Genomic DNA, 57671 nt, shown 5'->3' on the forward strand with positions numbered 1-57671 from the left:
ATCATCGTTATTTATGATAGGCCCTTTTTTGTTGTCATAGACAATCATATTGCCGCTGCACTCTCAAATCACTAAAACACTCAAACTGACATTATCCGCATAGAATCTCGGCCAGCGCTGCTGGTGTGTCGACCTGATAAGTAGGTTGCTGCGCGGCGAGCTCAGCACTAGAAGCTGTGCCGTAATTGACCGCTATACTGGTCATACCAAGTTGCGTTGCCATTTGAATATCATAAACACTGTCACCGATAAAAACCGCATCAGACACTTGTTGCTGCGTATTATCTAAAATATCTATCAGCATTTGCGGATCAGGTTTCGACCCTGCTTCATCAGCACAGCGCGTCATCACAAAATAATCATGGCTTTTAGAAGCATCTAATACCCGGTCTAAGCCTTTGCGCTTCTTGCCTGTAGCAACCGCCAGCTTTTTACCTTGTGCTTGCAAGGTCTGTAACATATTTTTTGTAGGAGCGAAAAGTGGCGTACTGTGGCTGTTGGCAACATAGTGATCTGCATAGCTTTGTTGAATGGCAAGCTTTTGTGATGTATCTGCCTCAGGATATAAAATATCAATCCCATTCATTAGACTAAGACCAATGATGTCTTTTACTTCTTTATCTGTCGTTTGGAATCCATGCGCCTCTCCTGCGATATGCATAGATTCAACGATTAAGCCGATGGAGTCCATCAGGGTTCCATCCCAATCAAAGATAACCAGTGTCTTATCTGATAAACGATGATTGGTTGATAGCGGAGAAGTTGTAGCCGATGCTAGCGTACTGGCAGCAGATTGTTCACTCATGAATAAGCCTTAGCGAATAGCGATGATAAATAGCGCATATGAATGCGGATACAAAAACGTCACGGCGACTTATTAGAAAAATAAGAGTTCGTGACGTTTAAAGTTAATGCTCAAAAAATTTGGCTTGTTATTTTATTCGGGCAGTTTGGTTTGCTCTGGTAGCCAGTCTGCCATGTCATCTGGTAGTGGTGCGGTAATGGTTTCATAACCTGGGATATCTAAGCGCCACGCATGTAGACACAGACGATGAACACCTGACTTGTCATGCACGTTATATTTATCATCACCTAAGATTGCATGGCCAATATGAGCTAAATGCACACGTATTTGGTGAGTGCGCCCTGTCAGAGGTTTGGCTTCGATTAAGCTCACTGGCTGATCAGCAATCGTAAAACGATTATGAACGATAATATCTGTCTGGCTTTCTTTGGCTTGTGGGTCTTGCGCATCGACTTTGACGCGGCGTTCACCACTAGCGACTGTATAGCGTAGTAATGGCGCATCGATACGTTGCTCATCTAGTGCAGGCTGCCCTTTTGCGATACATAAATAATGCTTTTGGATGGTTTTGTCTACCAGATGCTGCTGCAATGCCTTTAGCGCTGAACGCTTTTTAGAAATCATCAATAGACCCGACGTATCTTTATCAATACGATGTATCAACTCTAAGTACTTTTTACCAGTGACTTCACGCATGGCTTCAATAACACCAAAGTCCAAACCACTACCACCATGAACAGCAATACCAGAGGGTTTATTTAGCACTAATAAACCGTCATCTTCATAGACCACGCGTGCTAGTAGGCTTTTGGCAAACTCTTCACTAATAATGGGCTTTTCGCGGGTAGCGAGTACCACTGGCGCGATACGTACCACGTCTTCACGCTGTAGTCTATCATGCGCTTTACAGCGTTTATTATTAACCCGAACCTCATCAGAGCGAATCATTTTGTAGATATGCGATTTTGGTAAACCTTTCAACCGGTTCAGCAAAAAGTTATCCAAGCGTTGATCGTGCTGATGGCGAGTTACTTCGAGATAATTCACCTTGCCAAAGTTACTGATTTCGTCATCAGCGCTTTGCGGGCGTGTTTTGCTATTAAAAATAGCAGGTGCTTCGTGGATAGGTACATCTTCAGTCATTTTTGAGTTCGCATTTTTAGTTAGGTATTTACACAAAGATTTGCTATAGTTTAACATGTTGAACGACGATTAAGCAGAGACTGCGGCAATAATCATTGTTGTTTCAGAGAGTTCATTACCATTTTTGCTACTTGCTAGCAACAAGGTATAGGCTGTATGCCCTGCCAAGATTGTCCCTTTCATCTAATTTTCGGGCGCATTATGTATTTAGGACGATCATTTACAGATACTTCTAGATATTGCCCCATAAATTGAAAAACTGCACTGATGTTATTCAGTGCCACAAAATAAATAGTGACACTAACTAAATACCTTTGTGTTCGTAAATTCAACGCTTATAAAATTGGCAGAACGCCTTTTTATTAAGCTCGAATACTATTAAACGCAAATGACACTTAAACGCAAATGACACTAAATTGACTCACAACCTGCATGACAACGACTTTTTTGATAATTATTCATTATTTAATGACTGATTATCTGATGATTCTTTAGACAAGCATAGTTGAGCAAGTATGGGTGATTTAGTATTAGGGTCGATAAATATATCGATAGCTGCCCAAGTATTAGTGGTCAAACAGATAACGATAAGCAAGATATAAATACAGCACCACACCAATAGTTTGGTCATTTATTCTGTTTGCCAAGTACGCCCCGCTGATAATGAGAGCCGCGAGACCTAACTTTACAACTAAAACACCCAAGATATTATTGACGTTATACCAGTCAGAACGACAAATACAGAGTGACCAATTGCTTTACCTAGAGAAATAACTGCTGACCACTACTACTTAATCATAGTACTGATAACAGCGATATTATTGTTAGACTTTGAGAGATTGATTGCAACAGCCAGATTTTTTCGATATCAAGATGTTAAGTCAGTAACTGACCGTCGCCCACTCTTACAAAGTGCGCTGACATAGCTACCAACTAAACCTAATGATACTGAAACTTTAATCACAAGCTGGGCTATTAACATTTAGACCAAACCTATCAATAATAGGATATAAACACATAGCCTTACACCCTATAAAATTTATATTTACATTAGCACTGCTAAAAAATTTAGGTAAAAATAAGCCATTGAAAAGCCTACGTGCTTTCTTAAATACCTCAGTGACGTTCGACTGTTAACTAACATCTACAAATGCTAATTTAAAATACTAGCCACACTTGCCATTATGCTCTAAAGCCCATCTTGTCGTTGTTGTGCGTACTCATAGGATATAAATATGAAACGCATTTTGATCAACGCAACTCAAAACGAAGAGATTCGTGTCGCCTTATGTAAAGGCAATCATCTGTATGATTTCGACTTAGAAAATCGTACGCGTGAACAGAAAAAATCTAACATCTATAAAGGTCACGTAACTCGTGTCGAACCATCACTCGAAGCGGTTTTTGTAGAGTATGGCTCACAGCGCCAAGGGTTTTTGCCAATTCGCGAAATCTCTACCGAATATCTAAGCGGCAACCCACGTGATGAAAATATCAAAAAACTGATTAAAGAAGGCGACGAACTCATCGTTCAAGTCGAAAAAGAAGAGCGCGGCAATAAAGGCGCTGCCCTATCGACTTACGTATCATTAGCAGGACGTTATCTGGTATTGATGCCAAACAATCCTCGTGGCGGCGGTATCTCACGTCAAATCTCAGGCAAGCTACGTGAAGACATGAAACGCATGCTGGGTAATCTTGATTTACCCAAAGGCATGAGTGTCATCATTCGTACTGCAGGTATTGGCAAAACTCAAGAAGACTTGCAACACGATTTGAACCACTTGCTCAATATCTGGCAAGCCATCCAAGAACAAAACCAAAAATATCCATCACCGCGCTTGGTTCACCAAGAAGCAGGCGTCGTCACACGTGCTGTTCGTGACTATCTGCGTGATGACATTGCTGAGATTTGGATTGATAACGAAAACGCATACGTCGAAGCGGCAGGGTTTATCGATGCAGTGATGCCAAAGCAAGCCGAAAAACTGCGCAAATATACCGATTATGAGCCGATGTTTTCGCGCTTTAATATCGAAAAACAAATCGAAACGGCTTATCAACGTGAAGTTCGTTTGCCATCAGGTGGCTCAATCGTTATTGATCAAACAGAAGCACTGGTTTCAATCGATATCAACTCAGCCAAATCGACCAAAGGGTCAGACGTTGCTGAGACCGCTTACCATACCAACCTTGAAGCAGCAGACGAAATTGCGCGTCAATTACGCCTACGTGATATGGGTGGTTTGATTGTTATTGACTTCATTGACATGAATGATAACAAGCATCAAAAAGAAGTCGAAAAACGTCTCATTGATGCCACCAAATATGACCGTGCGCGCGTTCAGTTTGGTGATATTTCTAAGTTTGGTTTGATGGAAATGAGCCGTCAGCGCTTACGTCCTTCACTAGAAGAGTCAACTGGCTATATCTGCCCACGCTGCCATGGTAATGGTATGATTCGTGACTTGCGCTCATTATCACTATCGATTATGCGTCAGATCGAGCAAATCGCGCTAAAAGAACGTCAAGGTGAGGTACAAGCTGAAGTGCCAACTGACATCGCCGCATTCTTATTAAATGAAAAGCGCGACAGTTTAGTCTATCTTGAACAAGACAGTGGTACTCGTATTACTATCTTGCCACATGCACATTTAGAGTCACCAAATTTCAAACTGCACTTTAACCGTGATGGTTTTGCGCCATCAAGCTATGAGCGCATTACCGACACTCAGCAGCAAGAACATAGCGACCTTGGCTACAATGTTGATTGGCAAACGGCTGAAAAAGAACGCCCTGAGCAACAGCCTACTCGCCAGCCACGCCAAACAGCAGCAAATAAAGCCACTAATAAACCAACTACAACAGTTGAGCACAGTAATGATCGTCGCAACAATAAAAGTGCGACCAATGTTTCATCTACACGTGCATCTCAAGCTAATAAAAATCAAAGCGTTGCAGCACCAACGACTGCTCCAGTAGCAACACAACCAGCTAAAGTTGAGACAGCCGCCCAACCACAAGCAGTGGCCTGGTTATCTAATCTATTTGCTCAAGCGCCTCAAGCCACGACAACGCCTAACGTCAGCAGTCATGATGCAGCAGAAGCCATTGAGGCACTGGTGAATAACGGCGCACAAAGCTTAGGTTCATTTGGTCAAATTGATAACAGTGCTTTGAATAATGCTGCAGATAACGCGCAAGCAACTCAGCAAGACCGTCATCAGAAAAGTGATAATCAATCATCAAATAACAACACCAATAATCAACAGACGCGTCGTAACTCAGACAACAACACTGAGGACGGTAATAGCGAAGACAGAAGAAGACGTAAGCCTCGCAAGTCTAGATCATCTAAGCCGCGTCAAAGAAAAGAGCAAACCGATGAGAGCACCAGTAATGTAAACAGCGACACAGAACGTAATGCGTCGAATAATGCCGTAAATGATACTGATGACAAACAGTCTAGCAATCAAGACAAACGTCAACAGGGTAATAAACGCACGAACGATCGAAATCGTAATAGTCGTCAAGATAGCCACGCTCAAAACGGCAACCGTCAACACAGTAACCGTAATGCAAGCGAGCGCAATGAGACTACTGATAAAGACAGCAGCTCAGCAGATGAGCAAACTCGTAATAAACGTAAGTCGCATAGCCAACGCGGCTCACGTGGCAAGTTAGAGCGCGGTGAAACGCTAACAGCTGATAATATCAAACAGCAATCAGCTTCAGGTAATAATGGCAGCAAAAACCAAGCTAATACCCGCCGTAATCAAAACCCTAACGAAGTCGTGCTACAGGTCAACGAAGCACCTGCTGCGCTTAAGCCATCAGAAGTTGTGCATTTGTCTTTAGATGACAGTAAATCGATGCAGACAAAGTCTCAAGCTACTGAAAAGCAAAGCTCAACAAATGAGGTTGCGAAAGACAAAGTAGCAAAAGCGTCTAATGCTCAAGCGCAGACTAATCACAGAAACACTAATAAAAAAGTGACTGACGATAAGGTTGCGGCTGAAAAAGCGACTGCTAGCAACGCTGTAGAAATCAGTGAAGCTAAGGTTGATAGCACGGCTAAAGACGATAGTCAGCACAACACCATGAAAGCTAATGCTAATACTGATGTCAAGGAACCCGTTACAGGTGAACCGTCCGTGTCTAAAAGTGATAAAGACAGCGCATCTGACGACACTGTGAAGCCAGTAGCAGATAAGCATCAGGAAACTGCTAAGGGTAATGACGAGTGTGACAATGCTCAAAAGGCTGCGAGCGCTCAGAAAGCTGATAATAGCGTAAAATCTAGCAATGAGGGTGACAGTACCAAGAGCAAATCCGCACTTGAGCTGACACATGAGGCATTGTTCGCATCACGCTACGTGACTGCTGAGAAGTTTGGTCAAGCCAGTAATGATCCTCGTGTTGTCCTTAGTCAACAGGCGCAATCACAGGTGACACCAGAGCCTAAAGTCAACGAACAAGCAGTAGCAAGCGTACCTGCTATTCACGGTACGGTTGGCGAGTTTATTCGTGCAACGTTGCCAGAAGCACAGACTCGCTTGACAGCAGATGGCGTGATTAACTGCTTTATCGAAACCGTTGCTTTACACATGGAGCAAGCACAACGTGCTGATAGTGATGCAAGCGTGAGCGCCAATAATGGCAGCGAGCTTGCGAGTCAGAGCTTTGACTTTAGTAACTACGGCTATCAACCTTTAACGGCTGATTATCTATCACGCTTCGAGATGATGACCCAAGCTGTCAGTCAATTTGCAGCAGCCCCAGGGAAGACAGACGTTGAGCCTCGCACCGTTAGCAAGCGTGCCAGTAATGATCCACGTGGTCAGCATCCTGACTATCAGCAGCCAGCCGTATTAGATGCCCATCAAGTTGAGGCAACGGCCCTATCGAATCAAGATCAAACTGATGCTATCAGTGCTGATAGTAAGCAACTGCTAGCCACCGATAAAGCACTATCAGAAGTTGACAGCCAGCAACCTGATGTAGAGAGCGCTACTGAAAACGTAGATGCCAAAAATGCTGCTGAAGCGACCGCTGATACTGCTATCGAACAAGCACTTGAATCTAAAGTAGAAGAACCTACTAAAGAGGAGATTCAGGCGGAAAAGTCAAAAACGACAATAGCCAGTTACAAAAACATGATCGAAAACGTAGCTGAGCAACTGCTACCACAGACTGGTATGTTTAATCTGACCACGCCAAAAGTACCAAAGGCTCGCACTCGTAAGCCTAAAGCAGATCATAAGAAGCCAACGCAAGCAGAACAGTTGGATGCTGATGATTCAGACAGCTAATTGCAATACATTACTGTAAGCATAAAAAAACCCCGCATATTCTATAATATGCGGGGTTTTTATTAAGTAGCATTTCATCTATAGCAATACTAGTGAGCCGCAGAAGCGTTATCACCACGCATGTTATTAATAGTAGTGATGATAGCCAAAACAATCGCACCAACCACAAAACCAATAATGCCCTGCAATAGCATAAGAACTAAACCCTCTAATATTCCTATTTTACCCGCAATGTCCTCTAAAAAATGCTCTAAAGGCGCAATACCATGAGAGAGAATACCTCCCCCCACTAAGAACATCGCTATCGTGCCAGCAACAGATAAAAACTTCATTAGCTTTGGCGCAGCAGATAGCATAAACTGACCGAGCTTGCGGCTGCTAGCACTAGCATCTGGCTTCTCAATCAAGTGCAAACCTGCATCATCAATTTTGACAATACCTGCAACCAAACCATAAATACCAACAGTCACAACAAATGCAACAATAGAGAGCACAATACCTTTTTCTAAAATATCTGCTCCTGCGGCGGTTACCGCACCTAAAGAGATGACTAATATCTCAGCTGATAAAATAAAATCAGTACGAATAGCGCCTTTAACTTTCTCTTTTTCAAATTCGACCATATCGACATTATCATCTGCATTTGCCGCCCTTCGTGCTTCATGCGCTTCATCATGCGGCAATAACCTTGGCCAAAACTTATGAATGACCTTCTCAGCACCTTCATAACTCAAATATAGGCCACCAATCATCAATAAAGGCGTGATTAACCAAGGTATAAAATAACTAATAAGCAGTGCAGCTGGTACTAATATAAGCTTGTTGACAAACGAGCCTTTAGCAACTGCCCAAATAACAGGCAGTTCACGGCTTGGCCTAACGCCAGTTACTTGTTCAGCATTGAGTGCTAAATCATCCCCCACCAAACCAGCTGTTTTTTTAGCTGCTATCTTAGTCATGACAGATACATCGTCCATCAATAGGCTAATATCATCAAGTAATAATAATAAACTGGCACCTGCCATGTGTAGTCCTTATCTGCATTTTTTGAGGTAAATAGTTCTATACAAAGGATTATTATATAGAATCTTATAGAATAATGTTAAATACTATAAAGCGTATTAAATACCCTAGCGATACGAGCATAAATATTAAATAGTACAAATGTATCCTATTTTTAAGACTCACTTGTTTCTATACGACTATTGTCATGCCTTTTATTTACCGATATAGCTTACTAGCCCGTGGCTATTATTTATTATAAATATGTTAATATAGTCGGAATTACCGTTTACTTGACATTATCAATATTTCTCTATATCTCCTTAATATTCAAAATCTTAAGGAGTTTTACATTCATTATCATACGTATACTATTATTAGCTCCATTCTCAAAACAAATTTATGATTAGGCACGATGCCTATAGGAAACCCGTATGTCGCTTCCCTCTATCAAAAGCACCACCTCGCAAAGTCGCTTTTCTCGTACTCTTTTCTCTCGTTTTATGATGAGTACTCTACTGGTTGGCATCGCTGCTGGCTGCTCAAACAATGCTGCCGATGCCACCAATAATACCAGTATTGTCAGCAACGCAGAGAGCAACGTCAGTGCTGATAAAACGTCAACGGATAGCGATGCTACAGTGGTAGAAGCATTACAAGCCAACTTAAATGCTTCTGGTATCGAGGAAAACATCATTTCAGCAGTACCAACGGATATGGATGGGATTTATTGGGTAACGGCTGAAGGTCTGCCACCTTTCTTTACTGACAAAGTAGGTAAGCACATCATTCAAGGGCAAATCATTGCAGTCGGTGAACAAACTCCTGTAGATATTAGTGCGGCACTGGTTGCTAGCACGGCCCAAGAAGCGTTAAAGGCAGTCGACAAAAAAGACATGGTTATTTACCCAGCAAAAGGTGAAACAAAATCAATTATCTATGCCTTTACTGATGCAGACTGTGGTTACTGCCGTAAGCTGCATTCAGAAATAGACGATATCAATGCGCGCGGTGTCGAAGTGCGTTACTTAGCATGGCCACGTAGCCAACAGTCAATACCAAAAATGGAAGCGATTTGGTGCAGTGAAGATCGCAAAGCGGCAATGAATCAAGCAAAAACAGGCGCCAATGTGCAAGCGCCTAGCTGTGCAAACCCTGTACAAGAGCATATGGCCTTGGGTGCAAAACTCGGTGTGCGTGGTACCCCAGCTATCTTTACTGAAGCAGGACAACAAATTGGTGGCTATCTACCTGCCGCACAATTGGCAGAAGCCGCTGGCGCTAACTAAGATTCATTGTATGCGTTAATCATTATTGATATCTATACTTGCTAGCAGATAGTTTTAGAGATAAGAACGATGAGCGGTATTACTATAAATAGTAAACTAGGTCATGTTTTCATTTTAAAAATGGAAACATAACGGTGGCGATATTGTGTAGACGTCACAACTGCTTGTCGGTATGATACGATAAAACGCTATGAAAAATCTGCAGCATACTACTTTTATTTGAGTACTTTTTATTCAACTATAATGAAGTCACGATAGCACTACTACTGTCAAAGTACGCTTATTACTATTAGTAAATTTGACCTGTAATAGTTTTGCACTTGATTCATTATATTTAACCTCTTGAGGATACTGTGAGCAATTCCATCAAACTAGCGATACTTGGTCTGGGCACTGTCGGCACTGGCGTGATCAATCTTATTAATGACAACTTAGCTGAGCTAAAGCGCCGTAGCGGCCATGATATTATTATTACCGAAGTTGGTACGCGCCGTCAGCGTGATGATATTGATCCTAATATTATTCAAAACAGTGACTTGATGGCAGTGGCTGCAAGCGATAATGTCGACATTGTTATCGAAGTGATCGGTGGTACTACTTTAGCTAAAGATGTCATCATGCACGCTATTAAAAATGGCAAACATGTCGTCACTGCAAACAAAGCACTATTGGCTGAACATGGCAATGAAATTTTTGCATTTGCAGAAGACAATAACGTCCATGTCGCCTATGAAGCAGCAGTGGCAGGCGGTATTCCCATCATTAAAGTAATGCGTGAAGCGTTAGCGGCCAATAAAGTCAATTGGCTTGCAGGTATCATCAACGGAACTGGCAACTTCATCATGACCGAAATGCGTGATAAAGGTCGTCCGTTCTCCGATGTGCTGAGCGAAGCACAAGAGCTAGGTTATGCTGAAGCAGATCCAACGTTTGATGTGGAAGGTATCGATGCGGCGCATAAACTCGCCCTACTCGCCTCTATTGCATTTGGTATCCCATTACAGTTTGATAAGGTCTACTGTGAGGGCATCACTGGTATTACCTTGCAAGATGTGAACTATGCTGAAGAGCTTGGCTACCGTATCAAGCATTTAGGCTTTGCTGTACGCCGTGATGGTCAGGGTGACAATGCCGCCGCTGGCATCGAGTTACGTGTACATCCAACGCTTATCCCGCAAAATGCGCTATTGGCTAATGTCAATGGCGTAAAAAATGCAGTCTTGGTCAACTCTCATCCACTTGGACAAACGCTCTATTGCGGGGATGGCGCTGGCGCTGGGGCGACGGCTTCTGCAGTCATGGCCGATGTCATGGATTTGGTTCGCGTGTTAGGTAACAAAGATGGCGATGAGCAAGACAGCAACAATCAAAACAACCACGGGCATCATGTACCGCATCTGGCATTTATCCCTGAGCAATTATCAGACACACCAATATTACGCGCTGAGCAGATGACGACTGGTTACTATCTGCGTGTACATGCCAGTGACAACCCTGGGGTATTGGCCGATATCACTCGCATCCTAAGCGATGCTGGTATCAATATCGATGCGATTTTACAAAAGCCTGCACATAAAGTTGGTCAAGTCCCAGTAATTATTCTGACCTTACCTGTGGTTGAGAGTCAGATGAACTTAGCGATTGAAAAAATTGAAAACTTAGAAACCATTACTGATAAAGTAGTACGCATTCGCTTAGATGAGCTAGCATAAAACTAAGTAACTGAAACTGCTGCTCACCTATCTGCGTTTGATAATGAATAAATGTTTGATTTTACTCAGCGTAAAATACTCTCATTTAAAATACGTAAAAGGGAATAATAAAAATGTCAAATGATGCAATTGTAATTTTAAACGGCGCACGTACTCCAATGGGCGGCTTCCAAGGTGCCTTAAAAGATATGAGTGCGACAGATCTTGGAGCCGCTGCCATTAAAGCTGCGGTCGAGCGCTCAGGTGTTAGTAGTGATAACATTGATGAAGTTATCATGGGCTGTATCTTGACTGCAGGTCTGGGTCAAGGTCCTGCCCGTCAAGCAATGCGTAAAGCAGGTTTGTCTGATGCAACTGGTGCTGTCACTATTAACAAACTGTGTGGCTCAGGCCTAAAAGCAGTCATGCAAGCACATGACGGTATCAAAGCAGGTAGCTTCAATGTCGCGGTTGCAGGTGGTATGGAATCAATGACCAACGCACCCTATATCCTGCCAGGCTCACGTGGCGGCTATCGTATGGGACATAAAGAGGTCAAAGACCATATGTTCTTGGATGGTTTAGAAGATGCTGAAACTGGCAAGCTGATGGGTAGTTTCGCTCAAGAAATGGCGAATGAAAAAGGCTATACGCGCGAGCAAATGGATGAGTTTGCTATCGAATCTCTCAATCGTGCACTAACAGCTATCAAAGATGGTCACTTTGCAGATGAAATCGAAGCGGTTACCTTTAAAACTCGTAAAGGTGAGCAAACGATTGATACTGATGAGCAACCACCTCTTGCCAATGCCGATCGTATTCCTACCTTACGCCCAGCATTTGCCAAAGATGGCACCATCACTGCGGCAAACGCTAGCTCGATATCTGATGGCGCTGCCGCCGTGGTCGTCATGAAAGAATCGCAAGCGCAAGCTGAAGGTTTGGATTACCAAGCACGTATCATCGCTACAGCATCCAACTCTCGTCATCCAAGCGAATTTACCATTGCACCAATCGGTGCGATTGAAAAAGTACTGGCTAGTGCTGGTTGGTCGGTGGCCGATGTCGACCTATGGGAAATCAACGAAGCTTTTGCGATGGTTACCATGGCTGCGATGGACGAGCTAAAAATTGACCATGCCAAAGTCAACGTAGAAGGTGGTGCTTGTGCACTGGGTCATCCAGTAGGCTGTTCTGGTGCTCGTATTTTAGTCACTCTGATCAACTCTCTAAAACGCACTGGCGGTAAAAAAGGCGTTGCCACCTTATGTATCGGTGGCGGTGAAGCAGTGGCAGTTGCCATAGAACTGGCTTAAGGCGGATTTGTTAAATATAGAATTGCTTTGAGCATTAGAAAATTCTTAACATTCAAAAACCCGCAGTGTATCAAACACTGCGGTTTTTTTATGTCTATCTACTCTCAATACCCTCAAAACATTACTCTCTGTAAAAACACGTTAATGTATACCCCCACCTATGTTATGCCATTTACAGCCTATTACACGCAATTACTTCAAGTGCACACTTTGCTACCTTGCTCATATATCTCATCAGAAATCCTGATGTTAGGATTATTACAAGTCGATATAGAGTTTTCTTATGACTTATTAAGTAATTGATTATAAAAATATTTTTCTTAAAAATGCACTATTATTCAAATAACTATTAATAATTATCCCATAAAATAATTAACTCATAAAAAAGGAAGACAACAATGAGCCAACTAATCCGTTTAAAAGATATCCAAGCAACTCACCATGACCTTATTGGTGACGACTATTATGATCCAACAGGCAAAACTGCATATGGTATCAATGAAGACAAAGTCGGTAAAATTGAAGGTGCGCTGGTAGAAGATACCACTGGCCGTATCCGTTATCTCATTGTCGATGCAGGTGGCTGGTTCAGCTCAAAAGAAGTACTAGTACCAGCAGGTCTCGCCCGTATCGTTGGTGATGATGTATTCTTTGATAGCTTAACCAAAGCTCAAGTAGAAGCTATGGAAGTATATGATCATGACTATCAGTATAGTTATAAAGATCAACATCAAAAAGATCGCCAAGCCTTTGTCGCTGATAGTGTTCCTGCTGCAGAGCGCATGGAAATCGCTGATCATGCCTATGAAGCACCAAATACCCTAGAGTTACTAGAAGAGCGTCTAACTGTCAATAAAGACCGTATCGTCGCTGGCTTAGTTAAAGTCGGTAAGCATGTGGTCACTGAAGAGCGTAATGTCGATGTCGAGCTAGAAGAAGAGCATGCCAATATTCAACGTACCAATGTCGACCGTCCGACAGACCGCCGTATCGGTGATGTAAATGGTGATGAAACAGTTGAAGTCGAGTTACAAGCGGAACGTGCACGCGTTGGTAAAGATACCTATGTGTCAGAAGAGGTCAATGTTGGTAAAACAACCGACCGTCATACCGAAACTATCGTTGAAACCATTCAGCGTGAAGAGTTAGACGTTGATCGTGACGGAAATGTGGTCGACCGTGAAGGCAATGTCATAGATCGCGAGGGAATCACTGCAGAAGACGTACGCCGCGCACGTGATCTGTAATACACTACACCACCACATTATTTGACTGTCATTACAACTAAATGAAATCTAGATAAAGATAACAGTCACAAGTAGCTAAGTTTAGGTTTTTCTATTTAGATTTTCGCTTAGAAAATTAAGATCAGGGTATAACTCTGGTCTTTTTTTTGCTCAGCTTTTACTCATTCATATAGTTGAGTTCAAATAATTTCGATACAAAAAAAACCGAGTGCAAGCTATATATTAGTATGGTCAGCGAGGATGACGATGTAGCAGATTTATATGGGTTTGACTATCTAAGCCATGTTAAACATTGCTGATAAAACGCCCGCAAAAAATAATAACGTTAAATGAACCAAATTTTTCAATACTCGCCCTCCATTCCTGTATAACTATAAATATTGCTCAATTATAAGGAAACGATGATGACCACTAATAACAATAAAGACAAGCGCCTAGACAGATCAGACAAAAATCAAGTTTTACCACCTGATCAACAAACTGACAAGAAAGGCATCAGTGATGAAAAAAAAACTGGTTATTTAGAATTGCTAGAAGAACGTCCAGTCATTAACAAAGAACGCTTGGATGTCGGAAAAGTCACGGTCACTAAGCATGCGCGCACTAGAACCGTTGATGTACCCATCGAGCTAGTAGAAGAATACCTTACCATTCGCACTGAGTTCAATGATGCAGAAAGTCAGGACCTATTGTCTGGTGATTATGACAAACAGGATATATTGCGTCATGTTGAACCATCATTGGACAGTAAAGCCGTTATCACCATTAATGGTAAGCAAATACAAATCGGTGATGACCCTATCGAAATGGTCTTGTCTCGCCAAGTAGCTACCATTATGAAGGAAACCTATACTGTCCAAGAAATAGATATCAGTAAAACCACGCATACTCATACCGATACCATTCAAGTAGCGCTGAAACATGAAGAATTGGATGTACGAGAAGAAGGGTTTTTAGATCATGAGGATAGTAATACGCATAAGTGAGCCAAAAGTCGGTAATAAAAAAAGCAACGATAACGTTGCTTTTTTTATTGCTTCGACCATAGTGAATGTTTTAGGGTGTGTCCTCATCAGCATCGCTATCTTCAGCAGCACTATCCATCGAGATAGCCGCATCACCTTCTACTTCATCGACCGATGTATCTGTAGTATCAATGATCACTTCAGTCGGCTCAGCAGGTTCAGCAGACATTGGTACTGTTTCTTCAGTATTAATACCGTCTTCTATATCACCCTCTGTCTCTGGCTGTTGCTGACAGGCGCTGATAGACAACACACCAGCAAGCAGTGCCGTCAACGCCATTGAACGACGTAACCCTTTTGCTAACTCTAAACTCATAACACTCTCCAAATAAATCTGTTAAATACTATAGCCTGTCAATAAATACACGCCTACGCTGAATTTGTAAGAAATCAATACAGCATATAGTCAAAGAACTCTAAAATGAGTATAAGGCAGCCAACTGTAGATTGTACAAGTAGTACATCTAAGAAGGATAACGCCGTAGTGACTTAGTAGTTCAGCGACTATATCTGAGAGTATTAGTGCGTGTCTTAATAAATACCAAAAAACCCCTATCCACTTTAGATAAGGGCTTTTCCTATAGTATTGCTAATATATCTTTACTAACGATTCAGTACCTAGCGTCCACACCTACTTATTAGAGCTAAATTTTGCCATGACAGTGTTTGTATTTGAGGCCTGAGCCACACGGACAAGGCGCATTACGGCTGATGTTTGAGCCTGCATATGGGTTTGGCTCACCAGCTGTACTCCCTGCTATCGAAGCCGCTGCTGCTGCACTGGCTACAGCACGGTTGTCAGGTTGCGACTGTGCAGCTGAGTTGCTTGCGCCACTATCTAAGTTATCAATGTCATTATGCTCGAACTGCATTTGCATATGAGCAGCATTCTCACGTTGCTGCGCTTCCAATGCTTCTAGCTCTTCTTTGGTAGGAATATGTACACGTGATAAATCTTGTACTGTTTCAGACTTAATCGCACCCAACATCATCTGGAACAATTCAAACGACTCACGCTTATACTCTTGCTCTGGATTTTTTTGTGCGTAACCACGCAAATGAATACCTTTACGTAACTGGTCCATCTGTGTTAGATGCTCTTTCCAGTGCTTGTCTAGACTCTGTAGCATAAAGTGACGTTCCAGCTGAGCTGCGTCTTTTTCACCCATCTGTTCACGGCGTCCATGATAGCGCTCTAAGGCTGTTTGAATGATTTTTTCACGCAGTCCCTCTTCATCTAAGCGGCGATCTTCGTCTAGCCAATCATTAATCGGCATCGAGATTTTGAACTCATCTTCTAGCTCATCCTCTAAACCATCGACATTCCATTGGTCATCAATAGAGCCCGGTGGAATAAACTGGTTGATCATGGCGTTATAAACTTCACGATGCATCACTTCGAGAGCCTCGAGCAAATCCATCTCTGCCAACAAGTCATCACGCTGGCCATAGATAACTTTGCGCTGTTCATTGGCAACATCATCGTATTTCAATAGGTTTTTACGGGCATCAAAATCACGACTTTCGACTTTACCCTGCGCGTTCTCAATCGACTTGGAAACCATTTTGTGTTCGATGGCCTCGTCTTCTTTAAGACCCATGGCGCGCATCATATTGACCACGCGATCGCCTGCAAAGATACGCATAAGGTCATCTTCTAATGATAGGAAGAAACGCGACATACCAGGGTCACCTTGACGACCGGCACGACCACGCAACTGGTTATCAATACGGCGTGATTCATGGCGCTCAGAACCAATAATATGTAGACCACCTGCCTCAACCACTTTGTCATGCTTGACTTGCCATTGATCTTTTAAGCGCTGCATTTCCTCTGGGCTAACCGCATCAATGTCCTCAATAAACGACTGCCAATTACCACCAAGGATAATATCGGTACCACGACCTGCCATATTGGTCGCAATAGTGACTGATTTTGGGCTACCTGCTTGGGCGATAATTTCTGCCTCACGCTCATGCTGCTTAGCATTCAAGACATTGTGCTTAACGCCTTCTTGATCGAGTAGATAAGACAATTCTTCACTGGCTTCAATCGTCGCCGTACCAACCAGTACTGGCGCACCTTTGGCTTGAATTTCTTTAATTTCGCGGATAATGCCTTTGTACTTGCCTAGCTTGGTCAAGAAAATCTGATCATCCATATCGATACGAGCAATTGGCTCATGCGTTGGAATGACGATGACATCTAAATCATAAGTTGATTTGAATTCTGCCGCTTCGGTATCTGCTGTGCCCGTCATACCAGATAATTTGTCATAAAGACGGAAGTAATTCTGGAATGTGGTGGTCGCAAGCGTTTGGTTTTCTGCTTGAATATCGACGCCTTCTTTGGCTTCTACTGCTTGATGTAGACCTTCTGACCAGCGACGACCCGGCATGGTACGACCAGTATTTTCATCAACGATGACCACTTCGCCTTCATCAACGATGTAATGCACATTTTTTACAAAGACATGATGCGCACGAATGGCGGCTTGCACGTGAGCCAATAACGGCAAACGGCTTGGACTATATAAGCTTTCGTTTTCGCCAAGCTCACCGACTTCGACTAAGAAACGCTCAATTTTCTCATAGCCTTTTTCGCTAATCTCAATTTGACGGTTCTTTTCATCAATCCAAAAGTCTTCGTCTTCGTTATTTTTATTGGCTTCTTCGTCTTTTGAGCGCTTAAGCCGTGGAATGATGGTGTTAATCAGCGCATACATGCGTGAAGAATCTTCGGCTTGCCCTGAGATAATCAGCGGTGTACGTGCCTCATCGATTAAGATTGAGTCAATCTCATCGATGATACAAAAATTCAGCGGGCGCTGTTTTTTCTCAGCGAGGCTAAACACCATGTTGTCACGCAAATAATCAAAACCGTACTCGTTGTTGGTACCGTACGTGATATCGGCTTGATAGGCGTCGATTTTTTCTTGTGGCGGCTGCTGTGAGTAAATCACGCCGACGGTCATGCCCAAAAAGTTAAAGAGTGGACGGTTGAGCTCCGCATCACGCGCCGCAAGATAGTCGTTGACCGTGACCAGATGCACGCCTTTGCCGCTGATGGCGTTTAGATACATGGCCAAGGTACCCATGAGGGTTTTACCTTCACCTGTTTTCATCTCGGCGATTTTGCCTTCGTGCAAGGTGATACCACCGATCAGCTGCACATCATAGTGGCGCATCCCATTGACGCGCCATGACGCCTCACGGCAGACAGCAAACGCTTCTGGCAATAGCGCATCCAAACTCTCGCCGTTTTGGTGCCGCGCTTTAAACTCGGCAGTTTTTTGTTGTAATTGCTCATCAGACAGGGCCTGTATCTCAGCCTCTTGTGCGTTGATCTTACTGACCACCCGGCGCATGCGTTTTAGTTCGCGGTCATTTTTGGTGCCAACCACACTGCCTATAATCTTTGATAACATAATTTTTTGACCTATGGAAATATTCGATAATTAGTGCGCATTAGCCAATGCCTAGCGTCGCACCCTACTTGGTGCTTATCGTCACTCGGCGCAGTTTATCTAATACTGCGCGCTATTTTATGATACTGCGCCTAACTAAGTATCGCCCAATTAAGTGTGCCGTCATTATATATGGTTATGACGCTGATGGATACAAGGGCTGTGAGCAGATATTTGCCGACGTAAAAACAGCGCTGAACGTGTTAAAATAGCGCCTATACCCTTAATTTAACAGCTGTTCGGTGATATCAATAAACGCAAATAACTGCCAACCTGCATCCTCGATTTTTTCTAAAAAATACGCATTCTTTCTAAGCAAACCCATTTAAGTACCATAAGAGACTCTGCATGACCGTCAACACCTCTGCCCCGCACGCTCGTATTAGCCATCCTGCGCCCACAACAGATACCGCGGCCAAACAGCCTTTATCCAAGGCAAGCGCTGCCAAATCTGCAGACGCCGATCAGCTACTTATCGGCGATACTGTTTATCATTTGGCCGATCACACGCCGATGATGGTGCAATATCTAACCATGAAAGCCAACTATCCACAAGCGCTGCTGCTATACCGGATGGGTGATTTTTATGAGCTGTTTTTTGATGATGCCAAGCGCGCCGCACAGATACTAGACATCACGCTCACGCGCCGCGGCACCGACAAAGCAGGCAATACCATTGCCATGGCGGGTGTGCCGTTTCATGCCGCCGACAGCTACATGGCGCGGCTCATCGCGGCAGGTCAGACAGTGGTCGTCTGTGAGCAAGTGGACGACGCATCAACCGATGCAGCCAGCCCCTCATCCGCCCCATCGGCGATGGGCGATAAACAAAAAAAGAGTAGCAAGGCCACTGGTATCATGCGCCGTGAGGTGGTCAAAACGCTGACCGCAGGCACCATCACGGATGACGCGCTGATCGCGCCCAACCACACGCCGACCGTGGTGGCAATCGATATCGCCCAGCCGCGCGCAAACAGCAAGCAGCCACTACAGGCCGCCGTCAGTCAGCTCGACTTAGCCGCTGGCACCCTGACCACTCAGAGTCTGAGCGCCAATCATGATGACTACGATGACCTACGAACGCAGATGCTGACGGTGCTCGCCCGCTTCGCCCCTAGCGAATGTATCATCAGCGAAGCACTGAGCGATGCTACTGGCAGTGCTGATACCGACTGGCCGCTATGGCTGCGACAACACCTGGACTGCCCGATCATCGAAGTCGCTGCCAATGACTTTCACCGCGACCATGCCGCAGATACCCTTTGTCAGCAATTTGGGGTGCAGCGTCTCGATGGGCTTGGTATCCATGACGCGCCGCTTAGCCAGTCTAGCTGTGCCGCCTTGATTCATTATGCGCAGCAAACCCAGCAGCGTCATGTGCCGCAGGTCAATCAGCTTATCGTCGAGTTTAGCGATGATTATTTGATCATCGATGCCGGTAGCCAGCAAAACCTTGAGCTGTTTGCTCCAGTCAGTAGCAGCGGTACATCGCTGGTCTCGGTCGTGGGTCACTGCCAAACGCCGATGGGACGCCGCCTGCTGGTGCAGCAAATGAAACGCCCCTTGCGCCAGCATGCGCGTATCAATATGCGCCTAGACGCCATAGACAAAATTTTGCAAGCAGACAACCCAGCTGACAGCAGCAAGCACAGTCGTCCCTCACTGGTCAATAATTTACGCGACACGCTAAGCGCCATCGGTGATATCGAGCGCATCACCAGCCGTATCGGCCTGATGAGCGCCAAACCGCGAGACTTGCGCAAACTGGTGGACAGTATCAACAGCAGCGCGCAGCTGAGCACCTTATTAGAGCAAGCAGGTATCCATCACCAGCAGGCAGGACTGCTGGCCATGCTCATGCAGCAACTGCCCGCGCAGCTACCTGCGGTACAATCTGTCGCCGAGCTGATCGAGCGTGCCATTATCCCAGAGCCGCCTGCTCATATCCGCGATGGCGGTATGCTGGCAGCAGGCTATGATGCCGAGTTTGATCGCCTCACACACCTACATGACAATATCCAAGTGACACTAGATGAGATGGTCGCGCGCGCCCGTCAGGACAACCAGCTACCCAGTCTAAAAGTCGGGTTTAATAAAGTCAGCGGCTTTTATTTTGAGCTGCCCAAAATGCAAGCCAAAAACGCACCCGCGCACTTTATCAGGCGGCAGACGCTCAAGAGTAGTGAGCGTTTTATCACCGATGAGCTAAAGGAAGTCGAGACTGAGTACCTAAGCGCACAAAGCTTAGCACTGGCTCGCGAAAAACAGCTATATCATGAGCTGCTGATGATACTCAGTAGTCATTTGGCCGCATTGCAGCAGCTAAGCGCTGCCATCGCTCAAATAGATGTGCTCAGCAACTGGGCGCAGCTTGCGACCCTTTATAATTGGCAACGTCCCGTTATGACTAACGATTCAAACGATGGCAACTTATTAAAAAACAGCAGCCAGGCCAGTATCGACCAGAGCAGTATCGACATCCAGCAAGGCCGCCATGTGGTGGTCGAGGCGGCATTAACCCCCGATAATACCAGCAGCCCAGCCGAGCAAGGCGCAACGCAGACCTTTAGCCAAAACCTCAGCCAACACCCCAGCAAACCTGCGCGCGCCCATGCCTTTGTCGCCAACGACTGCGCGCTAGGCAGTGCCAATACTAAAGAAGGACATCCTGAGCGCCTACTGATGATCACAGGCCCCAATATGGGCGGCAAATCTACCTATATGCGCCAGACCGCTCTTATTGTCTTGCTCGCGCACTGTGGCAGCTTTGTGCCAGCGGCCAGCGCGCGTATCGGTGATATCGACCGCATCTTTACCCGTATTGGCTCGGCTGATGATCTGGCAGGTGGTAAGTCTACCTTTATGGTCGAGATGATCGAGACGGCCAATATCTTAAACCAAGCGACCGATAAATCACTGGTGCTCATGGATGAAGTCGGCCGCGGTACCGCCACCACCGACGGGCTGGCGATTGCCCACGCTTGTGTCAACCGGCTGCTTGAGATCGGCTGCTTGACCCTGTTTGCCACCCACTACTTTGAGCTGACACAATTGGCTGCGCAAAATAAAGGTATTCGTAACGTCCATGTCGCCGCCAGTGAAATCGATGGGCAATTACTACTGCTGCACCAAATCCGTGACGGCGCGGCCAGCTCTAGCTTTGGCCTCCATGTCGCCAAGATGGCCGGCATTCCGCCATCGGTGATTGGTGACGCCAAACGCTACTTGCGCGATCATCCAACGATGGTGGCGAATACTCAAAGCGTTGATGACTCCCAATGCGTTGATGACGCTCAAGCCGTTGATGACAAAAGCGACTTAGCTAAGTCGCGAACGGATAATTGCCAGCCTGATGATCAAAGACCGCTGACCACCATAGAGGCCAACCCTCTAAGCTATGAGCAAGCAGGGGCAGATATTCCACAGCAAAATCAGCTATTTAGCTTACAAGACGAGCTGGCAGCCATCAACCCTGACAACCTAACGCCCAAACAAGCGCATGATCTGCTCTATCATCTTAAGGATATCATTAGTCACTAAAGGGAATTGTCAAATCAGCATAAAGGCGCTAAAATGTGGCTTGTTTTTAGTCAATCTAGTTTTTTAGTTACTCTAGTCCCTATGGTGCATTATTAGGCAGACTGCCGCGACGATTGAGTATCGCGATCGCCGTCATGCTCGCCGCGGTAGGCGCTGACGATACAGGCACCATATCAGCCAAATCAATAACAGGTAGACATCACTATGACCTTTGTCGTTACAGATAACTGCATTCTTTGCAAATACACCGACTGTGTGGAAGTCTGCCCTGTGGACTGCTTTTATGAAGGCCCGAACTTCCTCGCTATCGACCCTGATGAGTGTATCGACTGCGCGCTATGTGAGCCTGAATGTCCAGCCAATGCGATATTCTCAGAAGATGAAGTACCAAAGGGGCAAGAGATGTTCACTCAGCTCAATGAAGAGCTGGCGCAAAAATGGCCAAACATCACAGAGATGAAAGAGCAGATGCCAGAAGCCGCCAAATGGGACGGCGTCGAGGGTAAAATTCAGTATTTAGAGAAGTAGGCAACAACTGATACTTTGGATACTATGTAGGCTGGGCTTTTGGCTCAGCCTTTTTATTTATAACCTAACTCCAATTCGTATCGCGTAGGCTGTGACTTTAGCCTAGCATGGTAACTTTGCATGATTTGAGCTGGGCTAAAAAGCCCAGCCTACCTACGCCCATCACCTCGTCTATACACTGATTGCCTTATGAGAAACTACATTCGTGACAAAACCCAAGGCGGTTGTTATTTTTTGACCTTTAATCTACTGGATAGAAAGTCGTCACTCTTATTGACTCATATTGATAAGTTTCGTGATGCCTACGTTAAAACCATTCAACACCACCAATTCAAATTAGACGCTATGGTCGTCCTTCCTGACCACGTCCATATCATGATTACTTTGCCACCAAATTCTGATAATTACGCTGTCATAGTGGCGAGTATCAAAAGCCAATTCTCTAGGCAAATCACTAAAAACGAAGCCATTACTCCTTCACGACAAGCAAAAAGAGAGCGTGGTATTTGGCAACGACGATTTTGGGAACATCGTATCCGTGATGACGCTGACTATCGGCAACATATGGATTATATTCATCATAATCCTGTTAAGCATGGCTACGTCACCAATCCTCAAAATTGGCAGTACTCTACGTTGCATAAATTGATTAAAAAAGGCGTGTATCCCTCTGATTGGGGAACGGATGAAAATGATAAAAATATCAACATTCGATATGACGTGTAAGCTAATATCTTGGCTTAACTTTATAGGCTTTGGGAATCGTTTAATCTGTGTAGGCTGGGCATTTTGCCCAGCATATTAACCTTGCAAATATTTGATGCAAAAAATTTTGAATAATTTTAAATACAAAAAGCCAAACAGAGCGTTTGGCTTTTTGATATGAAACGAAACTCTTTGTAGGCTGCGGCTTTAGCCCAGCATGGTAACTTTGCATCATTTAAGCTGGGCTAGAAGCCCAGCCTACTCTTGCTAAAGCTCCAATTTATGCTTGCTAGTCGATTTTAGCTCCAGATTTACACTGAGGATCAGTAGCTGCCGCAGTAGCAGCTTTTGTAGTTTTGACATCACCCACTGAATAAGTTACAGTACCATTGGTATCTAAAGCTGCTTGGATAAGGCAGCCCTTATTTACACCATATATTACTGCTGCTGCTTGTTCTGCGATACCATCGGCCGTCTTATATACTTGTGTTTTTGAAGTGGGGACAGCGTCTGCTATTGCTGTAGTTGTTAATTCAGCATTTACAGAGTCGCACCCAATACCTGTTTGAATACAAGCTTGTGTTTTAGTTATAAAGTTATTCACTCCACCCATCGCAGCCGCACCATACGAAGTTGCCACGTATTCACGATATTGAGGAACAGCGATCGCAGCTAGGATACCGATGATAGCAACCACGATCATTAGTTCGATGAGGGTAAAACCTTTTTGAGCGTTCATAAGAACTCCTTTAGAGAGGATAAAGATAACGGATATTCGCTCGCGTTATCTTTCGTTATGTTAGGTATTGGATATAATGTATTGGTCTTTCGTGCTCTAATAGATGCATATAGCGTGCCAATATCATTAGTCATATTAGGTATATATGCTAAGTGCCCAATTTTTATCGCTATTTATCTATACTTTGATGTAGATACTTACCATACTGTTATCTACTGACACTAATTGTTACGCTAAGCATACCTAAAAGTGTCAGTTTATGTCAATGGCAGCTACTTTGGCTCACGATAACTGACAATAATTGTCAGTTGTCAAACTATTTTTTAGTCATTCCACTCATCACCAAACCCACATACCTGATCCGTATCCGTATCCGTATCACTGCCTCGGCATTTTTCCCCCTCAAAATTGAGAGTAAGCACACCATCATCTTCCATTTGAGTACCTGATATAGGATTAGCAGTGAGGATCCAGTCCCTGTCATCAAACGGCGTCCTGTCAACGGCAGTAATCTCAACAGTATAAAGCGCTGTCCCATTATTAGGAAAGGTAGTACCTGCACCACTCACCGTATTGCTAAATATCTCACTGAGCGGGATACGATCATAGCGTCTATATGTGATTTTATTGGCTTCTATTCTTGATGCTATCTGCTGCATTTCCGTCATCATATCGACGCGCTTGGTCTTTATGACATAAGACTGATAACTAGGATATGCAATCGCTGCGAGTACACCGATGATGGCGACGACGATCATCAGCTCTATCAGAGTAAAGCCTTGTCGGCTGCGTTTTACCATGGTTCACTCCCCTCTCCGCAGTTCTGCTCTGATCCAGCCGCCACCATGATGTCACTGGCTTTGGATGCACACTGTACCCCTTGACTGGTATAGGCTAGCATAGGATTGTCTGCGACCAGACTACCCGTGCGCGGCGTTGCTACCATGACCCAACTATTTGCAGGAGATGCGGTAGATAGCGACACTGCGGTAGGTGTGCTACCTGAGCTCACATGCATGACTCTTATCGCATACTGATGATTGGCGGCAGTACTACCACTAGGTGTATAGACTGTATCAGCAGTAGCCGACCAGCCTCTATTGGGTACAAAGCCGCCGTAAGTCAGAGTCTTGGCTCGCCACCGCTCCAGCTCTACGCCTAGTGCTAGCATACGCGACTCGGCTTCGCTTTGAGCGTTTTTTCGTACATACTGCCGATAAGACGGTACCGCAATAGCAGCCAGGATACCTATTATCACGACTACTACCATCAGCTCAATAATGGTAAACCCAGACTCTGAAGGTCGATTCACTTATCTCTCCTTCCATTGCATTGGATCTATACGTGAGTCGGTAACCACTTGACAACTGGTACCTTGACAGTTTAGCCCTTCTGTCAATGGGTTGACTTCAAGATTGACTTTACCATCACTACAATCACCACCCTCACAGTAGTTTTCTAGCACTACCACACTATTTTGTGTATCTCCATCGAAGTTACCATCTGCGATGATATTGTCTACGATACCGATACCAGCATTAGAGACATAACGAGTCTTGCGCACTGCCCAGTCTCCCGTCAGCGCACCATCTGAGTCCACATCCTTGCTCAAGCAAACACCATAAGGCAAGCATAACTGCTCTCGCTGAGTACGGCCAGTCACGCCAGCAGAACAAACACCTGACGTATCGCCTACATTGGGGTTATAAACCGTCGTAAATAACAGCCCTGCAATAGCATCAGGCTGATTGAACATCTTAAGACCTCTATTGTTAGTCGTTACTGCCTGAGTACCAGAAGTCGTTTTTTCTGACCACATCGTCAGTGGCAGATACCAGCCTAATTTCGTATAGCTGTCCATTTGTGTCTTAATAGTCTGGGTATTGGTAAACTCGCCAGAGTTATTGCTAGTCAATGGTACTAAGTCAGCAGGGGTAATCGCTGATGGCTGGGCGAGAGTGGTCGTTACCCCATCGCACTCATCATCTGGTGTGTCTTGTACATCGTAGCAAAACAGATCTGGGCGCGCGATATCACGATCGACAAAGGTATAGATGCGATCTGCTACGTTTCGCTGAGCGCGTACAGGAGAGCTTCTATCGCCTGTACCTACCGTCACAAGACCAACGATGTCGGTACCTTCACCCAATCGAGTAAACGTCACTAACGGTTTTTCATAAATTCTTGGTAGGGCATCAGTGCCGCTCGATGCAGCATTGCTGCCACTAGCAGACAAATCAAGTAACTTTGTCACTCGCTCTACTGCAAAGTCATCTGCATCTTCAGCGCTATTAATATCGACACGCCATACCCTTCCTCCTAAATCTGCAAAAACCAGCTGATCAGTCAAGCCATCATAGTTACGATCTAATACTCGGATTTCGGTCACGACACTGTGGTTCATATCTGTCACTTTGGTGAAGTTGGCATTGCCAGCGCCGTTGTTAGAGCTGCTTGTCCACCATAGCAAGTCGCCGTTGCCAGACGTCGTATCAAAGCTACTTTCGTTACTGGCATCAGGATTCGTCTCTGATGTGCTATCGACTTTTTCTTCACCAACTTGCACCATATAGATGCCATTGCCTTGAGCGGCAGTCTTACCATTACATCCTGCGACTGTGTTCGTTGTAATACCTGAGCCTAGTTGGAACTTTGGATCTTCATAGCAACGATCATAGCCGCCTGCCAAAAAGTTCACCATAACGCGTTTACCATCTCTCATCACGTAGCCGACACTGGGCTGTGCAAAGCTCAACCCCATTCTTGCATAAGCTTTTTGCTGGCTCGTATTGGTGGTGGCATTAGCGACGGCGTCATTTTTTATGCCCTTAGCATTGGCACTTCCATCCATTGCATAAGTAGAGCCGACTGAATATATCAACTCAGGGTCGCTAAGATCAGACAGGTTCAAACCATAGTACATAGAACCGCCCATACGCAAGCCGCCAAAGGCAAGCGTCTGCAATGCAGTAACTTTTGTATCTGAATACTTATAATTGTTGAATACCGACCATGGGCCATCCACACCAAATATCGGATTTTGCGCCACCGTATCAGGGTCAACAAAGCTTGCGCCTTGTTGCTCTAGCACGTGCTTCGGTATAAAAGTGAATACTTCTTCACCCGCTTTATCTGAACCAGAGCTTGTATCTCTCACGACATGTAAAGCACCGTCAAGAGAGCCATACAGTACATAGTCTTCACGTTTAGTATTGTCTATAGAGCCATCTGCTTTTAACGCTGCTTTTTTGGAAATAAGTTGGGGTAACGAATGCAGCACCCCTCCCAACTGTTTTTTATTCCGATCAAATGGCACGCCAATCGCTGTATTATCATTGATCGTCAATGAGTTGGCTACGGGGAAGCCTAAGAAGTTCAGCAATTGCTGCTTTTGCGTATCAGTATAGCCAGCTAGTGCATCAAAACCTACGGGCTTTGCAGCCGCGGTTGTCGCATCTGTACGGATATTTTTGAGAGTACCACCTTGATTGACAAAGAGTTTGCGGCTGTTATTGTTTTCAAAGATATGCTGATAAGTACCACCTACCTGAGGCCTAGCCAAATCGGGGCTCCTAGCATCTAGGCGACTGGTATCTATAATAGTGTTGTACAAGTCTGAGGTATTTAAGGCAAACTCACCATCTTTACCTGTAAAGATTGGCTTATTGCTCTTATCGACCAACGTACCGTTTTTTACATTGTACTTTTTAAGGTTGCCGCGCCACAGCTTGTTTGGAGATAACGGGTCTGGGTCCAGGATTGGTAGATAAGCAAACTTGCGTGAGGTGGATACATTAAGATCATCTAGCGGCACGGCCATACTACCCGTAGAGATCGGTGGTATCTCAGTTGTCAACTTACCTGTCAAGGACTTAACACTATTGACGATATCCTCTGCGCTCTCTGCATAATAAAAACCACCTTGACCGTTGATCCCTAGATTACATAAGTTTCTAGCATCGGGACTCGATCCTGCATTACAGTCCACGTTGGTCGTCGCATTCTGAATGCTATTATAAACCGACCCAAAGCCTACAGTCGCTGTTTTGATTGCAATACCACTTGGATTATCCGTATTCAATAGCTTATCGGCAAAAACGGACATGCACGACCAGCCAGAGTTATCACCTCTATAATCATTACTGCAAGTAACGGATAACGAACCTGTAGTTGACCCTCTAGGTGTCAGCGCATTATCCATCACCGTTGTGGCAATGGTTGCACTCGATTGGTTAGGTACACCATCTGTCAAGAAATAGATCCCGTTACCGGCACAAGTCTTATCACTTGGTGGTAGAGGCGATACATAGTATTTCTCGTCATCAGTCTTGGTATCCTCTGATGAATATGGAAAGCCGCTATATGCGTAGTTTGTAACAGTCGTATCTATCAATGGATAAGGAACGATATTATTGCTCGTAATCAGCGGATCATTTGCAGCAATTATTTGTCTATAAAAATCGGTATATACATAATATGCCCACCGGCCCCAGCCCTCAATATCTCTTTGAGTTGCATAAACTTCATGACCGTCTCTATCTAAAGTATTAGTATTTAATTTCGATACATTTTGCCAATTCGTACACTTTATAAAGTTATTATCTGGGCTAAGCGAGCTTTTATCTATACTCTCCCAAGCCGTACATTTCTGGTCTCCATCCGAGGTGTTGTCGAATCCTGTATTTCTATAGTTTTTAAATGTATCTTTGTATAAAGAGAATGGGGTATCGACAATACTGTTTGTTGTCGTACCCATCATATAGGCACCTGCCTCGGCATAGGCTTGAGCAGCAGGTGTACCACCATTCGCAGAAAGTGTCGCAATAAAATTATCAATATCTGCCTTATGTGCTGCATTGAGCTTTTTAGCAGGTATATCAATATGACCGTTATTTTTATCTCCACTACCAGAACGGGGGTAGGTGCCAATACCAAGTTTGACAATATCTTTAAGATCAGGATCTTTGACTAGATCAGATACACCCATTTTTAGGTTATCAATACGACGATAATATTTATTATCTCCTACTTTGCAATAATATGTCGTATAGCCATAATCATCTTCTGTGTAATAATAGTAGTAGGGTCTGTACTGACAGCCACTAGGTGCGTCTATCTTATCCATACTACCGGAGACATCTAGCATTAAGGTAATAACGGGTAGCGCCTCTTGTGGGCCTTTATATATCTCAAGGTCACCATGGTTTTCGAGACTAGCATGAGTCACACTTCCAGCCAGACCTGCGAGCACAGCAGCGGTCAAAGACTTAAGCTGCCATAAAGAGACTCGATTCGTTATGTTTTTTTTCAAAATAATTACCTCAATATAGAAATCAGCTTAAGCAGCGTACGCTAATAGGTTTTGACTTATAGGCTTGCATTTGTGTATTAAATGGCACATTTAGGCTTTCTAGGCAAGCGTCAATACTGCATTCTACTTTTGTTTTTGAAGTATCTGCTTCACAGGTTTCTTTTAGCGCATCTGTATTGACATTTTTTAGACAGGCATTTATCTTTGCCGTACTTTCATCAGAAAAGGCTGGAACCAGTGAAGTTGCGTATACTTCAAAGTTAGAACACTCAAAAGGCGTCTGACCAGTTTGAGAAATCTGATCGTCTGTAAAAGTTTTATCGCCTTCCAAGCTATAAGGGAGCGCCTCTGTGACATCGCTCTTTGCAAACGTCATTTGTGTCACTGTTCGGCTTTCACCAACATAGTCTGCTGAATCTCCCACATCACAAAAACCATCATTTTTGCCAGAGATATAACCTGTGCCATCAGAAGTCTTCTCTGTCAGCTTAGTTTGATTAAAAAACCTACTGGTTTTGGGCCTGACACAAAATACAACCTCACGGCCTACATATTGTTTGCCAGGTCGGGTGACATAGCCTCGTACATTGTCCACACTATTACCCTGACCCAATGATCTGTCTTCTTTTTCAAGCTTGTTAAACGCCGCGTCAGTCGACTGAAAGGTTAATTTTCCAACCTGTGATGCCGTTGCGAGCCTTAGGTCCGTACTACCTCTTTGAATGGCTATAGTGCCAAGCAGAGTGATTAAGATAAGCACTAATAAGACCACAATCAGTACTGCGCCTGACTCTGAACCTCTGATCATGTTTTTTTTAGAAGTAGATATCATGGCTTACCTCTTGCGTTACGAATCAACGTCGTCGTTTCATATACATTTCTTAAGTACTGACGGTCATTAGCAGCCGCAGTATTGAGTTGCTGGTCGCGTCTATCTAAGACATTGAAGCGTAGGCTACTATTGGCTTGCTGAGTGGCTGTCGCGGTATCAGAATGGACAAGCAGCCCGACTTGCACACTTACAATACGTTGTCCTGCCAATGACGTCGGATCATTAGGTATCGGCTGGTAGATCAGTGCTAAATTTGTAGGATCTGTAGCAAAATCATTCTGAGCAGTTGTACCTAGCAGTACTCTAAAGTAATCTACATTAGGAATAACGATCATGCCATTTCCAGTTAAACCTGCTATATCTGCTGATACATCTATCCCTGTAGTATTAGCGAGGGTTTCATCATAAGTGTATATCAGTGATGCACAAGCCAAGCCATTTTTATTTGGAGTTATACTGGTGTCTGTACGAACAAAATAACGCTCTATGACATAATCGCCTTTATCAATCTCTTCACCATCACAGCTAAACATGTCATCCTGATAAGCTTGGTATTGAATAGTAAGCTGATCACTATTATCAATGCCGTCCAGATTACTCTCACTATCTGTATATTCATTGGTCGAAAGTATACTCGTCGGCAAAGGATCAGAGCCATTTTTTAATCCATTGAGGTTAGATTTAGACCACGGGCTCGTACCAGTACCTGTCGGCCTAGTCAGCACTATTCCACCTTGAGGCGTTAAATGATTGAGATAAAAACCACTGACTGTATTTGAATTTGCGCCGTAATTTGCTCGCCGTAAGTGTTTACTAAAATCATCAATACCAAATACCGCGTTGTCTTGAATCTGAGAGCCTGCTTGCTGGCGGTTATTATTGACGCTGCTGGTATAAAATATCTGTAATGCTGCTGCAGAGACTACAAGCCCTAAGATCAAAGCCACCATCAACTCTACTAATGTAAAGCCACTTTGATTTATGCTTACAGGATAGCCTGTTTTTTTCATCAAGTTATCTCCATAAACATGCATGTGGCTTTTGGATGATAAATACCACCTTTGGTGATTGAATCATCATCATTAGTCACTTGAGAGGTCAGACAGTAGTTTTTGTCAGCGTTTGTTCCAATTGTAGGACGGGTCTCCCCCCATGCACTTATAAGACACCATGAATACATAATATTATTAGCATTTTGTCCACCTGTACTGGGACAAGGATGTAGATTAACTGTAAAACCATGATTGCTCATGTCTTGTGTAAAGATATAAGACTCTGCTGTTGCTAACTGGGCGGGTGTACAAGTAGTCGTAGCACTACCGTATAAACCGCAACTGACAGTTGGTACTGTAGTTGAAGGTGAGTTGATCGCCGTCTGATAAGAAGTGATAGCTGTTGGGTTAAGTCTGATTTTTTCACCCATATTTCGCATCATGACAAGAGACTGTGTTCGCTCCAAGGATTCATCAGTTGCTTTGATTGCTTGACCTTGCATAGCGGCAAACCCTAATACAGCAATTGCCAGTATTAGTAGTGATACCATTACCTCTATCAATCCAAAGCCTTGCTGTTTATTTTTCATTAGCAATTTGTCCCTGCACATTCAAAAGCTCTCTTTGTGTTTACTCGCACTCTCTGAGTAGTAGCTGCTGCTCGAGTATCTCCTATGTCAATTGCTAGGTTTATAGCTCCACCCGCTATCGTCCTGATATTGCCTTCTTTATTTGTCTCAAAAGTAGTCACTGTGGTAGGCGTAAATGTCAGTGTACTATTACTATTTAAATCATAACTAGCAACTGTCGCGCCTTGACTCACTAAGGTAATCTGATGATCGGTGTCATCGTAACTCCACACAATATTACTACGCTTAATAGCACTTTCTGTTTTCGCTCTTGATATGGAGGTTTGGATAATAGTAGATGTTGACTTTATTTGGTTTTGCGCCAACTGCGTACTAATGCTAGGCGCGGCGATACTGACAATAATAGCGAGCACAGCAATCGTTACCATCAGCTCAATCAGGGTAAATCCTGAGCTATTCATTCGTAGTTTGGGCAATAGATTGTTCGTAGATGCGGTCACATCAAATCCCTATTTATAACGGTAATTGTCTATCTGATAACGATATTGAGCTAGAGAAAGTTAACCAATAACCCATATTTTTATATCGTTTTTTCTGCACTTCTTTACATCTGTGAACGTATAATTATGCAGTAAACCCTGCAATTTTTATTCCATAATTATTAACTGCTGCCCGATAAAGAAATAAACACAGCTACGTCAATAGTACAAGCTATCTAAGACTCGTCATTTTGTTGGTTGGTTTCATTCAATGTTAAACACATAATTTCTGAACAACTAACAAATTCATATATACAATTTTAACAATATAGCGTTAAGGAAACATATTAGCATATTTCAAGTTGCGAAAAGCAGCTATTCGCATCTATTTTTATCTTAAAAATAGTGATATCTATCACCAAATCAGAAAAGCTATGCAGCTAAGTTAGGATATTGAGCAAAATTTAGCCCTTGAAATGACTACTAACTGGATTAAAAATAAATCCTAGGATTGATTGCCATGTGCCACAGCATAAGCAGAAAGATGGTACCTATCATGCAGTGGACTATTCAGAGTAGTGTCTGTGAATGCTCTTGATAGAGTACGCCCTAATGCTTGCAAACTAGCACCTGTGGTCGCAACATCATCAAATAGCAGTAAGCGTCTGACGAGTGGGGTTTTGGTTAATGCAAAGGCATTGTCTAAGTTACTCAAACGCTCTGCGCGTGTAAGCCCTTGTTGACTGACGGTATCATCAATACGCTGAACTCCGTGCCATAAGGGTATCCGCCAATGCTTGGACAGTTGCGCTGATAAAATACCGACAGGATCGAAGCCGCGCTTGATCAGGCGCTGATTGGTCGTTGGCATGGCGACAATCACGCTATTGTCATGATGACAGCCATGTGGCCGTGGCAACTGGCGTATTGCATGCAGTAGCAAGGGTAACTTGGTCATATCTTCATGATGTTTAAAGGCCCTGATAGCTTCACGCATTGGATAGTCATAATAAGTAGCGGCTTGGATAGTTAGTGAACTACCAACAGCAATATCAACATCAAAAGGCTCCGGCAACCATGCGACACTATGATGGCAGTACGCACATAGCAATCCTTTATTTAAATGGTGATGAAACTGATGATATAGCCTACTAGAGAGGGAGTGGTCGCTTGATGAGCCAGTGGTATTTAATGATGGTTTGCCTGATGATAGCTGAGACTGTGGTGTGCTGCGATAAATACGACATAACTGGCAGTGTATATCAACATACTCTGCCAGCCATAAGCCAGTTTGATAAGGTGCTAATCGCCGCATAAGTGACCGTTGATACTCATACTGCTATCAGAATCCTTTCCAATCATTAAGTATGATTCCAATACCAATAGCGGTAGCCTCATCATTGTAATCGATAAGAGATTCACCATAGCCGTGGAACAACTGTACATAACCATTGACGTTTTTGCTTAGTGGATAGACATAGTCAATTTGTGCAGCGCCTTTATTACTATCTGGGTTATAACGCAATGTACCGCTGATACTCTGTTGTTTTGGCATATCATACAAGAACTTGAGATCACCATAGCCCATATAGTCTTCGATGTCAGGGTTGTCATCTTGACCGCTATCATCATCTACTCGAGCCCATAAGCGGGGTATAATCGAAAAATTGCCCCATTCAGCACCAGCCATTAAGTAAATACGATTCCATGAGCGTGACAACGGATCATCCTGTCCATTTGACTGATGCACTGCGCCTGCACCTAACATGCGTAAACGTCCACCAAATGGTAAGTTAGCAGCCACAGGTTGCGTCAAGAATATTTCAGGCTGATAATCCGTCGCACGGAATGGTCTTGAGTTGTCTTCGTTATAGACCTGCCAATGTGATTCTTGCGTATAACCAAACCATAAATCAGCATTACTATCGAACAAATCTTCAGCTACTTTGGTTTTTAAAGATAGCTGAAATTTCAACTCGGTTTCACGTCTATCATTAGGGGTGAAAACTTCTGTATCTTGTGATGGTGTGCTTGGACTCAAGTTAGGATCAACGGTATAAAACACGGGCAAAAGGTAGTTGGGATTATGTGGTCTAATGGTCCATGTACCACGCTCACTATTTTGATCTAAATCGTAAGCAAGACTAAGTGGCGAGTATTTTTCAATATCTGTTTGAGTGACTCCGACATTTTCTAAAATCTGTGCCTCACTTTGAGCTTCGCCGTTTGCCTCTAGGCTGCTGCTTACATCTACGCTACTGTTTGCATCTAACTTACTTGACGCATATCGCTGGTTACTCACTAGAACTGTCTCGGCATCTTCAACCGTTGTCCCACTCATAGCGCTCTCAGACTCGGCCAACACTACTTGTGGATTACCTGAGATCGTGCTTTTAAAGGTTTTTGCTAGATCTAGCGGCTGTTTAGTTGTTGTGTAACTTGGCGTCTTACCTTGCTCAGCAACTTTGTCAAAACAAGCCAAACGTGCAGCACTATTCTGTACTTGGCTACACTCAAAAAACAACTTCGCCTGCGCAGCAATAAACTCTTTACTGACTACTTTGCTAGTCTGATCCGCTTTATCAACATCTACCGACTGCCCGCCAACATCTTGTGGTATCTCATAATCTTGATATTCTACCGATTCCAATGCGGTCTCTGGTACTGATGGTAACTCACTGTAAGCCTGCTCTTCATTAGCAGCCTGTACTTGTGCCGTAAAGCAGGTCAATGCTATGCCAACAGCCATGGTTAAATGATGTTTTTTTGTTTGAAGGAAGATATTTTTTCTCGCTTTAATAAAAGACTTAGACGGTCGCTGTGCAATAATATGGGAAAACATAAACATCCTTTAGCTCACTGATAGTTCATAGCGTCAGCAAGTATATAAAGTAATAAACTTGATCATTAGCATCATTGCTAAAATAAAATAAGAAGCAAACTAAAACCAATGACATTCGAACATAAAAGTCAGCAATTACCATTGGTAATGTTTTTTTAGCATTGTTGCTTTATTGTAATGAAAATATAAGCACTATACTAGCGTTATCGCTGCACAATACAAATATCACTGTAAATAAACCATTTTAAACCAAAAGCTTAATACTAAAATAATAGATATATCTTGAGATAATAAAAAAGCCAACGTACTGTCACCATAGTACGTTGGCTTTGTCAGATTTTTAAGCCTAGGGTGTGTCCTCATTTTAAAAATGGTGATAAAAATAAGATAAATCGCCGTCAAATGAGGAAAATAGTGCAGGTAACATCAAGATATAGACCAACTATTTGACGATGTTTGGCAAAATTTAGCTATTTTTAGCCCATTTAGAGGACACTCGTTTGAATTGAGGACATGCCCTAGATAATAGATTTACTCGCATTATCAAAAATTAAGTATCAGTTGTTCAGCATCGTCAATGTCTGCTCAAACTCTGAACGACCGATTTCACCCACTTGTTGATTGGTCAATTGACCATCCTGATAATAAAGCAATGCCGGTGGGCCAAATAATTTATAACGCGCTAAGATAGCTTTCGAGTCAGCAGTCGTCTCAGTGATATCAAGTTTGACCAACTGCCAATCTTGCATTTGTGTTGGACGATTATGAAACAAATTTTTATCCATAATACGGCACTCTATGCACCACTCAGCAGTGACATCGACAATAATTTTTGGGTTGGCCGCGATAATAGCATCTAACTCAGCCAAGGTAGTGACCGTCTGATCAGTTGCATCATTAGCCGTTGTCTGACCAGAGGTCGCCTGCATCATCGGCGCTGCACTCAATGAGGCGAGCGGATGTAAACTGTCATCGTTGCCTAATGCTGCACCGACAACCAAACAAGCCGCCCAAATACCCGCGAGCAAGCCGAACGCTTGCGTCAGCATTCGACCTTTACCTAACCAGCCCCACGCCCATGTAGCAACAACCATAAACCATAATGCCCAAACCATTAGCATTATTGGTGATATAAAGACACGCTCAATTAATAATAGCGCCACAGCAAAGAGCAATAAAGCAAAACCTTGCTTGACCCAATTCATCCAATCGCCAGCTTTTGGCATTATTTTGCCTTGAGTCGCACCGATTAGAATAAGCGGCGCTGACAAACCAAAACCAAGCATAAATAAAGCAGCAAAGCCAAGCAATGGACTGCCAATCGTAGACACCGCAAGCAACGCACCAAATAGTGGCGCAGAGACACACGGTGACACAACCAACGCAGATAAGAAGCCAGCGATTAAACTACCGCTTGTACTACCAAGTTTTCTATCGCCCGCTTGACTCAAGCCTTGCATCTTACTACTAAGGGCTCGTGGTAAGTGAATACTAAATAACCCAAGCATATAAAGCGCCAGTAAAACAAAAATAATCGCAAAGCTAATCAGAATAATGGGGTTTTGTAACCAACCAATAATACCTAATGATTCGCCAAACACAGCAATAACAGCACCCAAAATACCATAAGCAGTCGCTACACCAATGGCATAACTGGTGGTTAAAATAACCCCACGTTTCACTGTTGGGTTCTGTTCACGAGCCACGATGTTAGCAACGATAGGTAGCATCGGTAATACACAAGGCGTCAACGCTAAACCAAGTCCTGCTAAAAACAATAAAACTAACGCTATCCAAGGATGAGAGCCTAAACCAAAAGGATCGCTATCGATCACGCTATCAGCAGCAATACTACTGTTTGGCGCGGTGCTCCCTACTGCTTCTCCATCTGTATCCGCACCAGAGATAGTATTGGTGGTAAGTAAGTCTTCTGAATCATCTTCACCTAGCAATGCATAATCAACAATCTCATCATCTGCTTGCCCTGCTTCAAAAACATCTGTACCCGTCGCTTGCTGATTTTCATCAGTCATAGCATTGTTATTTGTCTCAGAACCATCAGTTGAAGAGTTTTGGACTGTAGCAGAGTCACTAGTACTACTTACTGCTGATTGCTGTGATGTCGCTGCGATATTGATCGTAGTATTAATTTTTTCAGGTGGATAGCAGAGTCCTGCTTTTGCACAGCCTTGCCAACCAATGACCACCGCAGCATTATCTATACTATTGCTGTTGTTACTCGTCAACGTGGTCGTCGCAACCATATTTATCTGATCAAATACTGGCACTTGACCAAAGGTTGGATCATCAATTAATACAGGCGTCTGACTAAAAGTAAAAGGTGCCGCTGTCACGCCAGTCGGCAACGTCAGCTTGATTTGGTTTTGATAAACATAATGCCCAGGCGTGATATCAAAATTAATGGCTAAGCGTGTACCATTATCAGTAGCGTTAGTATCCGTAATAACCTGAAAGGCCTCATCTACTGGCAAAAACTTTGACGGATCGCTACTTTTTTTATTACCAAACAAGTCACCCAATCCAGCCGCTTGCGTGGTCATAGATACAGTTGTCAACCCCGTCGCTACTAGACTAGTAGGTAGAAATCCTGTGAACAATGAGCTGCTAGCAATTGTCAATGCCAGTAGATAAGATTTTTTAGTAGGACGATTTAGCGTTAGTGATGAGGGTTTTTCTGTTGCCTTAATCGACATGGGTGGCTACCTATTTATTACCAATATTCTATTTATGACTAGGGTCTGATGAACCTTCAAATATTAGGGCTACTGATTGCTAAAACTACACCAAACTAGGTGCAAGCCAATGATAATCTCGAGACTTTGACTTTAGCTAGGCTTGCCACAACGTTTGGAGTGATGTTAGCACCAGCTTTTTAGAACACCATATTTGAATATCAAACAGACACTGATGTATGAATCGATCCACTAACTACTGAACCGCAATATTAACAGTGGTTTTTATCTTTTCTGGTGGATAGCACAGCCCTGCTTTAGCACAACCTTGCCACCCAATCACAACCGGTACATTCTTAGCACCTTTACCATTGTTTGTTGTCAGCATAGTAGTGGCGACCATATTTTTTTGCGTAAATACTGGCACCTTACCAAAGGTCGGATCATCAATTGAAACAGGTGACTGACTAAAAGTAAAAGGCGTTGCACTCACCCCTTTAGGAAAGCTCATAGTAAGCTTATTTTTATAGACGTAATGCCCTGGCGTGATATCAACAGCAATAGATAAGCGTGTACCTTTAGACATTGCCTTAGTACTACTACTCACTTGAAAAGCTTGATCAACTGGTAAAAATTTCGATTTTTTCGCCGTGTTATTACTAAATAGCTCACCTAACCCTGCTGCCTGCGCACTCACAGATATCATGGACGACATACTCATAACAGTAAATGCAAGCACATAGATTTTTTTGGCAGCATGTTTTGATATTGTTGCCGATGTTGATGTTGACGTTTGGATTGACATAAATGATTACCTTTAACTGCTGCTTTTCAAGACTGATATGTATCTTTAATCTGTACAGTACACGTTGCATAGGCTAAAGGTGGCTAGCCTGTCACTCATCTATACAGAGCCTTATAACGTAAAAACTATATCGAATGGTATTCTTTGCCTACTAATAAAAAATATCAACCAATAATTATCTTATTGATTGATGTCATAGTCGATTCAATTTAAAAATAGTACAAAGCAACTGAAGATGTATACGTGATACCGCAAGCGAGACGCTGTCATGCTTTTTCTGTAATACTTTTATAGTGGAGTGACTATAGTATTGAGCAATGAGTCATTTAAAACGTCATACACCCCAAGGATACTTGTATAGATTTATAGACAGTTAATTCAATTTGGTGCTGACTACCACTAGGGTCTGTTGCTGACTATTCAATAACTCTCACTATAGCTTGACGAATGGTTTTACCATAGTAAAAATGTGACTCAGTCAACAATATACAACAGTAAGCAAATATTAAGAAAGCTATGGTATGTCATGAGTTAGATTGTATGACTTAAAATGAGAAGGATGGTAAATAAGAAAATTACCATTAAATAGACACCTTTCAAGCCCTATTACCAAGCAACCAGGTGATAACCATCCATCGCATTTACTTTGATAAATTGCAGACTTTAGGGTTTGGTACACACTCATCAATCAATGAAAAATACCGCCACACCATACCTAAAAATCCACCACTCAAAAAAGTGGTGTAGAGTCACTACTGTCTGGCATCAGACCTTTCAACAATAAAACGTCTAAATTCTGTTGTTGCAGTTTTTTATCGAAATCATTTACCTCTGCAATCAACATTCTTTCGATTCGCTTATCGCTAGAAAAAACACTCAAGCGGGCACAAATAACCGCCAGTTGATAAATGCGTTTTTTACAATAACCATCTAGCCCTTGTAACAGCCTAACCATATGCGGTGTTTCAAGACTGGCATAGTCATAATCTGCCACAACTTGTTGACCAAGTGCCATAACACTATAGCTAATAGATAAATGCGCACAAAAATAACAACTGAATAAATAGCCAACAACATGACCAATATAGTAACCACGATCATAGGTAAAACTACTCACGCCAAAGTGGCTGAGGACGTAGTTATTGAGACTACCTTGATCAAGGATAGGTTTGGCATGTTTTAGCTTACCAATAGTCGCAAAACACAATGGGTTGCGACCATCTTGAGTAGTGAGCTGCCAACCTGCTGGTTTTTGGGCTGGCATGTGACGAACAACATCAGCAATGATATCATCGACGACATGCAACTGCTGCCAAAGACGTTCTAGTCCATCCGTATCCATCAAACCACGTTTATCGAGCTGCTGAGCAAGCAAATATTTCTGACGTTCTACGAACTGTGGTTTTAGCGTTTGCACCAAATACGTAGGACGGGTGCCCGCTGAAGCCATGTATAGCAACCGAGTACGATCATATTGAGAGTGATACAGTGCCACACGCTGCTCTGCGATATTGGTCTGACTATCAGCAGGTTTTTGCATGGCAACATTGCTATCAGCAGCCACAGCAGCTGAGCTGTTAGATATTACCGTCACGTCTTCTGAGTGTGGTAACGTAAACAATGCTAACAATGCAGCTTTATCAAGAGGCTCAGCCACACTATCTGCTTGCACACTATCTGCAAGGCATTGGTCGTCTTCACCCTTGCCTTTGATGTGGTTTGTATTGCCTTGTTTTTTTGCGCATGCAACAGAGCCTTGTTGGTTCTCGGCTTGTGCATCTGGCTTTGCAGTCGGTTCAGTCATAACATACCATCAGCAGTATAAATAAACATCATCTAGGCCGTGCGATATGAACACCATGTAGTGAAATATCTTACGCTAAACACAAACGCTCATACCCAGATAACTCATTAGCCCATAGTAACTGAATACAAGCGCATTGTCAGCCGTACATCGTCGAAATACTAGGGCGTGTCCTCGTTTTGAAAATGGTAATAAAATGAGATAAGTAGTACGAATAATATCAAGTCATTAGCAAGCTACTTGATGCAGCTTGGCAATAGTTTAACCACGTCTGGTCCATTTATAGTTTAAATTGAGCACACAGCCCTACTATGGCTAAGTATATTTAACGTAAACTAGGGTGTGTCCTCATTTTAAAAATGGTAATAAAAATGAGATAAATTGTAGTCAAACAAGGAAAATAGCGCAGATAATATCGAGATATTAGTCAGCTATTTGACACCGTTTGGCAAGATTTAGCCATTTTTAACCCATTTAGATGGCTATCGATTGAATTGAGGACACGCCCTAAACCATTATTCTTTTTTGATACTGTTGACGATATACTTTGGGGGACACCCCATATACACGCTTAAAGGCCTGACTAAAAGTAGAATCTGATGCATAACCAACTAACTCACTAATACGGCCAATACTGTTTTGCTGCAAACGCAAATAACGGGCAGCTAAACGTAGGCGATAATCCATAAGATAAGTCAATGGCGGTATGCCAACCGTATCTCTAAAACGCTGTGCAAAGCTTGATCGTGACATCCCAGCTACCCCAGCGAGCTTATGTATCGTCCAACTTTGATTGGGGGATTCATGCATAGCCACCAACGCTTTGGTCAAAAAAGGATCTTTCATAGCTTTTAGCCAGTTTTCCGTCGCCTCAGGTAAGCTTTCAATATACACACGCAAACACTCAATCATCATAATGCTTGCCCAATGATTGATAACAGCGGTCTTCCCCATGCGATCACGCTCAGCCTCTAGGGTCAGCAGCTTAATCTCTACGTCAATCACTTCAAACCTACCATCAGATGCGTCGTTAATTTCGGGTAAAATTGATGGCAACACAGATAATAAAGGACGTATCATCTCTTTATCATACTTACATTCAATTAATATCAAAGAGGAGTTGGGGTCACCATTACCATCAATATCCAGCGTATGTTTTTTACAATTGAGCAATGAGTCATCTAATGGTTCAGCAGCATCGCCATGATGATTTAACGCATAGCTAACATGTCTATGTGCATTAGGAATCATAATCATATCACCAGCATGGGCCTGTCGTAGACCGTTACCGACATCAATACAAAAGCTACCAGACATGACCAAATAAAATAAAATCGTATCTTTCCTAGTAATTGAATAAGACCAATTACCAGCACCATTTAACCGATAGTATTTGGTTTCAAACAAATGCACATTTTGTAGCAATACGCTCAATGCGTCCATCAATCATTTCCTCGATAAGATAAGGTCAATATATTCCATACACTATATGGCTTTAAAGGTTTCTCATGACACCTGACTTAAAAACGTATCGCTATTGGTCTATATCAAAGCAAATAAAGAATAATGAAACAAGCACAGAGAAATGCGGCTTATTAAAAACAACCTATAATAAGATACAACAGAAAAAATCAGACAGACGCAAAAAAATGCCAAAAGAGGCAGACAGCATAGTTTATATTAAAATATTTTTGAAGAAAAAGCTTAGAACTAACAAGGAAGGATAAAAATAGCACAGAAAAAATTGGGGCGACTGATGGGACTCGAACCCACGACAACCGAGATCACAACCCGGGGCTCTACCAACTGAGCTACAACCGCCATAACTATTACCTGAGAAGGTAAGATTTGCAGGCTAGATGGTGCGCCTGGCAGGATTCGAACCTGCGACCACCTCCTTAGAAGGGAGATGCTCTATCCAGCTGAGCTACAGGCGCTCTTAGAGGGCTTTTATACATTAAATTTAGTTTTAAATATAGCAGAAACTAAACCATTATACATAAAAAAAAGCCTGTAAGGCTCTTAAAAATAGATGGTCGGAGTGATAGGATTCGAACCTACGACCCTCTGGTCCCAAACCAGATGCGCTACCAAACTGCGCCACACTCCGAAATTTCCTATTATCACGATAGGTTTGCTTATTGACTTGTTATTGGTAATACCGCTAACTTGTTAACGCTGCTCGCTATCGAGGTGCACATATTAAGGGGAAAAGATGATTGTGTCAACACCTATTTTTGATTAATTTAAAAAAAAGCTAAATTATTTCAAAAGTACTTATTTTTCGTGACACAGCGCTTATACAGCACCCTACCCTTTCGATAAGATTTAAGTCTTATCGAAGGCTGATTATACTCCGTTCCAATCTGGAATCAAGCCCTTATTTACCTTACCAGTGAGAACATTAAAAGGAACGAGCCATAACTGAGTAATATCCCTATGCACATCAACGTCTTGACCATGAAGCGACCGTTGACTGAGCGCGATAACCTGCCTATCGTCACCTTGTACAGGGTAGACTAACCAAACCTGTCTTGCTTGATATGCCTGCGCATAACTGGTCAACTGATAAGCATCGCTGGCACTGATATCAGCTGCATGAGATAAAGCTTTCCACTTGATATCGATGACATGACTATAGCTACCTGAAACACTAATCGTAGAGGTGTTTGCTGTATCACTCCGATCTTGATAAATATCTGTATTTATCGATGGCTTATATATGAGCAAATCAGGACGTATAGACAAGCACGCCTGTCCTTCTAAATCACTGAGCCAGATACTTTGTGCTTGATATAGCGGCTTATAGTTCGAACTCACCTGTCTGAACATTGAGGCGATACGCTGACTTGCCCATTGTTCAAAAGCTTGATTCATATCAATCAACAGGCATAAACGTGGTCGCGATAAATTTTGTTTAAATGCTTTGTTTGGGTCAATAATATAACCCGCAGTGCTATTTGACTGTTGTAATAACCAATAAGCCAAATTCACCAGTTGTTGCAGAGCTTGTAGCTTGTTTATTTGAAGCGGCAGAACGGCTAACTGCTGCTGAGCTTGATGGTATATGGTATCTAGCCGCTGCAGTTCAGCCTGACTCAGCACAGATATTGAATGCCACGCCTGCACAGATTTAGGTACCGTTGAGGTGCTGACTAAAGGACTTAATAACGCCAGTGCACTCTTAATCAACCGATTACTTTGCATGTCTTGACTCAGAATACTACTTTCACAGATGAACTTATGCGGATGCATACTGTTTTGGCGTAGCTGCTCTCTGATAAGCAACCGCCCTTGTAACGATGCTTGATTATGGGTTTGCGACTGATAATGCTTGGTTGGTTGATGCGGTATCAATCGTTGCAAAAACTGCATACTAAGCCAATCTGATAGTGGCAATGTGGCTATCGGTAGTACGCTATGCTGATTACTAACCTGACCTAAGTTCTTTGTCCTAGGTAGTTTATTGGCGATGCGGTCACTGCTATCAATCAAGTCTGATAACATCGCTTGTACCCATTGACGAGTTTGTATGAGATTACTGTTTTGAGTAGACTGGCTCAGCTTGGGTAATATTTCCAATATCATGCCGCTAGGCAGAAGAATAACACCAATATAATGTCCAACTTTTAGCTGCCACTGCCCTTGTTTACGTTTGATACTGAACACCGCAAACTCTTGTGTCATCAACCAATGAAAATCCGTTATCTGTAAAAAATCGGCTGTCGTTAGCCGTTGATGCTCAAACACAGTAATAACGTTAGTGTCAACTGAGCCAATGTCATTGACACCCTTGCTTGTACTACTCTGACTGCACTCACTACTATTTATCAATTTTTAATAATCCAATCAATATAGTCGCTGATAGGTAGTAGGTTTTGTAAACTCACCTGTCTTGGTGACGAGATCATCATTAATCTTATAACCACCTGTATTCATTGATTGTCCAAGCCATGAATTGTGCCCTGAGAATACCTGACCTTGTGCTGTTAGATTATTTTTAATATCTATCTGATGGTTTTCATCATTTGCTACCAGTGCTTGGCTGTCTTGAATAAATTGAGCACTCAATGGCTGCTGTTCATCTTTAAAAATATACTGTAACGCCGCCACTTGCCCTCCAGTGGCTTGAACTAGTTGTGGAATAATCTGCTCAACCAATGCACTTTGTAAGTGTTCAAGGCTAGTGACGGAACATAGAAAAGCATGACCCAGTTGCGCATCCACTCCTAACGTCTGAACAATACGATTGTTCAACCCTACTAATATTTTAGCCAAATCGATAACCTCGGCTTCACTGGCAGTCATTGAGTCTGTGTGTAATCTGATAGTCGATAAAATTTCAGGCTGCGGTGAACAATCAATAAAGCTAAAACGACGACGTAACGCCATATCTAGTGGAGCTAAGGAATGGTCTTGGGTGTTCATGGTCGCATAAATATCGACATTGGCAGGCACACTAAAAGCGCGTCCCGAATACGCCAGATTAACTGTCATGGCATTTGCCATACCCGTACGTTTATTTGGTTCAATCAAGCTGAGTAGCTCACCAAAGACTCGTGAGACGTTAGCACGATTTATTTCATCTATCAGCATAGCATAGCGCTGTTTAGGATTATTTGCCGCACGCTGACATAACGTTAAAAATGCGCCATCTTGAATCGCATAGCTCATCTGAGATGCACCATTATTGACATTACTTGATTGACTGCTGGCTGCCATCACAGGACGAATACCTTCAACAAATTCTTCATAACCATAAGCCTGATGAAAACTCACCATACTAAACCGCTGCTGACTAAAAGCTTGATTTTGGCTGGTGTTATTGTCACGCTTTGCCTGCTGAAACTCTTCCAATTGCTGCGATAAACCCGTTAATAACGCCATGCTTTCTGGTAACAAATACCATGCACCACTATTATCTTTATCAAAGTAAGCTTGGCTAGCACGATTTTTATAACTTACGGTGTTTGAGCTGCTGGGAGTATGCATTTGCAACACAGACCATGCGGTATTGCTTAAATTTTTCTCACGGGCGTTTTGTGAGGCTTTTGCGACAAAAAATTCATGACTGACAATTTCAGGTACCTTGACCAAATCTTGATGGTTAGATTGTAAGTCTAAAAATATCAGACAGACAACATCACGCCAGCTGAGTGCTTGCAACAACTGTTTCAGCAAATCTTCATCATTCGCTCTAGGCAGATAGTCGGTATATTGCTTGGCAACTTGTAACAGTCGATAGGTTTTACCTGTACCAGCAACCCCTGTATAAATAATATTGGTCGGCTTATGAATTGATGTATCAGGCATAGCTTTATCCAGCAGATGAGAAGTACTTAAAAGAATAAAAAACGCTCGAAAATGCTATTACTATAACGTTGCTCATCATAAAGCATCTAACAACATTACTGTTAACAATATAGCTTGTAACGAGGTTGTTTCTAGCATCTAAGACATGATGAAGTTACTGTTGGTTTTTAAGCGCAGCAGTTCATTCTAATAATAGTCGAGCGACAATAGTTAATGTAACATAGTGGTTATAGCAGCTTTTATAATACTCAGTATTTTTCTGCTACGATAGCCAGATATCGGATATGGCCTAAGACTCACACCTCATTCAATCCATATAAGTTAAGGAATTTTGTATGTCAGGATTATTAAAAAAACTCCCTACTAAGCTGACCAGTAAATTACCAGTCAAAATGACTGACAATACAAAATCGCCAGCCGAAAAACAAACCAGCACGCTCAAACCTATTAATAACCAATTCACCAAACTGTTATCCGTGACGAAGTACTTACCCGCCAGCGCCCGATCGAGCATTTTATCCAAAGCCTTTGGTAAAGTAGTGCCGTATGTTGGCACGACGGGGGTCTATTATGAAACGGTCGACCCCAATCAGGTGGTGGTTAGCTTAAACAATACCAAGGCTGTACAAAATCATATCGGCTCTATCCATGCCGTTGCAATTACCTTGCTGGCCGAAACAGCCACAGGTTTTATCTTGGGTTTAAATTTACCCTCTGACCGTATCCTATTGATTAAATCTTACTCGGTTAATTTTTATCGTCCTATCAAAAAAGGCCAAATTGCTGCAGTCGCAAGCTTATCTGATGAACAGCGTTTAGATATCTTGAACACGCCAAAAGGTGAAATGGTTATTCCTTGCGTGATTGATGACCGTGAGTCTGATAGTAAACGTGACCCAATCGTGGTTGAGATGACATGGGCTTGGATACCTAAGTCTGAACTAGAAGCACGCCGTAAAGGTAAAGAAAATAACAAAGTCACAGAAGTTAATACTGACACTGAAACCACCACAGAGCCCGAAAAAACAAACTAGCTATAAACAAATGAGCGATAGTTCATATCACTACAGGTAAGTACGGTAGCAGATCACTTAGGGCGTATTCAACGCACCCTTATACCATTAGCTATAGTCAAAAAACTCTCAAATAAATACAGAACTACTGACTGCGGATTATACTGTAGTACCTCTAAGGAAGGTAGTACAGTAGTGGTTTGGTAGTTTGTCGGCTATAAGTGGTTAAACTGGGTAAAGATTGTCAGTAAGCACGCATGAGTTTGTTATAATAGTTTCTCATTTCGCGCACGTAACAAGGCTTGCCTTTAATGCTAGACGCTTTCTTATCTCATCGTCACCATTATCATCAAAAGCAACTGTCTATTACCGAATAACGACCTGCGTTGAATGACCTTTACAGTTAATCTTGCTCTTTGTTTGTTACCTTTGTTCGCCCGCTATTAGGATTATCCTTATGTCACAACAAGCCGTTTCTCCTACTACTAACCTTACTCCACTTTCACAAGATACTTTTACTGTAGGCACTCGTACATTTTCTTCTCGACTGCTGGTTGGTACAGGAAAGTATAAAGACATGACCGAAACTGGTGCTGCTATTGCCGCGTCAGAAGCTGAGATTGTCACGGTTGCTATCCGCCGAGTCAATATTGGACAAAATAGTAACGAACCTAACTTATTGGACGTTATCTCACCCGATAAATACACCATCTTGCCCAACACGGCTGGCTGTTTTGATGCTGAGACTGCTGTTCGTACTTGTAAGCTGGCACGCGAGCTATTAGGTGGGCATAATTTGGTTAAGCTTGAAGTTTTGGGTGATGAAAAAACCTTATATCCAAACGTAATGGAAACGTTGAAAGCTGCCAAAGTATTGATTGATGATGGTTTTGAAGTGATGGTCTATACCTCAGATGATCCTATCGTTGCACAGGAACTAGAGAGCATGGGCTGTGTCGCCATCATGCCACTTGGTAGCTTGATTGGTTCAGGTCTTGGTCTGCTCAATCGTCACACGCTCAGTTTAATCATTGAAAATGCTAAGGTTCCCGTACTGGTAGATGCTGGCGTTGGCACAGCCTCAGATGCTGCACTGGCGATGGAACTTGGCTGTGATGGCGTACTCATGAACTCTGCGATTGCCAATGCTAAAAATCCAGTCATGATGGCGCATGCCATGAAACATGCTATGTGGGCAGGTCGCGAAGCATTTTTAGCAGGTCGCATGCCGGTACGTAAAATGGCAACTGCTAGCTCGCCACAAACTGGCTACTTTTTTCAGTAAAATTTTGACTTAGTGAGATTGCATCACACTTAGCATTTGTTGAATATAATAAGAAGTCAGCCACATAACAATAAGAAAATTTGACGGTAGACCCGCTTATATTGAGAGGTTATTTTAATAACTGCCTAAAACTTATTGAGCAGTCATATAGTTTCAATACCATATAGCTTCAATGTCATATAGTCCTAATACAGACTATATGATTGCTTAATAGGCGCTCATGATAGCTTCTCATTTAACGTATCGTCATAAAAGGATTTATTATGCGACTTCTCACAGCAGTCGATCAATTATTTTTGTTTCTTGAGTCGCGTAAACAACCCATGCATGTTGGTGGCTTATTTGTATTTGAAGTCCCAGATGCAGCAGATAGTGATTTTGTCTATCAATTAGTGAAGCAGATGCAGGATTCCTCTGTACCACCGACCTTTCCTTTTGATCAGGTTTTGGAGCATTTGGTATTTTGGAACAAAGACAAAAACTTTGATGTCGAGCATCATCTTCATCATGTCGCGCTGCCAAAACCTGCACGAATACGTGAACTGCTGATGTATGTGTCAAGAGAGCATGGACGTTTGCTTGATCGCGCCATGCCTTTATGGGAATGCCATGTAATTGAAGGTATCAACCCAGAGAATGAGGGCGATCCTGAACGCTTTGCTTTATACTTTAAAATCCATCACTCCTTGGTCGATGGCGTAGCAGCCATGCGCCTCGTACAAAAATCTCTCTCACAATCGCCGCTTGAGCCAGTGACACTACCAATTTGGTCTTTAATGGCACGTCATCGTAATCACGCAAACACGATATTACCTTCAAGAAGATCCATTAGGCGTATCGTTAAAGAGCAAGTATCTACTATTAAACCTGTATTTACAGAACTGCTAGATAACTTCAAAAATTCTGGCGATGAGGGTTATGTCGGTACCTTTGATGCACCAATGAGTATCTTGAATAAGCGTATTTCAGCCTCACGGCGGATAGCTGCACAGTCTTATGATATACAGCGCTTTAATGATATTGCCCAAAGACTACAAATCAGTAAAAACGATGTGGTCTTAGCCGTTTGTGCTGGAGCACTGCGTCGATACTTGATATCGATGGATGCCTTACCAAGTAAGCCTCTCATTGCTTTTGTACCGATGTCACTGCGTACGGATAACAGCATATCAGGCAATCAGGTGTCATTTGTTTTGGCCAATTTGGGCACGCACGTCAATGATCCATTACGTAGGATAGAGCTGATTCATCGTAGTATGAATAATAGCAAACGTCGATTCCGCCGAATGAATCAAGCACAAGTCATCAACTATAGTGTCATCGCCTATGCTTGGGAAGGTATTAATTTAGCCACTGGCCTATTTCCAAAAAAACAAGCTTTTAACCTTATTATTTCAAACGTTGCTGGTTCCAAGAAGCCTCTATATTGGAATGGTGCGCGCTTACAATCTTTGTATCCTGCTTCTATTGTATTCGATGGACAAGCCATGAATATCACCTTAGCCAGCTATTTGGATAAGATTGAGTTTGGTATTGCCGCTTGTAGTAAAGCATTGCCGCATGTACAAGACATGCTCGAGCTGATAGAAAAAGAATTAACGCTATTAGAAATAACAAGCAAAAAACTCGAATTTCAAGGTATTACCGTGAAAGATAATAAAACAATAAAAAAGCTGGCTCCTTAACGGAACCAGCTTTTTATGTACAGGCTATGAAATACAGCCCTCTCAACACTAATGTCTATCTATACTAAGACCTATCTATACCGCATCGCCCCATAGTGGCACAACCACTTGCATGAGCGGTTTCAATAATTTGACATTACATGCAAATATCGAACCTGATGTCATCGAGTTGTGCGCACCTGTATGATCGACCACCACACCACGTGCTTCAGTGACGATAAGCTCACCAGCAGCGATATCCCACGGCTTAATAGACATCTCAAAATAACCATCAAAACGACCAGCTGCTACATAGCATAGATCTAGTGCTGCTGACCCTAAACGACGAATTTGACCGCCCGCTTCAGAGACTTTTTGTAAGCTTTCGAAGTGCTCTTTAGCATAAGAAACAACCTCGCCATTGCGTTTACGCTCTAGCGGATGACCCGTAGTAAATAAACCACCATCAATGGTTTTGCGTTCGCTGACATTGATACGGCGCTGATTCAAACGAGCGCCTTTACCACGGCTAGCAGAGAACATCTCATCACGAACAGGATCATAGACCACACCATGCTGAGTAACACCTTTATGCTGTACCGCAATAGATACACAGAACTGTGGCACGCCATGAACAAAGTTTTTGGTGCCATCTAGCGGATCAATGATCCAGCACCAGTCAGCATCTTCACCGATACCTTCTTGCATACCAAACTCTTCACCCAAAAATGAATGATTTGGATAGCTGGCTTTTAGCGTCTCAATCGTCAGCTCTTCACTGAAACGATCAATACGCGTGACCAATCCGTCGAGCCCTTTCGACTCGATATCCAACTCGATTTTGTGGCGGTTTTGATGCGCATATAAAATCTCTTTACCAACTTTTTCAGCAGTACGCGCTGCGATGACGACCATGGGTTCCATAAATAACCTATTTGCTTGATGAATGAATATAAAAATCAGACTAACTTTGTGCCCACAACATGCCAATTAGACTAGCCGCATCACACCACATCTATGCGATTTAAAAAACGTGTCTTTTATCAATAAAAACTGATAAACGACAACCGCATTATACTAAAATTGTTCGAGAAAAACGAAAAAACCATTACATTCGCCAAACCAACCTATGTTTTGGTGGTCATTACAAACTGCGCAAGTTGTAAAAAAGTCAGCACCCACGGCTAAGTAGGCGTCATTTCTATGTATGAGTGTCTTATTAACTAAAATCGCCACTCTGTCTCAAGAGCGTTGCGAGCTCAATACTGTCAATCTTAAAAACTGCAATCTTTAAAACTGGTAGTATATCAAAAATCAGAATACTACTTATGATAATAGCTGCTGAAGCTGCTTAACCACACCATCAGTATCCAACCCACAATCGGTCATTTGTTCGGCTTGTGAACCATGCGCAATAAAGCGATCAGGAATGCCAATATTACAAATCACAGGGGAATAATGCTTAAAAGCAATCGACTCGTTGAGCAAATATTCGTTTACCGCACTACCTGCGCCGCCCATCAGTACATGCTCTTCTAAAGTTACGATATGGGTAATGCCTCGGGCTAGTAACAAATCTAACAGTTCAGTATCTAGCGGCTTTACCCAACGCATATTGACCAAATGCACCTGGCAATTTAATGCCATCTCATCAGTGGTAATAGCTTCTGCTGCTTGCTGAGCCGTTGCCACCATCGTACCAAACGCTAGCAATGCTACTTGCTTGGGCGCATTATCGCTACCTGATACAGACTCAACTGTCGCTTGACCGATTTTGTAAGTTTGTAAAGGCTGTTCGATAATAGCACCTGTTCCAACACCGCGTGGATACCGTACTGCCGTACATCCTTGATATTCATAGCAGGTATTGAGTAGATGATAACATTCGTTTTCATCTTTTGGTGCCGCAATCACCATATTTGGCACACAACGTAAAAAGCTAAAATCAAACACGCCAGCATGGGTGGCCCCATCTTCACCGACCAAACCTGCTCTATCAATCGCAAACATCACATCAAGATTTTGCAACGCAACATCATGAATCAGCTGATCATAACCTCGCTGCAAAAACGTAGAGTAAATCGCGACAATTGGCTTAACACATTGCGTTGCCATACCAGCGGCTAGCGTGACAGCATGTTGCTCAGCGATGGCCACATCAAAAAAACGCTCTGGATAATGACGAGCAAACTCAATCATCCCCGAACCTTCTTCCATCGCAGGCGTGATGGCAAGCAGATTCTTGTCTTCGGCTGCTTTATCACATAAAAACTGTCCAAACACTTGCGAATACTTTAATGCAGGCTTATTTTCTACCGCTTTAGCCGTTTTAGCTTTCGCTTCGCTCTCTTCAACAGGTAGCTTACTGATAGCATGATAGCCGACCGGATCTAACTCAGCAGGCGCAAAACCTTTACCTTTCGTGGTATAAACATGAACTAAAACAGGACCTTTTAGCTGCTTAGCCAATGATAGTACCCGTAGCAGCTCAGGAATATTGTGACCATCAAACGGACCAAAGTAGGTAAAACCAATGGCTTTAAATAAATTATCTTCTACTTGCGGAACATCGCGCATCTCTTTGTGACGCTTTCGACGATCAAACCCTTGCATATCGGGACGATGACATAAGACAGGTTCACCGCTATCAGAGATATCAACCTGATAGCCGGACTCCCAAAGCATGGCTAAATGCCGTGAAAATCCGCCGATAGAACAGGATATAGACATATCATTATCATTAAGGATGACCAGTAGATCAGCATCTTGCTGTACCGCATCATTCATGGCTTCAAATGCCATACCACCTGTCATCGCACCATCGCCAATAATACAAGCAACTGTTTGCGATCGACCTTGATAACGCAGCGCTAGGCTCATTCCTAAACCCGCTGAGATAGAAGTAGATGAATGACCAACACCAAAGGTATCGTACACGGACTCCATACGCTCAGGAAAGGCAGTCAAACCATTTTTAGAGCGAATGCTTCCTAGCTGCTCACGACGACCAGTCAATACCTTATGAGCATACGCTTGGTGACCAACGTCCCAAACGATCTGATCTTCTGGAGCATCTAATAAATAATGTAGCGCAATGGTCAATTCAACCACGCCCAAATTGGCACCAAAATGCCCGCCACTCTGACCAGCTGAGTACAGCAAAAAAAGCCGTAATTCATCAGCTAAGGTAATAAGCTGAGCTGCGGTAAAAGATTTTAAATCAGAGGGTACATTAATACCATCTAATAACGGCGTATGCGGGCGCACACGCGGAATGACAGCATAAGTCTGCTGCAAAGTCGACAACTGGGCAGCAGACGTGGTGGCTGATTCAGATACGGACTGAGACTGTGGGGGGTGGGGTGACTGCTGCATAAACCGTACGATACCTACCAATCTGCTGACTAGACGTGCTTTAGAATATAAAGATAACTATAGCTAAGCGACGTCAATAATATCTACATCATTATTGATGTGACTGACCATATAATTATTCATGCTACGCCTACGCGCATATAGCTACGTGGCGTCTAAAAGCAAACACGCCGTCATAATAGACAGCGTTTTTATACCAAGGGTGGATATTATGCCTTATTATTTTGCATCAATACCGAATGTTCGTGACGACATAGTAATGTAAGGGTAAAGACTTGTCACTGTATCCGTCAAAATAGTATGGCATAATAGCATTTTTTTTTAATGGTCGCTTTAATCATCGTGCATCGTCTGTGAACTTTGTGTGTTATTTATAATAAAGACAATCAGCACGCGTGCGTTACGAACAGGTTATACTGCTATTACAGACCTCACTGCCACAATTATCGGCTTATGCAGGACATTAATGTCATATCAATTTATTACTAGTGCCAAGCTACCAACTCGTCATGGCGAGTTTGATATTCATATATTTGAAAACGAAGACGGTCAAGAGCATGTGATGCTGACCGTTGGACTTCCTGTGGTTGCTCAAAACACAGAATTGAACAATACAGCAAACCCGAATGGTAAGATGGCAAATCAAAAACCTCATCTGCTTGAACAACAGACGCCATTGATTCGTATTCATTCTGAGTGCCTAACTGGTGACGCCTTTAGCTCACTGAAATGCGATTGCGGGCCACAGCTAAATACAGCAATGCAAGCCATACAAGAGGCAGGCTGCGGTGCTATATTATACCTGCGTCAAGAAGGTCGCGGTATTGGCCTGACCAATAAAATTCGTGCTTATGCCCTCCAAGACCAAGGGCATGATACCTTAGATGCCAATCTAATGTTAGGCTTGCCCGCAGATGCCCGCATTTATGACATGTGTGGACCGATGCTTGCTCATGTCGGTGTTGATACCGTTCGTCTTATCACCAACAATCCAAATAAGATTGCTTATCTCACTGAACACGGTATTGATGTCATTGAACGTGTACCATTACTGGTTGGAGTAAATGATATGAACGCTGAATATCTAGCGACCAAACGCGACCGTATGGGACACTTGCTAGATAAAGACCTCAATACTGCAATACACCTAAATAAATAGATATTTTATGAGTATTTCAAATATAGATAATAAGCACGATCTCTCAGAGTCAACGACGACACCGACCGATAATGACATCGCACGAGTACGTGAATTCTTAGTCGATTTACAGGCGCGAATCTGTCAAGCGTTAGAAGCACAAGAGCGTGATGGTGGCACAAATGGCAACGAGCATGCCACGTTTGTCGCTGATGACTGGGAACGTCCTGAAGGCGGCGGTGGACGCTCATGTGTCCTAGCAGATGGCGAGGTGATTGAAAAAGCGGGCGTGATGTTTAGTCATATTCATGTTCACAACCTACCAGCGTCAGCAACGGCACGTCACCCTGATATCGCTGGTCGCAAAGCTCAAGCCATGGGCGTCTCATTGGTGGTACACCCCAAAAACCCCAACGTCCCTACTAGCCATGCCAATGTGCGTTTGTTCGTCGCCGAAGCGAAAGGTGAGAACCCTATTTGGTGGTTTGGTGGTGGTTTTGATTTGACTCCGTTTTATCCGGTACTGGCTGACTGTGTTCATTGGCATCAGGTTTGCCACGACCTATGTGCGCCTTTTGGCGATCACATCTACCCTGATTTTAAACAATGGTGTGATGAATATTTTCATCTACGTCATCGTGATGAGCAGCGCGGTATCGGCGGCTTGTTCTATGACGATGTCAATACTGAAAGTCGTGGCTGGGATTTTGAAACCTGCTTTGATTTTATGAAAGCTGTAGGTAACGGTTATTTGGATGGCATTTTACCTATTTTTGAGCAGCGCAAAGACACACCTTACACCGATGAACAGCGTAAATTTCAGCTGTATCGCCGTGGTCGCTATGTTGAGTATAACCTTGTCTATGATCGCGGCACGTTATTTGGACTACAAAGTAATGGTCGTATTGAGTCTATCTTGGTTAGCATGCCACCATTGGCTAGCTGGCACTACCGCTTCGAACCTGCTGAAGGGACGCCCGAATTTGAGCTGACCGATTTTTATCTGAAACCACGTAATTGGTTGACTCTATAGTTTGTACGAATATAATAAGGACTAGAGATGTCTTCCAGACTATTGTCTAAAATATTAAAATAAGGTCAGCTATAGTAGCTGACCTTATTTATATACTCACTCTTAAAAAACTGTCAGTTACATTAAGGGATTGCGTTCATTCAACTATATATTTTAGATTATCTTTATTATTGTCCTAATAAATAGTTGTCATTTCAAAAATTACGATGATGTAACAACTATTTTAACTATAACTACGTAAATTGTGGTTACAATAGAAGTCATATTCTGAAAAAATCATTTAGAGTCGAATACGATTCTAAATAGTTATAAGTACACTTTATACCTGCACCTTGTTCAAAGCCAGCGTTTGCATACACGCATACTATTAGCAATATTTTAAAGGAGTAATCTATATGACACAGGTTCATTCTAATAAGTCATTAAAGTCTATTTTTGGTATCACATTAATGGCAGCTGCCCTAGGCTTAACGGCATGTAGCCCTTCAGCAGATGCTGACTCTAACCCTGATCTACAAGCCCGTCAAGACAGCATGAAAAACTGGGGTGATGCCATGGGTGTCATGGGCGATATGGCTAAAGCACCTGATACCTTTGATGCAGATGTCGTTAAAGAACAAGCCGCATTCTTAGCAGAAGATGCTAGTACGCCCTGGAGTCATTTCGAAGACCCAGAAAACATGGGTAATGCAACTGAGGCAGTTTGGTCTAATGCGGAAGGGTTCCGTGCAGAAGCCGAAAACTTCGAAGCCGTCACAGCTAATCTAAGCGCTGCTGCACAGACAGCGACTAGCATGGAAGACATCAAGCCTGCCTTTAGTGAAGTTGGTGCAAGCTGTAAATCATGTCATACTGAGTTTAGAGCAAAAAATGAATAAACCTTTATACTGATAGCTAGGGCGTGTCTTCAAGTCACTCGATAGTCATCTCAATGGGCTAAAAATGGCTGAATCTTGCCAAACATCGTCAAATAGCTGGTTAATATCCCGATATTATCTGCGCTATTTTCCTTGTTTGACGGCAATTTATCTCATTTTTATCACCATTTTTGAAATGAAGACACGCCCTAGTAGACAAGCATAAAAAAACCGCCACATTTTTGATAGGGCGGTTTTTTTATTATTAAAATTAAGCTATGTCCATATTAAGACATGATTACTCTGCTACTGACTTGCTCGTATCAATTGGCTTGCTTGTATCGATCGTTTTTTGCTCATTCAGTTTATTCACAATCGTCACGACAGATGAATCACTCAAATCTATCGTCCGAATTGGGAATGGAATATTTATACCAGCCGCATCAAATGCGCTCTTGATCTCTACAAAAACCTGATGAGTCGAGGCGACTTTATTGGCCTGTGTGCCATCTTCAATAAACCAACGCACCATCAAATCAATCGAAGAATCTCCAAAACCTGTCGCGATCACACTCGGCTGAGCTTTCTTTGAGACACTATCTGATCTGTCTAATGCTTGCAAAATTTCAGCTTTTGCTGCTTCGATGTCGTTTTCATAACCAATACCCACGGCCAGTTGTAATCGTCGCTGCTTATATGCCGTATTGACTGTCAACGCTGAGGTATATAAATCAGAATTGGGAATCACCACTTGCCGACCATCATAAGTTTTGATGGTAGTTGCACGGATCTTAATATCTTCGACGGTGCCCTCATATTCACCAGACACTATCTGATCGCCGATACGAAACGGCTCTGAAATAAGTAGCAAGATACCAGACAGCAAGTTTTGAAAAATATCTTTAAAGGCAAAACCAATAGCAACTGAACCGATACCAAGTGCACCGATCAACTTGGCAGGCGTAAAGTCTGGTACTGTAATGACCATGGCTATCATAATGCCAATAAAGATAATGAGCGCCCCACCCACTCGCTGAAAGACTTTAACTAGATTTTGATGACGTCTACGACGGCCTAAAATTTTATAAACAACCTTTTTAAAGGCAATCGATAAAAACCAAAACACAAGAACCACGATGATAGAAGCAACAAAATATGGAATACGTTCAAGAAAACTAACAAATATTTCATTTGCTGAATCCACAATACTTTGGTAGGTCAAAACATCAGGTGTTACTTCCTCAGAGGTGGGCATTTAGGTATCACTCCTTTGATCAGGGGGCTCGCTAACTTACTCAATCCATTAATAACTATAACTGCTTGGCATAAGCAATAACTCCTTATACCACGCATTCAAACCTAACCCATCAAGTCAGCTTGGACAATCTCAATCCAGTAACCATCGACATCTTTGATAAAGGCAATGTTTTTCATACTGCCATCTTCTGGGCGTTTTTTGTATTCGACATTGTTTTTATCAAACCAAGCAACGGCTTCTTCTAAATTAGGCACGCTAAAGCAAATATGTCCAAAACCTTGTGGCTCTTGGTTACCGTCATGGTAACTAAAGTCAGCTTGGGTTTCTGTCCCATAATTATGGGTCAACTCTAAAATACCACGTTGACGGAATGCAAAAATCTCTAAATCATCACCAGCTGGCAAATTCTCACGCTCGCTTTCTGTCAATTTGGCTAAAAAGTATAAATCAAAACCCATATCAGGGAACTTTTTGACCGCAAGCAACGTCATACCAATAACGCCTGTGTAAAAGGCTAATGATTTGGCAGGGTTTTTTACCCGTAGCATCGTATGGTTAAAAGTAAAGCCTGTCGTCTG

Annotated in this window: 41 protein-coding genes and 3 tRNA genes (1 of these 44 running past the window's edge); 16 read left to right on the forward strand and 28 right to left on the reverse strand. The window is 43.0% G+C overall.

Features of this window, described 5'->3' with window-relative positions:
- Window positions 1-91: 91 nt before the first annotated feature.
- Window positions 92-805 carry an HAD family hydrolase gene (locus tag ACT3SX_RS00715; RefSeq protein ID WP_192518128.1) on the reverse strand — a complete coding sequence of 238 codons (714 nt, stop codon included), beginning with the start codon at window positions 803-805 and terminating at the stop codon, window positions 92-94.
- 132 nt (window positions 806-937) lie between these two features.
- Window positions 938-1948 carry an RluA family pseudouridine synthase gene (locus tag ACT3SX_RS00720; protein ID WP_225739051.1) on the reverse strand — a complete coding sequence of 337 codons (1011 nt, stop codon included), beginning with the start codon at window positions 1946-1948 and terminating at the stop codon, window positions 938-940.
- 1235 nt (window positions 1949-3183) lie between these two features.
- Here ACT3SX_RS00720 and ACT3SX_RS00725 point away from each other — a divergent pair.
- Complete coding sequence (locus tag ACT3SX_RS00725; protein WP_192518130.1) at window positions 3184-7260, forward strand: Rne/Rng family ribonuclease; 4077 nt, start codon at window positions 3184-3186, stop codon at window positions 7258-7260.
- A gap of 89 nt (window positions 7261-7349) precedes the next feature.
- Here the strand turns inward: ACT3SX_RS00725 and ACT3SX_RS00730 are convergent, their stop codons facing one another.
- Window positions 7350-8285 (reverse strand): DUF808 domain-containing protein, encoded by a 936-nt coding sequence (locus tag ACT3SX_RS00730; protein ID WP_192518131.1) that lies wholly within the window; start codon window positions 8283-8285, stop codon window positions 7350-7352.
- A 480-nt stretch (window positions 8286-8765) separates the two neighbouring features.
- Here ACT3SX_RS00730 and ACT3SX_RS00735 point away from each other — a divergent pair, with 480 nt between their 5' ends.
- The 5 genes from ACT3SX_RS00735 to ACT3SX_RS00755 all read left to right on the forward strand — a co-directional run bounded on the left by ACT3SX_RS00735 (window position 8766) and on the right by ACT3SX_RS00755 (window position 14791).
- A complete protein-coding gene (locus ACT3SX_RS00735; protein WP_413038418.1) occupies window positions 8766-9551 on the forward strand; it encodes a DsbC family protein in 786 nt (261 codons plus the stop codon).
- Window positions 9552-9904: 353 nt separating this feature from the next.
- Window positions 9905-11263 carry a homoserine dehydrogenase gene (locus ACT3SX_RS00740; RefSeq protein WP_442063384.1) on the forward strand — a complete coding sequence of 453 codons (1359 nt, stop codon included), beginning with the start codon at window positions 9905-9907 and terminating at the stop codon, window positions 11261-11263.
- A gap of 113 nt (window positions 11264-11376) precedes the next feature.
- Window positions 11377-12558 (forward strand): thiolase family protein, encoded by a 1182-nt coding sequence (locus ACT3SX_RS00745; protein WP_192518134.1) that lies wholly within the window; start codon window positions 11377-11379, stop codon window positions 12556-12558.
- A gap of 398 nt (window positions 12559-12956) precedes the next feature.
- On the forward strand, window positions 12957-13805 hold the full coding sequence (locus ACT3SX_RS00750) for a DUF2382 domain-containing protein (RefSeq protein WP_192991855.1): 849 nt from the start codon (window positions 12957-12959) through the stop codon (window positions 13803-13805).
- A gap of 404 nt (window positions 13806-14209) precedes the next feature.
- Window positions 14210-14791, forward strand: a complete 582-nt coding sequence (locus ACT3SX_RS00755; protein WP_225739052.1) for a YsnF/AvaK domain-containing protein — start codon at window positions 14210-14212, stop codon at window positions 14789-14791.
- Between the two features lie 70 nt (window positions 14792-14861).
- Here ACT3SX_RS00755 and ACT3SX_RS00760 read toward each other — a convergent pair whose 3' ends face one another.
- Both ACT3SX_RS00760 and secA read right to left on the reverse strand, forming a co-directional pair.
- Window positions 14862-15146 carry a hypothetical protein gene (locus ACT3SX_RS00760; RefSeq protein ID WP_192518137.1) on the reverse strand — a complete coding sequence of 95 codons (285 nt, stop codon included), beginning with the start codon at window positions 15144-15146 and terminating at the stop codon, window positions 14862-14864.
- 328 nt (window positions 15147-15474) lie between these two features.
- Complete coding sequence (secA, locus tag ACT3SX_RS00765) at window positions 15475-18258, reverse strand: preprotein translocase subunit SecA (protein WP_442069604.1); 2784 nt, start codon at window positions 18256-18258, stop codon at window positions 15475-15477.
- A 387-nt stretch (window positions 18259-18645) separates the two neighbouring features.
- Here secA and mutS point away from each other — a divergent pair, with 387 nt between their 5' ends.
- The 3 genes from mutS to ACT3SX_RS00780 all read left to right on the forward strand — a co-directional run bounded on the left by mutS (window position 18646) and on the right by ACT3SX_RS00780 (window position 23091).
- A complete protein-coding gene (gene mutS / locus ACT3SX_RS00770; RefSeq protein WP_444761668.1) occupies window positions 18646-21837 on the forward strand; it encodes a DNA mismatch repair protein MutS in 3192 nt (1063 codons plus the stop codon).
- Between the two features lie 204 nt (window positions 21838-22041).
- Complete coding sequence (gene fdxA, locus ACT3SX_RS00775; protein ID WP_192518140.1) at window positions 22042-22365, forward strand: ferredoxin FdxA; 324 nt, start codon at window positions 22042-22044, stop codon at window positions 22363-22365.
- A 189-nt stretch (window positions 22366-22554) separates the two neighbouring features.
- Window positions 22555-23091, forward strand: a complete 537-nt coding sequence (locus tag ACT3SX_RS00780; RefSeq protein WP_442069605.1) for an REP-associated tyrosine transposase — start codon at window positions 22555-22557, stop codon at window positions 23089-23091.
- Window positions 23092-23359: 268 nt separating this feature from the next.
- On the opposite strand, the gene ACT3SX_RS00785 is transcribed toward ACT3SX_RS00780, so the two are convergent.
- The 14 genes from ACT3SX_RS00785 to ACT3SX_RS00850 form a co-directional block, all read right to left on the reverse strand.
- On the reverse strand, window positions 23360-23809 hold the full coding sequence (locus ACT3SX_RS00785) for a prepilin-type N-terminal cleavage/methylation domain-containing protein (protein WP_442069606.1): 450 nt from the start codon (window positions 23807-23809) through the stop codon (window positions 23360-23362).
- A 323-nt stretch (window positions 23810-24132) separates the two neighbouring features.
- Window positions 24133-24609, reverse strand: coding sequence for a type IV pilin protein (locus tag ACT3SX_RS00790; RefSeq protein WP_192518142.1), 477 nt, complete (start codon window positions 24607-24609; stop codon window positions 24133-24135).
- On the reverse strand, window positions 24603-25121 hold the full coding sequence (locus tag ACT3SX_RS00795; protein ID WP_442069607.1) for a type IV pilin protein: 519 nt from the start codon (window positions 25119-25121) through the stop codon (window positions 24603-24605). The genes ACT3SX_RS00790 and ACT3SX_RS00795 overlap by 7 nt, the downstream gene beginning before the upstream one ends.
- Window positions 25122-29120 (reverse strand): hypothetical protein, encoded by a 3999-nt coding sequence (locus tag ACT3SX_RS00800; RefSeq protein WP_192518143.1) that lies wholly within the window; start codon window positions 29118-29120, stop codon window positions 25122-25124.
- Between the two features lie 22 nt (window positions 29121-29142).
- Window positions 29143-29952 (reverse strand): PilX N-terminal domain-containing pilus assembly protein, encoded by an 810-nt coding sequence (locus ACT3SX_RS00805; protein WP_192518144.1) that lies wholly within the window; start codon window positions 29950-29952, stop codon window positions 29143-29145.
- The gene (locus ACT3SX_RS00810) at window positions 29949-30962 is read right to left on the reverse strand and encodes a PilW family protein (protein ID WP_225739057.1); all 1014 of its coding nucleotides are present in this window, start codon (window positions 30960-30962) and stop codon (window positions 29949-29951) included. The genes ACT3SX_RS00805 and ACT3SX_RS00810 overlap by 4 nt, the downstream gene beginning before the upstream one ends.
- Complete coding sequence (gene pilV, locus ACT3SX_RS00815) at window positions 30962-31534, reverse strand: type IV pilus modification protein PilV (protein WP_225739053.1); 573 nt, start codon at window positions 31532-31534, stop codon at window positions 30962-30964. Before pilV ends, ACT3SX_RS00810 begins: the two co-directional genes overlap by 1 nt.
- On the reverse strand, window positions 31534-31995 hold the full coding sequence (locus ACT3SX_RS00820; protein ID WP_192518174.1) for a pilus assembly FimT family protein: 462 nt from the start codon (window positions 31993-31995) through the stop codon (window positions 31534-31536). The genes pilV and ACT3SX_RS00820 overlap by 1 nt, the downstream gene beginning before the upstream one ends.
- 523 nt (window positions 31996-32518) lie before the next feature.
- A complete protein-coding gene (locus tag ACT3SX_RS00825; RefSeq protein ID WP_192518146.1) occupies window positions 32519-33328 on the reverse strand; it encodes a ComF family protein in 810 nt (269 codons plus the stop codon).
- Between the two features lie 27 nt (window positions 33329-33355).
- On the reverse strand, window positions 33356-34855 hold the full coding sequence (locus ACT3SX_RS00830) for a phospholipase A (protein WP_192518147.1): 1500 nt from the start codon (window positions 34853-34855) through the stop codon (window positions 33356-33358).
- 557 nt (window positions 34856-35412) lie between these two features.
- Window positions 35413-37569 (reverse strand): cytochrome c biogenesis protein CcdA, encoded by a 2157-nt coding sequence (locus ACT3SX_RS00835; protein ID WP_442069558.1) that lies wholly within the window; start codon window positions 37567-37569, stop codon window positions 35413-35415.
- Window positions 37570-37804: 235 nt separating this feature from the next.
- Complete coding sequence (locus ACT3SX_RS00840; protein WP_192518149.1) at window positions 37805-38353, reverse strand: protein-disulfide reductase DsbD N-terminal domain-containing protein; 549 nt, start codon at window positions 38351-38353, stop codon at window positions 37805-37807.
- 730 nt (window positions 38354-39083) lie between these two features.
- Entirely contained in the window at window positions 39084-40157 is a 1074-nt protein-coding gene (locus ACT3SX_RS00845; protein ID WP_442069557.1) for a hypothetical protein, read from the reverse strand.
- A gap of 507 nt (window positions 40158-40664) precedes the next feature.
- Window positions 40665-41600 carry a helix-turn-helix transcriptional regulator gene (locus ACT3SX_RS00850; RefSeq protein ID WP_192518151.1) on the reverse strand — a complete coding sequence of 312 codons (936 nt, stop codon included), beginning with the start codon at window positions 41598-41600 and terminating at the stop codon, window positions 40665-40667.
- A gap of 65 nt (window positions 41601-41665) precedes the next feature.
- Here ACT3SX_RS00850 and ACT3SX_RS00855 point away from each other — a divergent pair, with 65 nt between their 5' ends.
- Window positions 41666-41884 (forward strand): hypothetical protein, encoded by a 219-nt coding sequence (locus ACT3SX_RS00855; RefSeq protein ID WP_192518152.1) that lies wholly within the window; start codon window positions 41666-41668, stop codon window positions 41882-41884.
- 18 nt (window positions 41885-41902) lie between these two features.
- On the opposite strand, the gene ACT3SX_RS00860 is transcribed toward ACT3SX_RS00855, so the two are convergent.
- The 5 genes from ACT3SX_RS00860 to ACT3SX_RS00880 form a co-directional block, all read right to left on the reverse strand.
- Window positions 41903-41978, reverse strand: a tRNA-His gene (locus ACT3SX_RS00860).
- A 39-nt stretch (window positions 41979-42017) separates the two neighbouring features.
- A tRNA-Arg gene (locus ACT3SX_RS00865) sits at window positions 42018-42094 on the reverse strand.
- Between the two features lie 96 nt (window positions 42095-42190).
- A tRNA-Pro gene (locus ACT3SX_RS00870) sits at window positions 42191-42267 on the reverse strand.
- 239 nt (window positions 42268-42506) lie between these two features.
- Window positions 42507-43991, reverse strand: a complete 1485-nt coding sequence (locus ACT3SX_RS00875) for an McrC family protein (RefSeq protein ID WP_442069556.1) — start codon at window positions 43989-43991, stop codon at window positions 42507-42509.
- A 15-nt stretch (window positions 43992-44006) separates the two neighbouring features.
- Entirely contained in the window at window positions 44007-45470 is a 1464-nt protein-coding gene (locus ACT3SX_RS00880; protein WP_442069555.1) for an McrB family protein, read from the reverse strand.
- A 335-nt stretch (window positions 45471-45805) separates the two neighbouring features.
- On the opposite strand from ACT3SX_RS00880, the gene ACT3SX_RS00885 reads away from it, so the two are divergent.
- The 3 genes from ACT3SX_RS00885 (at window position 45806) to ACT3SX_RS00895 (ending at window position 49453) form a co-directional block, all read left to right on the forward strand.
- On the forward strand, window positions 45806-46504 hold the full coding sequence (locus tag ACT3SX_RS00885) for a DUF4442 domain-containing protein (protein WP_442069554.1): 699 nt from the start codon (window positions 45806-45808) through the stop codon (window positions 46502-46504).
- A 436-nt stretch (window positions 46505-46940) separates the two neighbouring features.
- Entirely contained in the window at window positions 46941-47768 is an 828-nt protein-coding gene (locus tag ACT3SX_RS00890) for a thiazole synthase (RefSeq protein ID WP_192518155.1), read from the forward strand.
- A gap of 263 nt (window positions 47769-48031) precedes the next feature.
- Window positions 48032-49453, forward strand: coding sequence for a WS/DGAT/MGAT family O-acyltransferase (locus ACT3SX_RS00895; protein ID WP_192518156.1), 1422 nt, complete (start codon window positions 48032-48034; stop codon window positions 49451-49453).
- Between the two features lie 75 nt (window positions 49454-49528).
- Here the strand turns inward: ACT3SX_RS00895 and ACT3SX_RS00900 are convergent, their stop codons facing one another.
- Together ACT3SX_RS00900 and dxs are read right to left on the reverse strand one after the other, a co-directional pair.
- Complete coding sequence (locus ACT3SX_RS00900; protein WP_192518157.1) at window positions 49529-50356, reverse strand: inositol monophosphatase family protein; 828 nt, start codon at window positions 50354-50356, stop codon at window positions 49529-49531.
- A 402-nt stretch (window positions 50357-50758) separates the two neighbouring features.
- Window positions 50759-52807, reverse strand: a complete 2049-nt coding sequence (dxs, locus tag ACT3SX_RS00905; RefSeq protein ID WP_192518158.1) for a 1-deoxy-D-xylulose-5-phosphate synthase — start codon at window positions 52805-52807, stop codon at window positions 50759-50761.
- A gap of 466 nt (window positions 52808-53273) precedes the next feature.
- Here dxs and ribA point away from each other — a divergent pair, with 466 nt between their 5' ends.
- The 3 genes from ribA (at window position 53274) to ACT3SX_RS00920 (ending at window position 55856) form a co-directional block, all read left to right on the forward strand.
- On the forward strand, window positions 53274-53966 hold the full coding sequence (gene ribA, locus ACT3SX_RS00910; protein WP_192518159.1) for a GTP cyclohydrolase II: 693 nt from the start codon (window positions 53274-53276) through the stop codon (window positions 53964-53966).
- Window positions 53967-53973: 7 nt separating this feature from the next.
- Window positions 53974-54978 (forward strand): oxygen-dependent coproporphyrinogen oxidase, encoded by a 1005-nt coding sequence (gene hemF / locus ACT3SX_RS00915; RefSeq protein WP_192518160.1) that lies wholly within the window; start codon window positions 53974-53976, stop codon window positions 54976-54978.
- A gap of 395 nt (window positions 54979-55373) precedes the next feature.
- The gene (locus tag ACT3SX_RS00920; RefSeq protein WP_192991804.1) at window positions 55374-55856 is read left to right on the forward strand and encodes a c-type cytochrome; all 483 of its coding nucleotides are present in this window, start codon (window positions 55374-55376) and stop codon (window positions 55854-55856) included.
- Window positions 55857-56133: 277 nt separating this feature from the next.
- Here ACT3SX_RS00920 and ACT3SX_RS00925 read toward each other — a convergent pair whose 3' ends face one another.
- Entirely contained in the window at window positions 56134-57090 is a 957-nt protein-coding gene (locus tag ACT3SX_RS00925; protein ID WP_192991803.1) for a mechanosensitive ion channel family protein, read from the reverse strand.
- A gap of 104 nt (window positions 57091-57194) precedes the next feature.
- Window positions 57195-57671: the 3' portion of a lactoylglutathione lyase gene (gene gloA, locus ACT3SX_RS00930; RefSeq protein WP_192991802.1), read on the reverse strand. It continues 99 nt past the right edge of the window; only the last 477 of its 576 coding nucleotides appear in the window; its start codon lies beyond the right edge, outside the window; it ends in the stop codon at window positions 57195-57197.

It is taken from the genome of Psychrobacter sp. AOP31-B2-9 (assembly GCF_052378005.1).
GTDB lineage: Bacteria > Pseudomonadota > Gammaproteobacteria > Pseudomonadales > Moraxellaceae > Psychrobacter.

Bases quoted from the DNA above. Each gene is read 5' to 3' on its own strand.
- ACT3SX_RS00715 (WP_192518128.1), bottom strand. From the start codon at position 805: ATGAGTGAACAATCTGCTGCCAGTACGCTAGCATCGGCTACAACTTCT.
- ACT3SX_RS00720 (WP_225739051.1), bottom strand. From the start codon at position 1,948: ATGACTGAAGATGTACCTATCCACGAAGCACCTGCTATTTTTAATAGC.
- ACT3SX_RS00725 (WP_192518130.1), top strand. From the start codon at position 3,184: ATGAAACGCATTTTGATCAACGCAACTCAAAACGAAGAGATTCGTGTC.
- ACT3SX_RS00730 (WP_192518131.1), bottom strand. From the start codon at position 8,285: ATGGCAGGTGCCAGTTTATTATTATTACTTGATGATATTAGCCTATTG.
- ACT3SX_RS00735 (WP_413038418.1), top strand. From the start codon at position 8,766: ATGATGAGTACTCTACTGGTTGGCATCGCTGCTGGCTGCTCAAACAAT.
- ACT3SX_RS00745 (WP_192518134.1), top strand. From the start codon at position 11,377: ATGTCAAATGATGCAATTGTAATTTTAAACGGCGCACGTACTCCAATG.
- ACT3SX_RS00750 (WP_192991855.1), top strand. From the start codon at position 12,957: ATGAGCCAACTAATCCGTTTAAAAGATATCCAAGCAACTCACCATGAC.
- ACT3SX_RS00755 (WP_225739052.1), top strand. From the start codon at position 14,210: ATGACCACTAATAACAATAAAGACAAGCGCCTAGACAGATCAGACAAA.
- ACT3SX_RS00760 (WP_192518137.1), bottom strand. From the start codon at position 15,146: ATGAGTTTAGAGTTAGCAAAAGGGTTACGTCGTTCAATGGCGTTGACG.
- secA (WP_442069604.1), bottom strand. From the start codon at position 18,258: ATGTTATCAAAGATTATAGGCAGTGTGGTTGGCACCAAAAATGACCGC.
- mutS (WP_444761668.1), top strand. From the start codon at position 18,646: ATGACCGTCAACACCTCTGCCCCGCACGCTCGTATTAGCCATCCTGCG.
- fdxA (WP_192518140.1), top strand. From the start codon at position 22,042: ATGACCTTTGTCGTTACAGATAACTGCATTCTTTGCAAATACACCGAC.
- ACT3SX_RS00780 (WP_442069605.1), top strand. From the start codon at position 22,555: ATGAGAAACTACATTCGTGACAAAACCCAAGGCGGTTGTTATTTTTTG.
- ACT3SX_RS00785 (WP_442069606.1), bottom strand. From the start codon at position 23,809: ATGAACGCTCAAAAAGGTTTTACCCTCATCGAACTAATGATCGTGGTT.
- ACT3SX_RS00790 (WP_192518142.1), bottom strand. From the start codon at position 24,609: ATGGTAAAACGCAGCCGACAAGGCTTTACTCTGATAGAGCTGATGATC.
- ACT3SX_RS00805 (WP_192518144.1), bottom strand. From the start codon at position 29,952: ATGATATCTACTTCTAAAAAAAACATGATCAGAGGTTCAGAGTCAGGC.
- ACT3SX_RS00810 (WP_225739057.1), bottom strand. From the start codon at position 30,962: ATGAAAAAAACAGGCTATCCTGTAAGCATAAATCAAAGTGGCTTTACA.
- pilV (WP_225739053.1), bottom strand. From the start codon at position 31,534: ATGAAAAATAAACAGCAAGGCTTTGGATTGATAGAGGTAATGGTATCA.
- ACT3SX_RS00820 (WP_192518174.1), bottom strand. From the start codon at position 31,995: ATGAATAGCTCAGGATTTACCCTGATTGAGCTGATGGTAACGATTGCT.
- ACT3SX_RS00825 (WP_192518146.1), bottom strand. From the start codon at position 33,328: ATGCGGCGATTAGCACCTTATCAAACTGGCTTATGGCTGGCAGAGTAT.
- ACT3SX_RS00830 (WP_192518147.1), bottom strand. From the start codon at position 34,855: ATGTTTTCCCATATTATTGCACAGCGACCGTCTAAGTCTTTTATTAAA.
- ACT3SX_RS00835 (WP_442069558.1), bottom strand. From the start codon at position 37,569: ATGTCGATTAAGGCAACAGAAAAACCCTCATCACTAACGCTAAATCGT.
- ACT3SX_RS00840 (WP_192518149.1), bottom strand. From the start codon at position 38,353: ATGTCAATCCAAACGTCAACATCAACATCGGCAACAATATCAAAACAT.
- ACT3SX_RS00845 (WP_442069557.1), bottom strand. From the start codon at position 40,157: ATGACTGAACCGACTGCAAAGCCAGATGCACAAGCCGAGAACCAACAA.
- ACT3SX_RS00850 (WP_192518151.1), bottom strand. From the start codon at position 41,600: ATGGACGCATTGAGCGTATTGCTACAAAATGTGCATTTGTTTGAAACC.
- ACT3SX_RS00855 (WP_192518152.1), top strand. From the start codon at position 41,666: ATGACACCTGACTTAAAAACGTATCGCTATTGGTCTATATCAAAGCAA.
- ACT3SX_RS00880 (WP_442069555.1), bottom strand. From the start codon at position 45,470: ATGCCTGATACATCAATTCATAAGCCGACCAATATTATTTATACAGGG.
- ACT3SX_RS00885 (WP_442069554.1), top strand. From the start codon at position 45,806: ATGTCAGGATTATTAAAAAAACTCCCTACTAAGCTGACCAGTAAATTA.
- ACT3SX_RS00890 (WP_192518155.1), top strand. From the start codon at position 46,941: ATGTCACAACAAGCCGTTTCTCCTACTACTAACCTTACTCCACTTTCA.
- ACT3SX_RS00895 (WP_192518156.1), top strand. From the start codon at position 48,032: ATGCGACTTCTCACAGCAGTCGATCAATTATTTTTGTTTCTTGAGTCG.
- ACT3SX_RS00900 (WP_192518157.1), bottom strand. From the start codon at position 50,356: ATGGAACCCATGGTCGTCATCGCAGCGCGTACTGCTGAAAAAGTTGGT.
- dxs (WP_192518158.1), bottom strand. From the start codon at position 52,807: ATGCAGCAGTCACCCCACCCCCCACAGTCTCAGTCCGTATCTGAATCA.
- ribA (WP_192518159.1), top strand. From the start codon at position 53,274: ATGTCATATCAATTTATTACTAGTGCCAAGCTACCAACTCGTCATGGC.
- hemF (WP_192518160.1), top strand. From the start codon at position 53,974: ATGAGTATTTCAAATATAGATAATAAGCACGATCTCTCAGAGTCAACG.
- ACT3SX_RS00920 (WP_192991804.1), top strand. From the start codon at position 55,374: ATGACACAGGTTCATTCTAATAAGTCATTAAAGTCTATTTTTGGTATC.
- ACT3SX_RS00925 (WP_192991803.1), bottom strand. From the start codon at position 57,090: ATGCCCACCTCTGAGGAAGTAACACCTGATGTTTTGACCTACCAAAGT.